45 protein-coding genes and 2 pseudogenes (1 of these 47 running past the window's edge) are annotated in these 57,671 nt (G+C 72.7%); 23 read left to right on the plus strand and 24 right to left on the minus strand.

The features are described 5' to 3' along the window. Nucleotides 1-440 precede the first annotated feature (440 nt). A complete protein-coding gene (locus tag ASD48_RS39780) occupies nucleotides 441-890 on the plus strand; it encodes a PTS glucose transporter subunit IIA (RefSeq protein WP_057606810.1) in 450 nt (149 codons plus the stop codon). Between the two features lie 79 nt (nucleotides 891-969). After that, nucleotides 970-2,640, plus strand: coding sequence for a phosphoenolpyruvate--protein phosphotransferase (gene ptsP, locus ASD48_RS39785; RefSeq protein WP_057606811.1), 1,671 nt, complete (start codon nucleotides 970-972; stop codon nucleotides 2,638-2,640). 93 nt (nucleotides 2,641-2,733) lie between these two features. Here the strand turns inward: ptsP and ASD48_RS39790 are convergent, their stop codons facing one another. Further along, complete coding sequence (locus ASD48_RS39790) at nucleotides 2,734-3,627, minus strand: hypothetical protein (protein ID WP_057606812.1); 894 nt, start codon at nucleotides 3,625-3,627, stop codon at nucleotides 2,734-2,736. A 117-nt stretch (nucleotides 3,628-3,744) separates the two neighbouring features. After that, on the minus strand, nucleotides 3,745-5,712 hold the full coding sequence (locus tag ASD48_RS39795; protein WP_057606813.1) for an acetoacetate--CoA ligase: 1,968 nt from the start codon (nucleotides 5,710-5,712) through the stop codon (nucleotides 3,745-3,747). A 214-nt stretch (nucleotides 5,713-5,926) separates the two neighbouring features. On the opposite strand from ASD48_RS39795, the gene ASD48_RS39800 reads away from it, so the two are divergent. Beyond that, on the plus strand, nucleotides 5,927-8,293 hold the full coding sequence (locus tag ASD48_RS39800) for a glycoside hydrolase family 31 protein (protein WP_057606814.1): 2,367 nt from the start codon (nucleotides 5,927-5,929) through the stop codon (nucleotides 8,291-8,293). Between the two features lie 2 nt (nucleotides 8,294-8,295). Here ASD48_RS39800 and ASD48_RS39805 read toward each other — a convergent pair whose 3' ends face one another. Further along, nucleotides 8,296-8,832 carry an NUDIX domain-containing protein gene (locus ASD48_RS39805; RefSeq protein ID WP_057606815.1) on the minus strand — a complete coding sequence of 179 codons (537 nt, stop codon included), beginning with the start codon at nucleotides 8,830-8,832 and terminating at the stop codon, nucleotides 8,296-8,298. 47 nt (nucleotides 8,833-8,879) lie between these two features. Next, nucleotides 8,880-9,689: a M15 family metallopeptidase gene (locus tag ASD48_RS39810; protein WP_057606816.1), complete on the minus strand. Its 810-nt coding sequence runs from the start codon at nucleotides 9,687-9,689 to the stop codon at nucleotides 8,880-8,882. A gap of 97 nt (nucleotides 9,690-9,786) precedes the next feature. Between ASD48_RS39810 and ASD48_RS39815 the strand changes: the two genes are divergently transcribed. The 5 genes from ASD48_RS39815 to glpK all read left to right on the plus strand — a co-directional run bounded on the left by ASD48_RS39815 (nucleotide 9,787) and on the right by glpK (nucleotide 16,137). Then, a complete protein-coding gene (locus ASD48_RS39815) occupies nucleotides 9,787-10,209 on the plus strand; it encodes a zinc ribbon domain-containing protein (RefSeq protein ID WP_057606817.1) in 423 nt (140 codons plus the stop codon). Next, nucleotides 10,209-11,399, plus strand: a complete 1,191-nt coding sequence (locus tag ASD48_RS39820) for a lipid-transfer protein (RefSeq protein ID WP_057607047.1) — start codon at nucleotides 10,209-10,211, stop codon at nucleotides 11,397-11,399. Before ASD48_RS39815 ends, ASD48_RS39820 begins: the two co-directional genes overlap by 1 nt. A 129-nt stretch (nucleotides 11,400-11,528) precedes the next feature. Further along, nucleotides 11,529-13,196 (plus strand): GGDEF domain-containing protein, encoded by a 1,668-nt coding sequence (locus tag ASD48_RS39825; RefSeq protein ID WP_057606818.1) that lies wholly within the window; start codon nucleotides 11,529-11,531, stop codon nucleotides 13,194-13,196. Nucleotides 13,197-13,779: 583 nt separating this feature from the next. Continuing rightward, complete coding sequence (locus ASD48_RS39830) at nucleotides 13,780-14,553, plus strand: MIP/aquaporin family protein (protein WP_057606819.1); 774 nt, start codon at nucleotides 13,780-13,782, stop codon at nucleotides 14,551-14,553. Between the two features lie 63 nt (nucleotides 14,554-14,616). Beyond that, a complete protein-coding gene (glpK, locus tag ASD48_RS39835; protein WP_057606820.1) occupies nucleotides 14,617-16,137 on the plus strand; it encodes a glycerol kinase GlpK in 1,521 nt (506 codons plus the stop codon). A gap of 78 nt (nucleotides 16,138-16,215) precedes the next feature. Here glpK and ASD48_RS39840 read toward each other — a convergent pair whose 3' ends face one another. The 4 genes from ASD48_RS39840 to ASD48_RS39855 form a co-directional block, all read right to left on the minus strand. After that, a complete protein-coding gene (locus ASD48_RS39840) occupies nucleotides 16,216-16,821 on the minus strand; it encodes an ATP/GTP-binding protein (protein WP_057606821.1) in 606 nt (201 codons plus the stop codon). A 160-nt stretch (nucleotides 16,822-16,981) separates the two neighbouring features. After that, nucleotides 16,982-17,377 (minus strand): DUF742 domain-containing protein, encoded by a 396-nt coding sequence (locus ASD48_RS39845; protein WP_057606822.1) that lies wholly within the window; start codon nucleotides 17,375-17,377, stop codon nucleotides 16,982-16,984. 9 nt (nucleotides 17,378-17,386) lie between these two features. Further along, entirely contained in the window at nucleotides 17,387-17,821 is a 435-nt protein-coding gene (locus ASD48_RS39850; RefSeq protein ID WP_057606823.1) for a roadblock/LC7 domain-containing protein, read from the minus strand. Further along, entirely contained in the window at nucleotides 17,818-20,679 is a 2,862-nt protein-coding gene (locus ASD48_RS39855; protein ID WP_057606824.1) for a nitrate- and nitrite sensing domain-containing protein, read from the minus strand. Before ASD48_RS39855 ends, ASD48_RS39850 begins: the two co-directional genes overlap by 4 nt. 420 nt (nucleotides 20,680-21,099) lie before the next feature. Between ASD48_RS39855 and ASD48_RS39860 the strand changes: the two genes are divergently transcribed. Continuing rightward, nucleotides 21,100-21,750, plus strand: coding sequence for a hypothetical protein (locus ASD48_RS39860; protein ID WP_057606825.1), 651 nt, complete (start codon nucleotides 21,100-21,102; stop codon nucleotides 21,748-21,750). A gap of 175 nt (nucleotides 21,751-21,925) precedes the next feature. Further along, nucleotides 21,926-23,452 (plus strand): amino acid permease, encoded by a 1,527-nt coding sequence (locus ASD48_RS39865; RefSeq protein ID WP_057606826.1) that lies wholly within the window; start codon nucleotides 21,926-21,928, stop codon nucleotides 23,450-23,452. On the opposite strand, the gene ASD48_RS39870 is transcribed toward ASD48_RS39865, so the two are convergent. The 4 genes from ASD48_RS39870 to ASD48_RS39885 form a co-directional block, all read right to left on the minus strand. Further along, nucleotides 23,453-28,084, minus strand: a complete 4,632-nt coding sequence (locus tag ASD48_RS39870) for a hypothetical protein (RefSeq protein WP_057606827.1) — start codon at nucleotides 28,082-28,084, stop codon at nucleotides 23,453-23,455. It lies immediately after the preceding gene. A gap of 146 nt (nucleotides 28,085-28,230) precedes the next feature. Then, a complete protein-coding gene (locus tag ASD48_RS39875) occupies nucleotides 28,231-29,109 on the minus strand; it encodes a hypothetical protein (RefSeq protein ID WP_057606828.1) in 879 nt (292 codons plus the stop codon). A gap of 52 nt (nucleotides 29,110-29,161) precedes the next feature. Beyond that, nucleotides 29,162-30,691, minus strand: coding sequence for a hypothetical protein (locus tag ASD48_RS39880; protein ID WP_057606829.1), 1,530 nt, complete (start codon nucleotides 30,689-30,691; stop codon nucleotides 29,162-29,164). A gap of 179 nt (nucleotides 30,692-30,870) precedes the next feature. Then, nucleotides 30,871-31,572, minus strand: coding sequence for a GntR family transcriptional regulator (locus ASD48_RS39885; protein ID WP_057606830.1), 702 nt, complete (start codon nucleotides 31,570-31,572; stop codon nucleotides 30,871-30,873). Between the two features lie 168 nt (nucleotides 31,573-31,740). Here ASD48_RS39885 and ASD48_RS39890 point away from each other — a divergent pair, with 168 nt between their 5' ends. The 5 genes from ASD48_RS39890 to ASD48_RS39910 are packed head-to-tail and all read left to right on the plus strand — an operon-like array spanning nucleotide 31,741 to nucleotide 36,332. Further along, a complete protein-coding gene (locus ASD48_RS39890; protein ID WP_057606831.1) occupies nucleotides 31,741-33,054 on the plus strand; it encodes an MFS transporter in 1,314 nt (437 codons plus the stop codon). Between the two features lie 35 nt (nucleotides 33,055-33,089). Then, on the plus strand, nucleotides 33,090-33,932 hold the full coding sequence (locus ASD48_RS39895; protein ID WP_057607048.1) for a putative hydro-lyase: 843 nt from the start codon (nucleotides 33,090-33,092) through the stop codon (nucleotides 33,930-33,932). Between the two features lie 20 nt (nucleotides 33,933-33,952). Continuing rightward, complete coding sequence (locus tag ASD48_RS39900; protein WP_057606832.1) at nucleotides 33,953-34,720, plus strand: 5-oxoprolinase subunit PxpA; 768 nt, start codon at nucleotides 33,953-33,955, stop codon at nucleotides 34,718-34,720. After that, the gene (pxpB, locus tag ASD48_RS39905) at nucleotides 34,717-35,466 is read left to right on the plus strand and encodes a 5-oxoprolinase subunit PxpB (protein ID WP_057606833.1); all 750 of its coding nucleotides are present in this window, start codon (nucleotides 34,717-34,719) and stop codon (nucleotides 35,464-35,466) included. Before ASD48_RS39900 ends, pxpB begins: the two co-directional genes overlap by 4 nt. Then, nucleotides 35,463-36,332: a biotin-dependent carboxyltransferase family protein gene (locus ASD48_RS39910; RefSeq protein ID WP_057606834.1), complete on the plus strand. Its 870-nt coding sequence runs from the start codon at nucleotides 35,463-35,465 to the stop codon at nucleotides 36,330-36,332. The genes pxpB and ASD48_RS39910 overlap by 4 nt, the downstream gene beginning before the upstream one ends. Nucleotides 36,333-36,371: 39 nt before the next feature. On the opposite strand, the gene ASD48_RS39915 is transcribed toward ASD48_RS39910, so the two are convergent. The 6 genes and pseudogenes from ASD48_RS39915 to ASD48_RS39935 all read right to left on the minus strand — a co-directional run bounded on the left by ASD48_RS39915 (nucleotide 36,372) and on the right by ASD48_RS39935 (nucleotide 42,441). After that, nucleotides 36,372-37,229, minus strand: a complete 858-nt coding sequence (locus tag ASD48_RS39915) for an SGNH/GDSL hydrolase family protein (protein ID WP_057607049.1) — start codon at nucleotides 37,227-37,229, stop codon at nucleotides 36,372-36,374. 363 nt (nucleotides 37,230-37,592) lie between these two features. Continuing rightward, nucleotides 37,593-37,700: pseudogene (locus ASD48_RS44025) on the minus strand (SGNH/GDSL hydrolase family protein); the annotation flags it as partial. Beyond that, nucleotides 37,697-38,962, minus strand: coding sequence for a glycosyltransferase (locus ASD48_RS39920; protein WP_242432870.1), 1,266 nt, complete (start codon nucleotides 38,960-38,962; stop codon nucleotides 37,697-37,699). The gene ASD48_RS39920 and the pseudogene ASD48_RS44025, both read right to left, overlap by 4 nt. Continuing rightward, nucleotides 38,959-40,086, minus strand: a complete 1,128-nt coding sequence (locus ASD48_RS39925; RefSeq protein ID WP_057606835.1) for a glycosyltransferase family 1 protein — start codon at nucleotides 40,084-40,086, stop codon at nucleotides 38,959-38,961. The genes ASD48_RS39920 and ASD48_RS39925 overlap by 4 nt, the downstream gene beginning before the upstream one ends. A gap of 217 nt (nucleotides 40,087-40,303) precedes the next feature. Next, a complete protein-coding gene (locus tag ASD48_RS39930) occupies nucleotides 40,304-41,725 on the minus strand; it encodes a hypothetical protein (protein WP_057606836.1) in 1,422 nt (473 codons plus the stop codon). Nucleotides 41,726-42,048: 323 nt separating this feature from the next. Continuing rightward, nucleotides 42,049-42,441, minus strand: coding sequence for an ankyrin repeat domain-containing protein (locus ASD48_RS39935; RefSeq protein ID WP_057606837.1), 393 nt, complete (start codon nucleotides 42,439-42,441; stop codon nucleotides 42,049-42,051). Nucleotides 42,442-42,704: 263 nt separating this feature from the next. On the opposite strand from ASD48_RS39935, the gene ASD48_RS39940 reads away from it, so the two are divergent. Both ASD48_RS39940 and ASD48_RS39945 read left to right on the plus strand, forming a co-directional pair. Further along, the gene (locus ASD48_RS39940) at nucleotides 42,705-42,899 is read left to right on the plus strand and encodes a hypothetical protein (protein WP_020128927.1); all 195 of its coding nucleotides are present in this window, start codon (nucleotides 42,705-42,707) and stop codon (nucleotides 42,897-42,899) included. Between the two features lie 41 nt (nucleotides 42,900-42,940). Beyond that, nucleotides 42,941-44,602, plus strand: a pseudogene (locus ASD48_RS39945) (hypothetical protein); the annotation flags it as partial. A gap of 21 nt (nucleotides 44,603-44,623) precedes the next feature. Here the strand turns inward: ASD48_RS39945 and ASD48_RS39950 are convergent. Continuing rightward, nucleotides 44,624-46,123: a PLP-dependent aminotransferase family protein gene (locus ASD48_RS39950; protein WP_057606839.1), complete on the minus strand. Its 1,500-nt coding sequence runs from the start codon at nucleotides 46,121-46,123 to the stop codon at nucleotides 44,624-44,626. 30 nt (nucleotides 46,124-46,153) lie between these two features. On the opposite strand from ASD48_RS39950, the gene ASD48_RS39955 reads away from it, so the two are divergent. The 4 genes from ASD48_RS39955 (at nucleotide 46,154) to ASD48_RS39970 (ending at nucleotide 49,779) form a co-directional block, all read left to right on the plus strand. Beyond that, nucleotides 46,154-46,918, plus strand: a complete 765-nt coding sequence (locus ASD48_RS39955) for a hypothetical protein (protein ID WP_242432875.1) — start codon at nucleotides 46,154-46,156, stop codon at nucleotides 46,916-46,918. Continuing rightward, complete coding sequence (locus tag ASD48_RS39960; RefSeq protein WP_057606841.1) at nucleotides 46,915-47,682, plus strand: glycerophosphodiester phosphodiesterase; 768 nt, start codon at nucleotides 46,915-46,917, stop codon at nucleotides 47,680-47,682. The genes ASD48_RS39955 and ASD48_RS39960 overlap by 4 nt, the downstream gene beginning before the upstream one ends. A 52-nt stretch (nucleotides 47,683-47,734) precedes the next feature. Continuing rightward, nucleotides 47,735-49,126 (plus strand): MFS transporter, encoded by a 1,392-nt coding sequence (locus tag ASD48_RS39965; RefSeq protein ID WP_057606842.1) that lies wholly within the window; start codon nucleotides 47,735-47,737, stop codon nucleotides 49,124-49,126. Between the two features lie 278 nt (nucleotides 49,127-49,404). Further along, nucleotides 49,405-49,779, plus strand: a complete 375-nt coding sequence (locus tag ASD48_RS39970) for an RNA polymerase-binding protein RbpA (protein WP_020128921.1) — start codon at nucleotides 49,405-49,407, stop codon at nucleotides 49,777-49,779. 292 nt (nucleotides 49,780-50,071) lie between these two features. Here ASD48_RS39970 and fxsA read toward each other — a convergent pair whose 3' ends face one another. From fxsA to ASD48_RS39990, 4 genes are all read right to left on the minus strand, one after another. Continuing rightward, nucleotides 50,072-50,602: an FxsA family membrane protein gene (gene fxsA / locus ASD48_RS39975; RefSeq protein WP_057606843.1), complete on the minus strand. Its 531-nt coding sequence runs from the start codon at nucleotides 50,600-50,602 to the stop codon at nucleotides 50,072-50,074. 46 nt (nucleotides 50,603-50,648) lie between these two features. Beyond that, the gene (locus tag ASD48_RS39980) at nucleotides 50,649-51,485 is read right to left on the minus strand and encodes a polyprenol monophosphomannose synthase (RefSeq protein WP_057606844.1); all 837 of its coding nucleotides are present in this window, start codon (nucleotides 51,483-51,485) and stop codon (nucleotides 50,649-50,651) included. A gap of 614 nt (nucleotides 51,486-52,099) precedes the next feature. Beyond that, nucleotides 52,100-53,716, minus strand: a complete 1,617-nt coding sequence (locus ASD48_RS39985; RefSeq protein WP_057606845.1) for an amidohydrolase — start codon at nucleotides 53,714-53,716, stop codon at nucleotides 52,100-52,102. 67 nt (nucleotides 53,717-53,783) lie between these two features. Continuing rightward, nucleotides 53,784-54,224 (minus strand): Lrp/AsnC family transcriptional regulator, encoded by a 441-nt coding sequence (locus ASD48_RS39990; protein WP_020128917.1) that lies wholly within the window; start codon nucleotides 54,222-54,224, stop codon nucleotides 53,784-53,786. Between the two features lie 275 nt (nucleotides 54,225-54,499). On the opposite strand from ASD48_RS39990, the gene ASD48_RS39995 reads away from it, so the two are divergent. Then, nucleotides 54,500-54,961 (plus strand): hypothetical protein, encoded by a 462-nt coding sequence (locus ASD48_RS39995; RefSeq protein WP_057606846.1) that lies wholly within the window; start codon nucleotides 54,500-54,502, stop codon nucleotides 54,959-54,961. A 678-nt stretch (nucleotides 54,962-55,639) separates the two neighbouring features. On the opposite strand, the gene ASD48_RS40000 is transcribed toward ASD48_RS39995, so the two are convergent. Then, a complete protein-coding gene (locus ASD48_RS40000; protein ID WP_057606847.1) occupies nucleotides 55,640-56,815 on the minus strand; it encodes an acyl-CoA dehydrogenase family protein in 1,176 nt (391 codons plus the stop codon). A 231-nt stretch (nucleotides 56,816-57,046) separates the two neighbouring features. On the opposite strand from ASD48_RS40000, the gene ASD48_RS40005 reads away from it, so the two are divergent. After that, nucleotides 57,047-57,671, plus strand: the 5' portion of a protein-coding gene (locus ASD48_RS40005; protein WP_057606848.1) for a glycoside hydrolase family 18 protein. 617 nt of this gene lie beyond the right edge of the window; the window shows 625 of its 1,242 coding nt (coding positions 1-625); the start codon lies at nucleotides 57,047-57,049; the stop codon falls past the right edge of the window.

Here is a 57,671-nt window from a genome sequence, read left to right on the forward strand (position 1 = left end):
ATCAACATATCTGGCGTTGATTTTTGGCACGCTGTTGAGTTCTCAAGGAACGGACGCTTCCTTTGTACTCACCCGAGAGACTCTCTCAGGCTTTCCTCCGGGCGCTTCCCTTCGGTCTTGCGTTCCAAACTCTATCAGGGTTTTTCCGGCCTCCTGACCACCGTTCCGCAGACATGCGAAAGATGATCCAGAGATTAGGATCTGACAAGTTGGGTGCTGCTCGGCAAGCGCGCTTGTTCGCGTCACTCACCCTCAAGCAGGAGTACGACTGTACACGGGGCCGCAGAGACGCTGCAAATCGACTACGCTAGTGGTCTAGACCACGGATCGGCTGTTCTCGTGCGGAACCGGTACTTCGTATGACATACCCTGCTGCACAGTGCGCCGACCTGGACAAGCAGTGACGGCCCATATACATCTCCACCCCTGGGAGGCTTCCCATGACCACCGTGACGTCCCCTCTAGTAGGACGCGCCATCGGGCTGGCGGCCGTGCCGGACCCCGTCTTCTCCGGGGCCATGGTCGGCCCGGGCACGGCGATCGACCCGGTGCGTGAGCCCTCCGAGGCCGTCGCACCCGTGGACGGAGTCATCGTCTCCCTCCACCCGCACGCCTTCGTCGTGGTCGACTCCGAGGGACATGGGGTACTCACCCATCTCGGGATCGACACCGTGCAGCTCAACGGCGAGGGCTTCGAACTCCTCGTGAACAAGGGCGACACCGTGACGCGCGGGCAGAGCATCGTGCGATGGAACCCGGCCGCGGTCGAGGAGGCCGGCAAGTCCCCGGTGTGCCCGGTCGTCGCCCTGGAGGCCACGGCCGACGCGCTCGGCGAACTCCGTGAAGACGGCGACGTCAAAGCCGGCGACGCTCTCTTTTCCTGGCAGTAGTACTGACGCCGTCGTACCGACGGCACACAGGACAACCACCGCGGCGGCGGGACCCGCCGCACTATCGGAGACGGGTGAGATGGAGACAACGCTGCGAGGCGTCGGCGTGAGTCACGGTGTGGCGATCGGCGAGGTTCGGCACATGGGAACGGCGGTGCTCGAACCGCCCGCCAAGCAGATCCCGGCGGAAGAGGCGGGGCGCGAACAGGGACGCGCCCGCAAGGCCGTGGAGGCTGTGGCAGCCGATCTGATGGCGCGCGGCAATCTGGCGGGGGGCGAAGCCCAGGCGGTGCTCGAGGCACAGGCCATGATGGCCCAGGATCCCGAGCTGATGGTCGACGTGGACCGGCGTATCGCCGTCGGCAGCACGGCCGAGCGTGCCGTGTACGACGCGTTCGCCGCCTACCGTGAGTTGCTGGCGGGAGCCGGCGAGTACCTCGCCGGCCGTGTGGCCGACCTCGACGATGTGCGGAATCGTATCGTCGCCCGTCTGCTGGGCGTCCCGATGCCCGGTGTCCCGGACAGTGACGAGCCATATGTGCTGGTGGCGCGGGACCTGGCACCCGCCGACACCGCGCTGCTGGATCCGACGCTCGTGCTCGGTTTCGTCACCGAGGAGGGCGGGCCGACGAGTCACAGCGCCATCCTGGCGCGGGCGCTCGGGGTGCCCGCCGTAGTGGCCCTGCCGGGTGCCGGTGAGCTCGCCGAGGGAACGGTGATCGCCGTCGACGGCAGCACCGGCGACGTGTTCGTGAACCCCAGCGCAGAGAAGAAGGCCCTGCTCGAGGCCGCGGCGGCCGAGCGCAAGGCGGCTCTGGCCGCCTCGACCGGGCCGGGCGCCACCGCCGACGGTCACAAGGTGCCGCTGCTGGCGAACGTCGGAGGTCCTGCCGACGTGCCCGCTGCCCTGGCGGCCGGGGCGGAAGGGGTGGGGCTCTTCCGTACCGAGTTCCTTTTCCTCGACGACAGCAAGAGCGCGCCGTCCGAGGAGAAGCAGGTCGAGGCCTACCGGCAGGTGCTCGAGGCGTTCCCCGAGGGACGAGTCGTCGTGCGCGTGCTGGATGCGGGCGCCGACAAGCCGCTGGACTTCCTCACTCCTGCCGACGAGCCCAACCCGGCTCTGGGCGTGCGCGGGCTTCGGACCCTGCTGGACCACCCCGACGTCCTGCGGACCCAGCTGACGGCGTTGGCCAAGGCCGCCGAGGGGCTGCCTGTCTACCTCGAGGTCATGGCGCCGATGGTGGCGGACCGTGCCGACGCGAAGGCGTTCGCGGACGCCTGCCGTGAGGCGGGGCTGCGGGCGAAGTTCGGCGCGATGGTGGAGATCCCGTCGGCCGCTCTGCGGGCTCGTTCGATCCTGCAGGAGGTGGAGTTCCTTTCGCTGGGTACCAACGACCTCGCGCAGTACACGTTCGCCGCCGACCGCCAGGTGGGTGCGGTGTCCCGGCTGCAGGACCCGTGGCAGCCCGCGCTGCTGGACCTCGTCGCGCTGTCCGCCGAGGCGGCGCGGGCCGAAGGCAAGAGCTGTGGTGTGTGTGGCGAGGCCGCGTCCGATCCGCTGCTCGCGTGTGTGCTGACGGGTCTGGGAGTCACCTCTCTTTCCATGGGGGCGGCGTCGATCCCCTACGTCCGGACCGCACTGGCGAAGTACACGCTGGCGCAGTGTGAGCGTGCCGCGGCTGCCGCGCGTGCGGCGGACAGCGCCGAGGAAGCGCGCGGCGCGGCGCAGGCCGTGCTCTCCGGCGAGTAGTCGGTTCCGGCCGGCGGTCGGCCGGTGAGCAGGGGCGCTCCGCCTTCGGGTGGAGCGCCCCTGCTGCGTGTGAGCGTCCTGGTCACCCCTGCTTCAGTGGCTGTGGCCCGGTGTCTTCCCCTCCGGGCCGAGCTCCGGCGCGAAGCAGTAGTCCACGTTGGACTCGGGTGAGATGAGGTCGCCGGACTCCACGTCGGTGCAGTAGGCGTCGAAGACCTCGCCGGCGGTCAGGGGTTCGAGGCCGTCGCCGCGCAGCCGCCAGCCGTAGATACGGTCGGAGGTGTCGTGGGCGGTGGTGCGCATGACCAGCCCGCCGGGGCTCCGGGTGGCGAGGCCGAGGGCGAGGACGGTGGTGAACTCGAGCGCTCCGGCCTCGTCGAGTCGGGTGGCGCCCTCGGCCTCCTCGTCCGCGTGCAGGACGGCGACCAGTGTCTCGGGTGTGCCGGTCACGCTGCACACGAGGTGCCGGTTGCCGGGTGGTGCCGTGTCCAGGATGCGGGCGACGAGGTCCGATGCGCGGGTGAAGGCGGCGCGGCCGATGTCCTCGCCGCAGGTGGCGCAGGCGCCGAGGCGGGCGAGCAGGGTGGCCGCGTATTCCCAGGTCGCCTGGCGTACCGCTTCGTCGACGAGGGCGGGCAGGAGATCGGCGAGGGGCTGGCCCTCGTAGGGGATGGTGGGGCCCGTGGTCGCGAGTTCGGCGGTGAAGCGGGTGCGGTTGGCGGGGATGTCGGGGTCGAGTCCCCTGCCCGTGCAGTACTCGGCGTATTCCCGGGGGTCGAAGAGGGCCACGGTGGTGTGGGTGCCTTGTGTGGCGCGTGTCTTCAGAAGGTCTTCGACCTGTCGGAGGTAGACGGCGTGATCGTCGAACGTGAAGGTGCGGTAGCGCCGCATGGCACGGAAGTCGTGTTCGTCGGTGAGCAGGCCGATGGTGCCGGCGATCTCACGGCGCAGGACGCGTCGCATGGTCCGGTGGTCGGTGTGTGTCATGTTTCCCCCTGTGCGCACGGTCGATCAATGCTCACTCACAGTAACCGGCGGCACTGACAACGGGCCCCCGTCTCATCGAGTCAGGGGCCCGTGGTTCAGAAACGTGCAGGTCACGGCTCAGGTCCGGTTGCGGGCGAGCTCCTCGTAGAAGTGCAGGAGGTCGAGGTTGTCGATGGAGCCCGGGTTGACCGCCTTCTCCAGCGGAGTGCCCTGGAGGAGGCGTTTGACCGGGACCTCGATGCGTTTGCCGGTGAGGGTGTGCGGGACTCCGGGTACCTCGATGACCTCGTCGGGGACGTGGCGCGGCGAGAGCTGTTCGCGGATGGCCTGCTTGATGCGGCCGAGGAGGGCCTCGTCGAGTGCGGCTCCCGGGGCGAGGTGCACGAAGAGCGGCATCCAGTAGCCGCCGTCGGGCTGCTCGATCCCGATGACCAGGGATTCCTTGATCTCGGGGAGCCGTTCGACGACCTCGTAGATGTCGGCGGAGCCCATGCGTACGCCCTGGCGGTTGAGTGTGGAGTCGGAACGGCCGTGGATGACGACCGAACCGCGCGAGGTGACGGTGATCCAGTCGCCGTGGCGCCACACGCCGGGGTAGGTGTCGAAGTAGCTGTCGTGGTAGCGGCTGCCGTCGGGGTCGTTCCAGAACCGGACCGGCATGGACGGCATGGGGTTGGTGACGACGAGTTCACCCACCTCGTCGATCACGGGGTGGCCGTCGGCGTCCCAGGACTGCAGGTCGGTGCCGAGGCCGGGGGCCTGGAGTTCGCCGGTGTGGACGGGAAGCGTCGGGACGGCCCCGGCGAAGCAGGAGCAGACGTCCGTGCCGCCGCTGACGGACGCGATCCACAGGTCGTCGCGTACCTCGTCGTGCAGCCAGCGGAAGCCGTCGGGCGGGAGCGGTGACCCCGTGGTGGCGACGCACTGGACCGTGGAGAGGTCGAAGTCGCGGGACGGGTGCACCCCCGCCTTGCGGCACGCCATGACGTAGGCCGCCGAGGTGCCGTAGAGGGTGGCTCCGGTGCGTTCGGCGATGCGCCACTGGGCGGCGGTGTCGGGGTAGCCGGGGCTGCCGTCGTAGAGGACGATCGTCGTGCCGGTCAGGAGGCCGGAGACGAGGAAGTTCCACATCATCCAGCCGGTCGAGGTGTACCAGAAGAAGCGGTCGTCGGGGCCGAGGTCGCAGTGCAGGCCCAGCTGCTTGAGGTGTTCGACGAGGATGCCGCCCTGGGACTGGACGATGGCTTTGGGCAGGCCGGTCGTGCCGGAGGAGTAGAGCACCCACAGGGGATGGTCGAAGGGGACCGGTTCGAAGACGGGTTCCTCGTTCGCGGTGGTGAGGGCCGACCATTCCAGGGCGCCCTCGGGTGCCTCGGTGCCCAGGAGCGGGATGTGGACGACGGCGCGCAGGGTGGGCAGTTCGCGGCGCAGTTCGGCGACGACGTCGCGGCGGTCGTGCTCCTTGCCGCCGTAGCGGTAGCCGTCGACGGTGAACAGGACGACGGGTTCGACCTGCTGGAAGCGGTCGAGGACGCTGCGGGCGCCGAAGTCGGGGGCGCAGGAGGTCCAGACGCCGCCGACGGCGGCCGTGGCGAGGAGCGCGACGACGGCCTGCGGGATGTTCGGAAGGTAGCCGCTGACCCGGTCGCCGGGGCGGACGCCGAGGGCGCGCAGTTCGGCCGCGAGGGAGCCGACCTGGCGGCGCAGGTCGCCCCAGGTCACCGGCTGCGGCTCGTGGGTCTCGTCCACATACAGGAGGGCCGGTTCGTCCGCGCGGGTGGTGGCGGCGCGCAGGGCGTGCTCGGCGTAGTTGAGCGTGGCTCCGGCGAACCACTGGGCGCCGGGCATGGAGCGGTCGCCCAGCACGCGCGCGTAGGGCGTCGAGAACCGTACGTCGAACCATTCCGTGACGGCTGTCCAGAACGTCTCCAGCTCGTCCACGGACCAGCGGTGCAGCGCGGGATAGCCCCCTGTGGAGGGGGCTCCGTGGCGCTCGGCCGCCCAGGTCTGGAACCTGGTGACCTGGGCCCGCGCGATGCGCTGCGGATCAGGCCGCCAGAGCGGCTCGGGGTTCAGGGTCGACATGGGGCGGCTCCCGGACTCTGCGCGTCGTGTGCGTCGCCCGCGCACGAGCTGGGGTGGTGCGCGTGACGCGGCTGACACGGACGATGCCATGTGATCGACTTCTGCACCAGGGTGGGCTCCCCACAGTCCGTCCCGTGAAGATGTGGCCTCACCACGGGTGAACGGCAGTTGAACGACCCGCGCGCGTGACGCGGTCAGTGACAGGGTGAACAGCATGGACGGTCGTGACCTGGTGCGTTCGATGAAGGCGGTCGGTCGGGCGGGAGCTGCCCAGGGTCTGCGCACGGTACGGGCCGCGTGGCGCAGGAACCGTGCCGACGCCGCCGGGCTGCCGGTGCGGGGTCCCGAGCGCGCGCGGGTGCCGGGTGCGGTGCAGGAGGCGGAGCCGGGGCCCGGTGGGGGGACGCTCCGGTTCAGTCGCTCCGAGCTGAGGATCCGCGTCGCCGTGAGCGGCGCGGTGTTCTGGGGGTGGGACGGGGCCGAGCCCGAGCCGTCGTACGCGCTGGCCGGCCGCTGTCCGGAGCCGGACCCCCGGGCGGTTCTGGAGCCCGACAAGGACGGCGGGTGGCGCGTGATCGCCGAACGGGTGACGGTCGTGGTCTCACGGCACGGTGCCATCGACGTGTGCACGCCCGGAGGCGTGATGCTGCGGCGGGAGCTGCCGCCCCGGTGGTGGGAACCGCAGGAGGGTGGGCCGGCGCGCTGGATGCAGCGTTCGGAGGTTGCGGCCGACGCGCGCTTCTTCGGTCCCGGGGGGCGGGCGTCCGGTCCGCGGCTGCGCGACGGCACCTACCGGCTGTGGAACACGGATCCGGGACACCCTCACGGGCGTGGGGACGATCCGCTCCCGCTCACGATGCCGCTGCAGCTGGTGGTGGCCGACGCGGGCACTCACCTGGTGTTTCACGACACCTCCTGGGACGGCACGGTCACGCTGCGGGAGGGCAAGGAGGGGGCGGGCTCCGGGCACGACCGGTCCGGGGCGTGCGAGGTGCGGATGGAGGGCGGTCCGCTGCGTTGCTGGGTGGTGGTGGGCACCCCCGCGCGTGTGCTGCTCGCCTGGGTCGCGCTCACCGGGGCGCCCGCGCTGCCGCCCGCGTGGGCGCTGGGTCATCAGCTCGCGGGCCGGGGCCTCGGGAGCGAGGAGGAGGTGCGCCGGACAGTCGCGGGCCATCAGGAGCACGGTCTGCCGCTCGATGCCGTCCACCTGGGCTTCGACCACTACAACGACCGCCAGGTGTTCACAGTCGACCAGGAGCGCTTCCCGAAACTGGCGGTGCTCTCCGAGGAACTGCGTCGGGACGGGATACGTCTGGTGTCGGCCGTCGGCCCGGCGGTCAGGGCCACGCCGGGCAACGCCGTGTACGACGGCGGGACCGCCGAGGACGTGTTCGTGCGAGGCGCGTCGGGCCGGGTGGTCAAGGCGGTGGCGTCGCCCGGGGAGGCCGTTTTCCCGGACTTCACGCACGCGCGCGTGCGGCAGTGGTGGGGAGGGCTCCACGCGGAGCGGATCGCGCAGGGGTTCGCCGGCCTCTGGCATGACATGGACGAACCGACGGTGTTCGCCGCTTTCGGGGAGTCGACGTTGCCCCGGTCGGCCCGGCACGCCCTGGAGGGACGCGGGGGTGACCATCGCGAGGCCCACAACGTGTACGGCCTGTGCATGGCCTCGGCGGCCTACGAGGGGGTGCGGGACCTGGTTCCGGACCAGCGTCCCTTCGTCTTCTCGCGGTCCGGCTGGGCGGGCGTGCAGCGCTACGGCGGCATCTGGTCCGGGGCCGCCGCCGCGGACTGGCCGGGGTTGCGGGCGTCACTGTCGCTGGTGCTGGGTCTCGGGCTGTGCGGCGTGCCCTGTGCGGGCCCGGACACGGGCGGTTTCGACGGTGGTCCGTCGCCCGAGCTGTACGTGCGCCGGCTCCAGCTGGGGGCGTACCTGCCGCTGTTCCGTACGCACGTGAGCGTGCGGGCGGGGCAGCGGGCGCCGTGGGATTTCGGTCCGGAGGTGCTGGAGCACGCGCGTGTGGCGCTCGTCGGGCGTCGGCGGCTGCTGCCGTACTTCGTGACGCTGGCGCATCTGGCCCGGCGTACCGGGGCCCCCTATGTGCGTCCGATGTGGTGGGGGGCGCCCGGCAACCGGGCGTTGCGGGACTGCGAGGACGCCTTCCTGCTGGGTGACTGCCTCCTGGTGGCGCCGGTGCTCGACCCCGGGACCGACCGGCGAACGGTGCAGTTGCCGCGGGGGCGCTGGTACGACACGGCGACGGGGCGGGCGTACCAGGGGCCGGGGCAGGTGCTCGTGGAGGCCCCTTTGTCGCGTGTCCCGGTGTTCGCGCGCGCGGGTGCCGTCATACCGGTGCGCGGCGAGGACGGCCGGCTGGAGTTGGAGGTGTGGGCGCCGGCGCGGGGGCGGACGGGTGGCGGTGTGGTCGTGCGGGACGCGGGCGACGGCTGGGAGGAGCCGGAGGTCGAACGGTACGTCGCCCGCTGGGAGGGGCCGCGGGTCGTCGTCGAGCGGGAGGGTGCGGACGGCGTGCGGGGGCCGTCCCACCCGGTGCGGGTACGCGGGCTCGACGAGCGCTGAGCTCAGATGTAGCGGCCCTCGAAGAACGCCCGCACAGCGAGTGTGTGCAGGGGGAAGGCGAGTTCCTCCTGCCCGCGCAGAAGGTGCCAGCCCTCGGTCTCGTCCGTGGGGGCGGTCGCCGGGAGACGGTCCGCGGGGCGCTCCGGCAGCAGCCCGAACAGCAGCAGGTGGCCGTCGGGAGAGCTCATGGCGTCGGCCAGCCGCACGTCACGGGGCGCCGCGTCGATGCCGGTCTCCTCCATGAGTTCGCGTACGACGGCCTGGCGCCAGTCCTCGCGGTCGTCGATGTAGCCGCCGGGCAGTGCGATGCCCCCGCGCGCGGGGGCGATGGTTCGGGTGATGACGACCAGGGCGGTGCCCTTCGTGTCGTACACGGGCTGGAGCGCGACGGCGACCGGCAGCGGGTTGCGGTAGGCCACGGTGGCGCAGGCCGGGCAGGTGCGGGGCCAGCCGGTGGCGCCCTCCCCGTAGGGCGCTCCGCAACTCGAACAGTGGGAGTCGCGCGCGGAGTTCGAAGTGGAGTGCAGGTTTTCGGACACGCGGCGGAGCGTATCCGATCTTGGGGAGGGCGTCGTACGGATGCGGCTCAATACCTCTGGGCGAGCGACCTGGCGGACACGGGGAAGTCGAAGTAGGTGTCGGGGTAGGGCTCGGGCTTGAAGGTGTAGTGCCACCACTCCTCGGCGAGATTCACGAAGCCGAGGGCTTCCAGAGTGGTTTTCAGGAGGATCCGGTTGGCGCGCTGCCGCCCCTGGACGCGCGGGTCCAGGGTGTGGGCCAGGGTGTCGAAGCAGTCGAAGCCGGTGCCCATGTCGACCGAGTTGTCGGGGAAGCGCTGCTGTCGCGGCGCGTAGCAGGGCACGAGGGGTTCACCGGGCACGTAGGGCCTGGTCGGGGTGGCGGGGAGCTTCACGATGGTCAGGTCCATGGTCGAACCCCGGCTGTGCCCGGACTTCGCGGCGATGTAGCCGTCCTCGAACAGGCGGGTCTTGTCGACGTTCGGGTAGAACTCCCCCTTTGTCGTCTCGTCGTTCAGGTCCTCGGCCCATCGGACGAAGTGGTTCACGGCGCGCTGGGGGCGGTAGCAGTCGTAGACCTTGAGCGTGTATCCCCGGCTCAGCAGGTTCGTCTGGGCCCGGTGCAGGGCCTCGGCGGCCGGCCGGGTGAGGATGCAGATCGGCTGCCGGTATCCGTCGATGCGTTCCCCGACGAAGTTGTGCGGCGTGAAGTAGCGCATCTCCTGAAGGATCGTCGGGTCCACGGTTCTCAGGGCCACGAAGTCCGCGGGGGCCGCGGGGTCGGCGTCGGCCCGCGCGGTGGCGGAGGCGGCGGTCACGGTCAGCAGGGCGACGAGCACGGCGACGACACCGCGTGCCGCGCCGGAGAGTCGGGTCATGTCTCCTGCCCTGCCCATTTCACCCCGCCCGTGACACACTTCTGACGTTCCGTCAGACACGCTGCCGGGAGGGACCATGTCACGCACACGCACACCCGTGGTCACGGGCTGGTTCGCAGGGGACGGGGACGAATTCAGGCTGCTCGGCACGCGCTGCTCGGCCTGCCGGTCGGTCTTCTTCCCGCGCGAGGACACGCACTGTCGCAACCCGGGCTGCGGGGGCGGCGACCTGGCGGAGGTGCCGCTCTCGCGGCGGGGGCGCGTCTGGTCGTACACGGACAGCCGGTACCGCCCTCCGTCACCCTATGTGAGCGATCCGGAACTTCCGTGGGAGCCGTACGCGTTGATCGCTGTGGAGCTGGAGTCCGAGCGGATCGTGGTGCTGGGGCAGGCGGTTCCCGGGGTCACCGTCGCCGATCTGGCGGTGGGGATGGAGATGGAGGTCGTCCCGGGCGTGCTCGACGAGGACGCGGAGACGACCTGGACGACCTGGCGATGGCGGCCGACGGGGGTGGCGTGATGACGGCAGAGGTGGCGGTGCTCGGCGCCGGGATGCATCCGTGGGGCAAGTGGGGGCGCGGCTTCGTCGAGTACGGCGTGAAGGCGGCGCGCGCGGCCCTCGCGGACGCCGGTGTGGACTGGCGGGACGTCGGTTCGATCGTGGGCGCGGACACGGTGCGTGGCGGCTATCCCGGATATGTGGCCGGGGCTACGTTCGCCAGGGCGCTGGGGTGGCAGGGCGCCCGCGTCGCGAGCGTCTACGCGGCCTGCGCGTCGGGCGCCCAGGCGATCAGCGCGGCCCGCGCCCAGATCCTCGCGGGCCTGGCGGACGTGGTGCTCGTGGTGGGGGCCGACGCCGCCCCCAAGGGCTTCTTCCGGCCCGCGGGCGGGGACCGGCCGGACGACCCGGACTGGCTGCGGTTCCGGGTGCTCGGCGCGACCAACCCGACGTACTTCGGGCTGTACGCGCGCAGGCGCATGGCCGTGCACGGGGACACGCCGGAGGACTTCGCGCAGGTCAAGGTGAAGAACGCCGCCATGGGCGCACTGAACCCGAACGCGCGCTACCGCAAGCGCGTGACGGCGGAGGAGGTCGCCGCCTCCGCGGTGGTCGCCGATCCGCTGCGGCTGCTGGACATCTGCGCAACGTCGGACGGCGGGGCCGCGCTGGTGCTGTCCAGCATGGAGTTCGCCCGACGGCACGGGGCGGCGGAGCCGGTACGCATCAGGGCGGTGTCCACCGTGACGCCCAGGTACCCCAGCACGGTGCTGGATCTGCCGGACATCGCGACCGATTCCGCGGTGGGGGCGGAGCCGGGCGGGGAGGCCTTCCGGGCTTCGATCGCCCGAGCCGCCTACGAAGAGGCCGGCCTGGGACCCGAGGACCTGTCCCTCGCCGAGGTCTACGACCTGTCCACCGCACTGGAGTTGCAGTGGTACGAGGATCTGGGGCTGTGCGGCGAGGGCGAGGCCGCCAAGTTGCTGCGGGAGGGCGTGACGGCGCCGGGCGGCCGTATACCGGTGAACGCGAGCGGTGGACTCGCCTCCTTCGGCGAGGCGGTGCCCGCGCAGGCCATCGCCCAGGTCTGCGAGGTCACCTGGCAGCTGCGGGGGCAGGCGGGCGATCGCCAGATCCCGGACGCGCGCGTGGCCGTCACGGCGAACCAGGGGCTGTTCGGGCATGGTTCGGCGGTGGTCGCGGTGCGGTGAGGAGGACCCGGAGCCTCCGCGTCACCGGTCCCGCCCGGCCTCCCTCACCCTCCGTGTTCACCTCGGAATCCTGTGTGAACGTCTCATGAACTGCGCCTGGGGGCACGCCCGCAGCGCAATCATGCTGCCGTGCACTCCTGGACGGACACTCTCCGCTTCGCCTTCCAGCCCGTGGTCAACCTGACCACCGCGGGAGTGGCGGGGCTGGAGATACTCGCCCGACCGGAGGCCGGCGACATCGTGGCGCAGGCCCGCCGGGATCCCGAACTCGACGGCCGACTGGCCGTGTCGGCGTTTCGCACGGCGGCCCGCAGCGAGACCCTGCTGCCCCTCCAGGTGAACGTGTTCGCCGCCACTCTGGCCGATCTCGGCGGGCTCACCGCGCTGCACGACGCCGTGCGCGAGGCGGGGCGGTTGCCCTGGGAGGTCACGCTCGACGTCGTTCCGCCCTACACACACGTCCCGCAGCCCGCGCTGCTGGAGGCCCTGGCGGCCCTCCGGGACCAGGGCTTCCGCATCAGCGCGGACGGGGTCGGGGACGGGGACGTACCGCTGCGGCTGCTCGTCGACATCGCGCCGGACCTGGTCAAGCTCGACGCCTCGCTCCTGGCACGGCCCGCCGGGGTCAGGGCGATGCGGACCCTGTGCGACGAGTTGGGGGCGCTGCTGGTCGTCGAGGGGGTGGAGACCGAGCTCCAGTGCGCGGCCGCGATGTCGGCCGGGGCCCAGCTGGCCCAGGGCACGCTCTTCGCGCCGCCGAGCCGGTTGCCGGCCGCCGACGTGTACGTTCCGCCGCTCGGTCCCGCCGTCCTGCCGGCGCTCCGGTCGGGGCCTTCGGTACGGGAGTTCGTCCGGCCGGCCGCGCTGCTGCCCGCGACCGCCTCCGCCGGTCGGGTACGGGCGCTGCTGACCGGTTCGCCGGACGTGTCCGGGGTGCTGCTCGTGGACGGTACGGGGGTTCTCGTGCGGTCGGTGCACCGGTCACGGTTCCTGCTGTCGATGTCCGGGCGCTACGGCCATGCCCTGTACGCGGACCGTCCCGCCGCGAAACTCGGCGATCCGCCGCGGACGGTGGGCGTCGACGCGACGGCGTGGGAGGTGCTGGACGTGGTCGCGGTCGGCGACCGGGACCGTACCTCGGACGACGTGGCGGTCGTCGACCGCGACGGGCGGTGCGTGGGTGTCGTCCGGCTCGCGGACCTCGTACGGGCACTGGCCGAGAGCCGGGTCGAGGAGGCGGCCGGCCTGAATCCGCTGACGCGGCTGCCCGGTTCGGACGCGATCACCGAGGAGGTGGACCGGAGGATCGCCGAGGGGCGGATCTTCGCGCTGAGCTGGCTGGACATCGACCACTTCAAGCAGGTCAACGACGGGGCCGGGTTCGCGGCGGGTGACGAGCTCATCCGGTCGGTGGGGCGGGCACTCCAGCTGACGGCGTCGGGGAACGCGCGGGTGGGCCACATCGGCGGCGACGACTTCCTGGTGCTGGCCGATCCGGAGGGCCTGGAGCCGCTGGTCTCCACCGTGCTGGACGTGCCGTGGTCGGCGGGCGGGCACCCGGTGACGCTGTCGCTGGCCACCGTTCTGTGCCGGCCGGGCAGTGTGACGGATCACCGCCAGGCGGCCGCGTATCTGGCGCCCTTGAAGAAGGCAGCGAAGTCGTTGCGAGGGGCGAGCTGGGTGGTCGGGCACGCGGGGCTGGCCGGATACCGGATCCGGCGCGGGTCGCGGCCGAAGGCTCCCGCGGGGACGGGGCCGGGGACACCGGCGACGGAGCCGGCGGGCGGGCTGACCTGACGTCAGCGAGCGGACGGGCGGCCGAACCCCGGTGCTGCCCCGAAGAGTCGACGAACCGCCGGTGGGCTCGGCGACGGCCGTGCGCCCTCCTCGGGTCGGGTCCGGGGTCGGGTCCGGGGTCGGGTCCGGGGCAGATGCGGGGTCAGGTGCGGGGTCCGCTCCAGGGTCAGATGCGAGGTCAGGTCCAGGTCGGGTGTGGGGTCCGGGGTCGTCGTCAGGTGGACGGGAGGCACGCTCCGGGGTGCCGGGCCGTTGATCGGTGCCCCGGACGTCGGGGGGCGTGGGCCGTCTCGCGTGTCTCCAACCGTTGCCGTCGGCCTTCTTGACGCTCCCTGGGCGCCGGTGAACACTTCCCGGTGTCAGCCGACATCGCCGTACATTCTCGGCGTATCCAGGCACGCGCCACGCGGGCTCCCGATGCAAGGCCCACTCCCCCGGGGGCGATTCGGCTACGACGGCACGCTCGTCACGGACGCCGGGCGGGGCACAGGGATCTCCCTGCCTCGGCTCCGGCAGCCACGGGAACCGCACCCTGTACGGAGCACCGGGGCCGATCCGCCCCGGGCCGGGCCCAGGAGCCGCCATGAGCAACGCAGACATATTCGTCGGCGAGGTCATCGGTACCGCGATCCTCATCCTGTTCGGGGCGGGAGTGTGCGCCGCCGTCAGCCTCAGGCACTCCAAGGCCCGGGCCTCGGGGTGGATCGTGATCGCCTTCGGCTGGGGGTTCGGCGTGCTGGCGGGCGCCTACACCGCAGCTCCGCTGTCGGGCGGGCATCTCAATCCGGCCGTGACCCTCGGCATCGCCGTCGACACGGGCGAGTGGGGCAAGGTGTGGGTGTATCTGCTGGGGCAGATGGCCGGTGCGATGCTCGGCGCGGTCCTCGCGTACCTGGTGTACCTCGCGCAGTTCCAGGCGAACGTGCGGGGCGAGGGCCTCACCGAGGGCCCTGGTGAGGGCACCGGCGAGGGCACGGCCGAGGAGCCGACGCCGACCCTGGGCATCTTCTCCACCATCCCCGAGATCCGGAATCCGGCCGCCAACCTGATCACCGAGATCATCGCGACGATCGCCCTGGTCCTGCCGGTTCTCGCCTTCGGTCTGACCGAAGGCCTGGGCGAGTCCGGAATCACGGTGCTGATCGTCTCCCTCCTCGTCGTCGGCATCGGACTCTCCCTCGGCGGGCCCACCGGCTATGCCATCAACCCGGCACGCGACCTCGGGCCCCGCATTGTGCACACCTTCCTGCCGATCCCGAACAAGGGCACCTCGGACTGGGGATACGCCTGGATCCCGGTCGTCGGCCCGCTCGTCGGCGGAGCGCTCGCGGGTCTCCTGTACAACGCGGCCTTCTGAAGCGCCGTCCGACCGCCGCCGCAGTCATCCACGCAGCCTTCCGAATGAGCCCAAGGGGTAGCCATGACGGACAACGCCGAGAAGTACGTCGCCGCGATCGACCAGGGCACCACCTCCAGCCGCTGCATCGTCTTCGACCGGAACGGCGCGATCGTCGCCGTCGACCAGCGCGAGCACCGCCAGATCTTCCCCAAGCCCGGCTGGGTGGAGCACGACGCCACCGAGATCTGGTCCAAGGTGCAGGCCGTGGTCGCCGGGGCGATCGCCAAGGCCGGACTGCGCGCCGACCAGATCAGCGCCCTCGGGATCACCAACCAGCGCGAGACGACCGTGCTGTGGGACCGCGCCACCGGCAAGCCGGTGCACAACGCGATCGTGTGGCAGGACACCCGCACCGCGGGACTCTGCGCCCGGCTGGGGGGATCCGACGGGCAGGACCGTTTCCGCGAGCAGACCGGGCTGCCGTTGGCCAGCTACTTCTCGGGGCCCAAGGCGGCCTGGCTGCTGGACAATGTGCCGGGCCTCAGGGCTCGCGCCGAGCGCGGGGAGATCGCCTTCGGCACGATCGACTCCTGGCTGATCTGGAACCTCACCGGCGGCGTCGACGGCGGCCGGCACGTCACGGACGTCACCAACGCCGGGCGCACCCTGCTGATGAACCTGGAGACCCTCCAGTGGGACCCCTCCATCCTGTCCGCGATGGACGTGCCAGAGGCCGTGCTGCCGGAGATCAGGTCCTCCGCCGAGGTGTACGGCACCGCCGTGGGCCAACTCGGCGGCGTACCGGTCGCCTCGGCGCTGGGCGACCAGCAGGCGGCGGTGTTCGGCCAGGCCTGCTACGAGGTGGGCACGGCGAAGAACACGTACGGGACGGGCAGTTTCCTGCTGCTCAACACCGGTAACCGGCCGGTGCCTTCGAAGAGCGGGCTGTTGACGACGATGGGCTACAAGATCGGCGGTGAGGCGCCGGTCTACTGTCTGGAGGGTTCGATCGCCATCACAGGTGCGCTCGTGCAGTGGTTCCGGGACCAGCTGGGCATCATCCGTACGGCGGACGAGATCGAGAGCCTGGCGGCGAGCGTCGACGACAACGGCGGCGCCTACATCGTCCCCGCCTTCTCGGGGCTGTTCGCGCCGTACTGGCGCTCCGACGCGCGGGGGGTCGTCACCGGCCTCACCCGCTACGTCACGAAGGGGCATCTCGCGCGGGCGGTGCTCGAGGCGACGAGCTGGCAGACGCGCGAGGTCGTGGACGCCATGTTCCAGGACTCCGGGGTGCAGATCACGACCCTGAAGGTGGACGGGGGCATGACCAGGAACAACCTGCTCATGCAGCATCAGGCGGACGTGCTCGGCGTGCCGGTGATCCGGCCCCGGGTCTCCGAGACGACCTGCCTGGGAGCGGCCTACGCCGCGGGGCTCGCCGTCGGTGTGTGGAACGACCTCGACGAACTCAAGGCGCACTGGCAGAAGGACGCCGAGTGGACCCCGAGGATGGACGCGTCCGTACGTGACCGCGAGTACCACAACTGGCGCAAGGCCGTGGAGAAGAGCCTCGGCTGGCTGGAGGGCGGCGAGGGCTAGTACGCGCGCGTACCTCCCCGTGAGCCACGGCCCGTACCCCGGTCGGCGGGGGTACGGGCCGTGCCACCGCGCGGGATCTCAGGTGGTGACCGCCTGGCGGCGTTCGGCCCCGAAGTCCATCGCGTGCTGCACGACGCCGACCAGGACGTCCCTCACCGATCTCCGGTCGCGGGCGTCGCACAGCACCACGGGTATGCCCTCGTCGAGGTCCAGCGCGCCGCGGACGTCCTCCTCCGGGTAACGGGCGGCGCCCTCGAAGCAGTTGACGGCGATGAGGAAGGGTATGGAGCGCCGTTCGAAGTAGTCGACCGCGGCGAAGCAGTCCTCCAGCCGACGCGTGTCGGCGAGCACGACGGCACCGAGCGCGCCCTCGGAGAGCTCGTCCCACATGAACCAGAACCGCTCCTGACCCGGCGTCCCGAACAGGTAGAGCACCAGGTCCTCGCGCAGGGTGATGCGCCCGAAGTCCATGGCGACGGTGGTGGTGTGCTTGGTCTCCACGCCGGTGATGTCGTCGACCGGGCGGCCCGCTTCGGTGAGGTACTCCTCGGTACGCAGCGGCTTGATCTCGCTGACGGCCCCGACGAGGGTGGTCTTGCCCACGCCGAAGCCGCCGGCCACCAGGATCTTGAGCGTGACGGGTTCGACCGGGGGCTTGCCGCGCTCAGAACGCCCGAAGATCATCGATCTCTTCTCCTGCTGGATGCTTGACTGGGGGTGCTCCGACAGCGGTCCGTGCGTCGCCCGCCGGACGTCGGGCGACGCTCGGCCCTGTCGGTGAGGGCGCGTCCCGGCCCACCGGAAACCGCCGGCCGGTCACGCCCTCACCTCGCTTCCGCGCTGCTCACAGCGCTCGGAGACCGTCGATCACGTCGCGCAGAATACTCTCGTCCGGCAGTTCGGCAGGCGGTACCGGCCGGTTCACGTGGACGAACTCCGCGTCCACGAGATCGCCGACGAGGACCCGTACCACCCCGATGGGCAGATTGAGTTCGGCGGCGAGTTCGGCGACCGACTGCGGTGCTTCGCGGCACAGGTCCACGATGTCCACGTGTTCCGGGGACAGCGACGGGTCCGTGTCCGCTTCCTCGGCGTGCGGCTCGGCGACGACCAGCGCGATCAGGTCGAGACGGTGCTGGACCGCACTGGAGGTACGGCCACGCGTCATGGCGTACGGACGGACGACCGGTCCGGCCTCGTCGTCGAACCAGTGACTGCTTCCCTGACCGTCTGTGCTCATGCCATCCCACTACCCGCCCGAGGGCAGATCGGTGCGTGGGGTGGTGGCCAGATGTACGCCGACCCGCTTGACGAGGAGCGTCATCTCGTACGCCACGAGCCCCACGTCCGAGTCGGCGTCCGAGAGGACGGCGAGGCAGCTGCCGTCGCCCGCGGCCGTGACGAACAGGAAGGCGTCGTCGAGTTCGACGACGGTCTGGCGGACGCTGCCGGCCTCGAAGTGACGGCCGACGCCCTTGGCGAGGCTGTGGAACCCGGAGGCCACGGCGGCCAGATGCTCACCGTCCTCCCTGCTCAGGTCCCTGGACACGCCCGTCGGCAGGCCGTCGCCGGAGAGGACGACGGCCTTGCGGATGCTGGCGACGCGGTCGACGAGTTCGTCGAGGAGCCAGTTCAGCTCGCCGTTGTTGGTGGTGCTGTGGCCGGTCGCCTTCGGTGCGGTCATCGACCGTCCCCCTTTGTGGTTCGTTGTGGTGCTGCGCCGCTGTGGGCGTCGTCGCCCGCGGCGTTCTCTACGCGGCCGCGCTGCCAGCCGCGCTGGAGCGAGGCCATCCGGCTGCGTACCTCGTCGGCGTCCCGGTCCGCGGGGTCGGCTCGGTCCTCGGTGCGCGGGGCCGGACCCTGCCGCAGTTGCGGGGCCAGGTTCGCCTGCCGTACTCGCCGGGGCAGCGCACCCGCGCCGGACCCGCTGCCGTCCGCCCCGCCGGGCGCGGTACCGCCGGACCGGGCGGACGTGGTGTCCGCGCGGTCGGCCGTGCCGCCGGGGATGCCGGGCCGGGCCGGGGCCTGCCGCGTGCGCTGGGGAAGGGCGGGCGGCCGGCTCGGCTCCGGAGCGCCGCGGTCGGGGCGCTCCTGCGGCGCGGGGCGCTCGGTGCTGCCACCGTTGCGGGGGATCTGTGCCGTCGTGCCGCGGCGGCGGGAGGGCAGCGGTGCCGGGCCGTCGTTGTCCACCCGGCGGGGGCCGGGCCTGGCCGGGGACTCCGGGTTGGTCTCGGCACGCCGGGGTCGCTGTTCCGGGACCGGGCGGCCGTGCGAGCTGACCAGCTTGGGCAGGCGGCGGCCGCCCGGATCGTCTTCGAGGGGTCCCTGGGGCTCGCCGGGGCTGTCGGGCAGCCTGTGGTGCTGGTCGACGGTGTCCGCGGCCGGCTCGTCCTCGGCGCGGGTGAGGGAGCGCCGCGGGCGGAACAGGCCGCCCTCGTCGTCCTCGTCCAGGGTGGCCGGGAAGTCACCGAGGGCGTCCAGACCGACGGGGGCCTCCAGTTCGACCGGACCGTCGAGCATCGAGGCCGGCACTCCGGGAAGCTGCACCGAGGCCGGGGAGAGGGTGGTCCTGCGGGGTTGCGCGGAGTCGGTCTCCTTCGGGGGCCGAGGCCGGTCGAGCCGGAAGCCGATGCCGTTCGTGTCGGGGACGTCGTCGGTCAGCAGGGCGTCGGGGATGAAGACGATGGCCGTCGTCCCCCCGTACGGTGACGGCTGCAGGGAGACGCGGACGTTCTGCCGCTGGGCGAGCCGGCTGACCACGAACAGCCCGAGGCGGTCCGTGTCGGACAGCTCGAACTCCGGTGTCTCGGCGAGCCGGAGGTTGGCCTCCAGGAGAGCCTCGGGCGCCATGCCGAGGCCGCGGTCGTGGATCTCCAGGGTGAAGCCGTTGGCGACCCGGTCGCCGAACACCTGGACCGCGGTGTGCGGCGGGGAGAACACCGTCGCGTTCTCGAGGAGTTCGGCCACCAGGTGGGTGAGGTCGGCGACGGCCGGACCGGTGACGGCGAGGCGCGGCAGCCGGCGGACCTCGATGCGTTCGTAGTCCTCGACCTCGGCGACCGCGGCGCGCACGATGTCCATGAGCTGCACGGGCCTGCGCCACTGCCGGGAAGGGGCGGCGCCGGAGAGGATCACCAGGCCCTCGGCGTGCCGGCGCATGCGGGTGGTGAGGTGGTCGAGGCGGAAGAGGTCGGCGAGTTCCTCGGTGTCCTCGGTGCGTCGTTCCATGGTGTCGAGCAGGGTCAGCTGCTTGTGCAGCAGGACCTGGCTGCGGCGGGCCAGGTTGACGAAGACCTCGGAGACCCCGGACCGCAGTTCGGCCTGTTTGACGGCGGCCTCGACGGCGGCGCGCTGGAGGGTGTTGAGGGCCTGGCCGACCTCGCCCATCTCGTTCTTGTCGTACTCCAGCCGCGGTACCTCGGTCTCCACGTCGACCTGTTCGCCCGCGGACAGGCGGCGCATCACGCTGGGCAGCCGCACGCCGGACGCCTCGTGGGCCTCCAGCCGGAGCTTGCGCAGGTCGCGTATGAGGCCACGGCCGATCCGTACGGAGAGGACCAGGGAGACCAGCAGGGCGACGAGTCCGAAGACACCGGCGACGACCGCCTTGACGATGACCTCGATCGCGACCGGGCGGACCCGGTCCTGGTAGCGGTCGTTGGCCTGTTCGTCCAGGGTGCCGAGTTCGAGGAGGACGTTTCCGGCCGCGGTGTCCCAGTTCTTGGCGCTGACGCCCCGGGGCATGGCACCGGGCGTGGCGCCGACGACGGCCTGTTCGACGGTGCGCAGCGGGGCCGTGGTGGCGTTCTTCCAGAAGCTCTCGTAGCGCTCGCGCTCGGCGGTGGGCAGCTGGGCGAGGCTGATTTCGTAGACCACCTCCCGCTGGGCCTCGAGGTCGGAGACGTCGCGGATCTCCTCGCGGCTGAGCCGGCCCACGACCAGGGCGGAGCCGAGCAGGGCGTCCTCCTGGGAGAGGAGTTCACGGGCTCGGGCGACGCTGACGAGGGCTCGGTACTGCTTGTCCATCTCCACGCTGTCGACGACGTCCAGCTTGGCCAGCAGGGTGTAGCAGGGTTCGATCAGCTGGGTGTAGAGGGCGAGGGCCTGTGCTCGGGTGACGGTGCCGTCCTCGACGCCGCGGCGCAGTGAGTCGACGCCGTCGAAGGCGTCGAGCACCGCGGTCAGGCCTTCCCCGTCGTCCTGGTCCAGGACGTCACGCACGTCGGCGTCCTGGGCGTTCCCGCGGATCTCGGCGAGTGCCTTGTCGGTGGCGGTCCGGGTGCGGCGCAGCGCGGACAGCGCCTCGGAGGCCCGGGGGTCGGCGAGGTAGACGAGGGCCTGGCGGCGTTCCTGCTGGACGACGCGGACGGTGTCCTCGATCGGGTAGCCGACCTTCTCGACGAGGGACGACACCGTGAACAGGCGGCTCGCCTCGCGTCCCGTGAGTACCGTGGCGAAGCCCCAGACGGCGGTCAGGGACACCAGCGGCACGAGAAGCAGCGCCACGATCTTCCGGCGGATCGACTTCCCGCGAAAGCGCATGGCCTCCCCCAGCTCGAACCCCCTCCGGCAGGGGGTACGCATGTGCGTCAACAAACGGCGCGAGCCTACTACCGACGCACAGTGAACTCGAAGAGCTGTCCGGAAGCTGAACTTCCGCCCCGAGGGCGAGACATGGCGTGTTGTCCGGTAATTGCGGGAGATTGTCGCCCCGAATCGGCTCCTCCGGACCCGACTGGATCCGGTCGGCCGTGCACACGAGTTGGCCAGAATTTTTCGCAACTCGGGAATCTTCAGGGCACGTCGTTCGTCCTACTCATTGGGAATTGGGGGCGGAATCGGCCACACGAGCCGTTTGCCGCACCTGGGCGGCGTAAAACAGCGCAAGCCGGGCAGCCACTGGGGAGCCGGGTCTTCGACTCGGAGGCGAGCGGTCTGCTGGCGGTGGGGAGTGACACAGTGATGGGCACGGCGGAGCGGCGTGAGGCGCCCGAGGAGAGCGCGACGGCGGTCGGTACGGCGTTGCGGGATCCCGAGGCACCGGATCGCGACATTCCGGCGAACGGGCATGTGGCGGCGGAGCGGAGCGGCAGCAGGGCGGAGCGGCGCGGTTCGGCGGGTCGTGGCGCCCCCGCGGGCGCCGGGGACGCGGCGCGTGAGGTCCGGCGAGCCGAAGGGGGCGACAGCCGCGGCACGTCCACCACGGCACAAGCGCGGGCGGTCTACCGCCCGTTGTGGGTGGAGGAGCCCGCGCGGCGGCGTCGGATGCCCGACCCGGTGCGTACGGCGGCGGTGCGCGCGGTGCTGGTCATCGCCGTGACGCTGATACAGGCGATGGTCGCCTTCCTGTGCACCCTGGCCGGCTCCTGGCTGGCGTTCCCGATGGTGATCAGCAGCGTGGTCAGCACGGTGCTGGCCACCTGGGGCGCGCTGGATGTCTGGGTGACCCGGCAGGTGTGGAACCAGCGCAACGGCGTGGTGTCGACGCCGAGCAGCACCGCGCGTTCCCTGCGGCGTGAGCGCCGCCGGCTGCGTCGGCAGGCCCAGGTCACCGAGCGCGCGCAGGAGCGGATACGCCGGCAGGGCGGCACCGGGCAGCTGTCCCACTCCTGAGGCGGTCCGCGCGGCACCGGCCAGGGGAGCAGACAGGTTTCCCCGGTCGGGCCGCGTCCGTTCACAGCTCGCCCTCGGACCTTCCAGGCATGTGAACGGACCCGGCCGACGATGATCTCGCGGGCTGATCGCCCTGGTGGTGTGCTGGACTCCTACGAGCAGCGGGAGTTCGCCCATGACGACAGCCGAGCATCCACCAGGCCCTCAGCAGGACGACGTCGAGCTCGCCGAGTTCGGCTACCGACCCGAGCTCAAGCGAACCTTGGGCAACTTCCACACCTTCGCCGCGGGCATCAGCTACATCTCGATCCTGACCGGCACTTTCCAGCTCTTCTACTTCGGCTACGGCAGCGGCGGCCCCGCCTACTGGTGGTCCTGGCCGATGGTGTTCGTCGGCCAGTTCGCGGTCGCCCTGTGCTTCGCGGAGCTCGCCGCCCGCTATCCGGTCGCGGGGTCCGTCTACAACTGGTCGAAGAAGATCGGCAATCCGCATCTGGGTTGGCTGGCCGGCTGGATGATGCTGATCGCCTCGATCGTGTCGATCGCGGCCGTGGCGCTGGCCTACCAGTTGACGCTGCCGCAGATCTCCTCCGCCTTCCAGTTCGTGGGTGACGGCACCGGCAAGTACGACGTGGCGACCAACGCGGTCGTCCTGGCCACCGTGCTGATCCTGTTCACCACGTTGGTCAACGCGTTCGGCGTCAAACTGATGGCGACGATCAACACGGCCGGCGTGTTCATCGAGCTGATCGCGACCGTCGTACTGATCGTCCTGTTCGCCGTCCACATCACCCGCGGCCCGCAGGTGGTCATGGAAACCAACGGCACGGGAGCGGGTTACGGGACCGGGTATCTCGGCGCGTTCCTCGTGGCCTCGCTGGCCTCGGCGTATGTCATGTACGGCTTCGACACGGCCGCGTCGCTCGGCGAGGAGTCCATCGACCCGTCCCGCAACGCGCCCCGGGCGATCATCCGGGCGATCGTCGCCTCCTTCGTGCTCGGCGGACTGATCCTGCTGCTCGCGCTGATGAGCGTTTCCAGTCTGCGGGGCGAGGAGCTGTCCACGGACGGGCTTCAGTACGTGGTGCTCGACGTGCTCGGCCCGACGGCGGGCAAGGCGATGCTGTGGTGTGTGCTGATCGCCGTCACGGTGTGCGCCCTGGCCGTGCACACGGCGGCGATCCGGCTGGCGTTCGCGATGGCCCGCGACAACAACCTGCCAGGGTCCGCGCGGCTGGCCAAGTGCCACCCGCGCTTCCAGACCCCGGTGCTGCCGACCGTGATCATCGGTGTGCTGGCGCTGGCGATCCTCGTGGTCAACATCCGCCAGCCGCAGATCTTCACGGTCGTCACCAGTATCGGCATCATCATGATCTACCTCGCCTATCTGGGCGTGACCGCCCCGATGCTGGTGGCGCGGCTGCGCGGCAGGTGGCGGCCGGCGAGCGACGGGAAGTTCTCGCTCGGCCGCTGGGGGCTGCCCGTCAACATCGTCGCGGTGGTGTGGGGCGCGGCGATGACGACCAACCTGATCTGGCCGCGTGCCTCGGTCTACAACGCGGCGGCGCCCTTCCACTGGTACCTCCGGTGGGGCGCCGTCCTGTTCGTCGCCGTGATCGCGGGCGGTGGCTTCGCCTACTACTGGTTCGTGCAGCGGCACCGGACCGGTGTCCTCGCGGACCACCGCCTGACGAAGGGCTGATCAACCGGCGTTCGGCGCGGGCCGTTTGTACATCCGGGTCGCCGTGATCTCGCTGCGCACCTGCGCCGCTTCGCCTTCGCCGGCCGGGGCCTGCTCCGGCAGACCCGGCCGCAGGTGTTCCTCGACGCTGATGTACTTCAGGCCCGCCCGCAGGTCGGCGTCGTTGCGCAGCCGGATGACCAGCGGGAACTCCGCCAGCGCCGTCGTGTCGAACAGACCCGTGGTGTAGAGGAGCTGTACGCCGAGGGCGTCCGAGACGGCTCGCTGGAGCTCCAGCAGATAGGTCGCGTTGGCGCGTCCGATGGGGTTGTCGAGGAACAGCGTGCCGGCGTACCGGTGTTTGTCCCGGCCCCGGTCGTTGCTCCTGAGCGCGGCCATCGTGCAGTACAGGGCGATGGCCGCGGTGAGCAGCTGCCCACCGGAGAAGACGTCGCCCATCTGACCGACGGGGACCCGCTCGGCCCGCAGTACGGCGTCCGGCTTGAGGATCTCGACGGCGACGCCCTTGGGCTGCAGGGCCGCGCCGACCCCGCGCAGCAGCAGTGACATGCCGTCGCGCCGCAGGTCGGAGTTCTTCTTCACGGCGGCCCGGGTCGCCTCGTCGATGACCTCGCCGAGGCGCTCGGTGAGGGTGCTCTGGTCAGGCTCCTCGAAGCGGATGCGCAGGAACTCCTGGCCGGACCACTCGCCGAGCCCCTCGGGCAGCCGGGAGAGCCGCTGGGCCGAACGCAGGGTGGCGAGCGAGGACTCGACGAGCCCGCGCAGCCGGTCCACGATCGAATCCCTGTTGCGCTCCAGCTGCTCCAGCTCGTCGGTCAGGACCCGCAGGCGGGGCGCGAAGGCGTTCGCCCACTTCTGCGCGTGCTCGGGCAGCGCGGAGGCGGGCAGCTCACGGATCTGCTGGCGGGCCGGGGTGCGGACCTGCTCGTAGCGCGTGGAGTTGGCGTGCCGGACGAGGATGTCACTGGCCTCGCGGACGGCGGACTCGGCGGCGGACAGGTCGGCGGCGCAGCCGCGCAGCGAGCGGCGGGCCTCGGCGGCCGACTGACGGGCCTCCTCCAGGGTGCCGGGGTAGGGCTCCGCCTCCTCCGGCTCCTCCTCGGGGGTGTGTTCGCGCAGCAGGTCCCGGAGCATCGCGGCGATCTCGTCGAAGCCGCCGACCGCGTCCTCGGCGGCGCGGTGGTCGGCCAGGAGTTCGGCGTGGGCCTCGCGGGAGCGGCTCAAGGCCTCGGTACGGGAGGCGAGTTCGGTCGTCGCGGTGCGCAGCAGCGCCTGGGCGTGCTCGGCGTCGCGCGGCTGGAGCTCCTCGGGCAGCTCGGTGTGGGTCTCACCGTCCTCCGGGGCAAGCCGCTCGGTCTCGCCGCGCAGCCGCCCCAGCTGCTCGCTCGCGGTGGAGACACGGGTCTCCAGGAGCTGCACCAGTTCCTCCGCGCGCGCGGCTGCGGCCTGCCGGGACGGCCCGTCGGAGCCGTCGGGCGACTGGAGCAACTGCTCGGCGCGCGTGCGGACCTTGTTGCTGAGCCGGTCCAGCTCGGTGCGGGCACCGCTCTCGTCGCTCTCCGCGCGGGCCTGCTCGGCCCGCAGGTCCGCGCCGACGCCGACCTTCTCGTACAGCTGCGACGCGGCCCGGTAGGCCTCGCGGAGGGCGGGCAGGGACACCTTGGACGCGTCCGCCCCGCCTTCCGGTACGTCGTCGGGGGCGCCGGCGATCTCGGCGCGTTCGGCGCGCAGCGCACGCGCGGTGCGGCGGGCGTCGTCGGCGGCGCGCTGGGCGCCGCGCCGGTCCTCGTCGGCGGCGCGGGCGCGCTCCAGGCAGGTCTGGGCGCGGGCCTCCGACTCGGCGGCCTCGTCGGCGAGTTCACGCACCTTGACCTGCCAGCCGGCGCGCTCGCGCAGCCGGAAGGCGAGGCCGGCCAGGGCGTCGGCGGCCCGCCGGGCCTTCTGCGCGGCCTCCTGGCGCTCGTCGCGCACCTGGGCCGCTTCGGCGGCGATCTCGTCGGCCTCCGCGCGCGCGGTCCGTGCCTCGGACAGCTCGGCCTCGGACTCCTCGGCGAAGGCGCGCGCTTCCCCGGCGGACCGGGCCAGTTCGGTGAGCCGTCCGGCGGGACAGCCGGTACGCCAGGAGGCCAGCCGGGCGCCCAGCTCCCGGTCCTTGCCGAGCCGCGCGGCGAGCCGGCGGATGTCGTCGTCCCGCTCGGCCGCCCGCGCGCGCAGCGCCTGCCGTTCCTCGTCGGCGGCGTGCTCGTCGTGCATGGCCGGGTTCGGCGGGACGAGGAAGACGTCGGTGCACTGCGCGTCGGCTGCCGGGGTCGGCGCCAGCAGGGCGGCGGCCGTGCCGACGGCCACGGCCGAACGGGGCAGCAACGCGGCCTCACCGAGCGCTTCACGCGCGCGGGCGTGCGAGGCGGGATCGGTGATGATCACGCCGTCGACCAGTTCGGGCCGCGCGGCGAGCACGCGCGCGTGGTCGGCGGGGTCGACGGCCTGCGCGAGGTAGCGCCAGCCGGGCAGGGCGGGAATGCCGTGCTCGCCGAGGAACTCGACCGTGGCCAGCACGTCCGGGCCGGGCGGCAGCAGTCCGCCGTCACCGAGCGCGCCGAGGATGCGGGAGTCGTCGGCGGCCGCCGTCCGCAGCTCGAACAGCTGCCGTTCGGCGGAGGAGACGGCCTCCTCGAGGAGATCGCGCAGTTCGTCGGCGCAGCGGTCCAGGTCCTCGGGGGCCAGCAGGGAGTCGTCGTCCGGTTCGCCGTTCTGCCGTGGCTGGGGGATCCGCGGGCGGGCACCCCCGCCCGTCAGTCCGAGCAGCTCCGCGAGCCGTTCCTCGCCGGCCAGGGACTCGGCGAGCCGCAGCTCGGCCTCGTGGGAGCGGTGCGCGGCCGTCGCCGCGTCGGCGGCCCGGGCCGCGGTGAGCTCGGCGCGGGACTCCGCGGCGGCGGCCTCGCGCGCGTGCTCGGCGGCCCTGCGGGAGGCGTCACGCGCCGTGTCCCAGGCGGCGACGGCGGTCTTCTCGGCGTCGCTGGCGGCGAGGGCCGCGCGGGCGGGGTCGGCGTCGGGCGCGCTGTCGTCGAGCCAGCCCGCGCGTACGGCCTCGGCGGTCTCCTGCTCGACCTCGGAGAGGCGCTGGCGCAGGTGGCCGACCTCGCTGCGGGCGCGCTGGGCGTCGGTGGCGGCGGACGTCGAGTCCCGGTGCGCGGACTCGCCGACCTCCTGGAGTGCCGCCGAGCGCTCCTCCTCCTCGTTGGCGAGTGCCTCGGCGTTCTCGGCGGCCGCGTGCAGGGCCCGTACGAGATCGACGGCGGCCCTGGCGCGGGCGGCGAGCGCGGGGGCGGCGTCGCGTTCGGCTTCCTGGATGGCGGCGGAGACGCGCGCGACCCGGTCGGCGGCGGCGCGGTGGCGCAGCACGGCCTCGGCGGCCTGCCAGGCGGAGTGCAGGGTGCGGGCGTCGGCCAGTTCACGCTTCTGGGCGGCGGCGGACTTCTCGGCGCCGGCCAGCGCCAGTGAGGCATGCCGGTAGGCGAGTTCGGCGGCGATCAGCGCGCTGCGCTCCCGCGCGCTCTCGGAGTGCGTGACGGCGTAGGCGGCGGCAGTGACCCGCTGGGCGAGATCACCGGCCCGCGCCTTCTCCCGCAGGCCGCGCGAGGACAGCCGCCGGGCCAGCGCGCGGGTGCGGCGCTCGGCGCCGGCGTGGACGTCTCGCGCGCGTGCCCGCGCGTCGGCGGCCTCGACGATCCGCCCGAGCAGGTCCACCGAACCGGCGGTGAAGTCCCGTTCGGCGATCAGCTCGGCGCGTCGGCCCAGCTTGTTGCCGAAGCCGCTGACCAGGTCGGCGAGCCCGTCGGTGTCCCGGGTGTCGGTCACCGCGCGCAGCAGCAGGTCGGTGAAGTCGGAGTCCTTCTTGACCGCGAAGAGGCCGGCGGCCTCACCCTCGTCGGCGTTCATCTCCCGCTGGTAGCGGAAGAGTTCGGGGTCCAGGCCCAGCTCGCCCAGGTGCTCGATCCACCGGTCGTGGATCTCCTCCCAGTGCACCTCGAGGTGCGGATACGCCTTGCCCGCCTCGGTGAGGGCGTCCCGGAACCCCTTCATGGTGCGCCGCCGCCCCCGCGCGCCGGAGGCGCCCTCGACGGGCGGGCGTACGGCGGTGGACTCGGCGACGGGCAGGTTGTCCAGGCTCAGTCCGGGCCCGGGCCGGAACGAGTACCAGGCCTCCGCGAACTTCCGCGGATCGTTGGACACCTGCCGCCCGCGCCACTCGCTCGCCTTGCCGACGACGACACACTCGCCGGTGAGCACGTGCTGCCACTCCAGCGCCACGTGTCCGCAGTCGTCGGCGAGCAGGAACTTCCGGAGCACGCCGGAGCTGGCGCCGCCGAGCGTGTTGCGGTGGCCCGGCAGCATCACCGAGAAGATCAGCTTGAGCAGGACGGACTTGCCGCCGCCGTTCTCCAGGAAGAGCACGCCCGCGGGCGCCGGACGGCGCGGCGGGCCGACCGGCTCCTCCTCGAAGAACTCCGCCTGGGTGGGGGCGGGGTCGGGCACGATGTCGCCCACGCCCCGCAGGTCAAGCACGGTGTCGGCATAGCGCGCACCGGCAGGCCCGATGGAGTAGAGGCGGACCCGGGACAGCTCGTACATGGCGGACTCTCGTAAGTCTTCGGCAGATCGGGGGGAGGCGCTTCAGGTGCTCGGGGGCCGAAGGCCCGTCAGCCCGGAAGCTCGGTGGCTCGGTGGCTCGGTGGCTCGGTGGCTCGGTGGCTCGGTGGCTCGGTGGCTCGGTGGCTTCAGGAGTGGAACGGCAGTCCGGCGTCGGCCACCAGGTCCAGGTCGTCGGTCTCCTCGGGGGGCAGCAGCGTCGGAGAGCCGTCGGTGACCGGGACGACGCCCAGTTCCAGCAGCTCGGCCATGGCGGCACCGCCCGCCATGTCACGCACCTGGAGCTGATAGCGGGCGGTCGTCCGGTAGGTGCCGCCGCTGTCGTCACCGGTCCGCTGGAGGAAGCCCGAGTCGGTGAGGAACGCGACGGCCTTGCCGACGATGCCGGTCGTCGAGCCGGCGAGTCTGCGCGCGTCCTTGGTGGCGCCGGTCGAGCTGCGTCTGGCCCAGATCCGCCAGGCGGCCTCCAGGCCGGGGGCGTCGGTGGCGGGGTCGGTGTTCTCGCCCTGCTCGTCCGCCCGCTCCTCCAGCCGGCGGCAGGCCTGGCGTACGAAGGCGTCCACTCCGTTGACGCTGACCCGGCCGATGTAACCGTCGTCGGCCAGGTCCTCGGGCCGGGGGAATGCCATCGCGGCGACGGACAGGTGCGCGAGCCCGTGCAGGAACCGGTCGCCGCCGTCGGCGGACGTGCGACGCGCGTAGTCCCCCATCCGCACGGCGAACACCGAGTCCTCGGCGGCGGTCACCGCCATCCCCGCGCGCGGGGAGACTTCCAGCACGATCAGCCCGAGTCCGGTGGCCACGGCGTCGGCGAGCCGTGCGAACGCCGGGTCCTCCCGGTAGCGCCGCAGCAGCTCGGCGTACTCCTGGTCCCGCGCGGGCTGCAACTTGGGCGTCAGCCCGAAGGCCACGAGCCGTGCCGCGTCGGCGGCGTCGGCGGGGGTGACGGCGGCGTTCGCCGCCGGGGCGGGGGCCTCCGTGTCGCCCCACTCGGCCTGCTCGCTCACAGCTTCGGCTCCTTGGTGTTCTCGTGCTCGTCCACTCGGTTCCCGGCCCGGCTCATGCCGCCTCCGTGCGGTCCGCCGCCATCCCCGCGGCGTCCAGCAGGGCGGTGCCGACGATGAGATCGGCCCCGCCGAACCCCGGGTCGTCCAGCTCCTTGCCGTCGTCCACGGCGAACAGCAGTTTCTCCTCGCCCTGGCGGTAGGCGGTGCCCACGGCCGGGCTGGCGGCGTGCACGGCCAGCAGAGCCACCAGGTAGGCCAGCTCCTCGCCGTCCTTGGCCCGCGCCTCCTCGAGCAGTCCCGACAGCCGTCGTGGCGCGTCCGCCGGCAGATCGAGCAGTTCCTTGGCCATCGTCAGCTGTTCCTCGCTGAACCGGCTGTCGTCCGGGGTCGCGATGAGGTCCGGCTCCGGCATCTCCGCGCCCAGGTGCTCCCGCTCCACCGGCGGCGTCAGCAGCAGGTCGACGAGGTCGCCCATCCGCACCGACACCGGCGTGCGCAATCCGGTGCCGTGGGCGAAGAACGCGTCGGTGACCCGGACCGCCTGCTCCAGCGGCAGCGGCAGCACGGGGGTGACCAGGTGTCCGTAGAGGTCGATGCCCGACGAGGTCATGGGTGCGGCGAAGGCCTGTCGGTCCTGCTCGGCGCGGAACAGCGGGCCGGCCTCCAGCAGCCGGGACTGCAGCTGGGTGTGCCGGCGGATGCAGTCCTTCACGATGTCGACGAGCTCGGCGGCCCGCCGCTTGTTCTCCGCGTCCTCGATCTCGTCGCGTGCCTTGCGGATGTTGGTGAGGATCGCGTTCTCGTGGCGGTAGCGGTCGGCTACGTGGTCGAGGGCCTCGGCGATCATGTCGGGGACGGCGTTGAGCCAGTCCACCGCGCGCACGTTGCGCCGGGTGGCCTCCAGGGCGCGGCGCAGCGTCTCCGAGTACTGCACGGTGCGGTAGCGGGCCTGTTCGGCGGCCAGCTGGGCGTCGGCGAGACGACCGCGCCGGATGAGTACCTCGAGCTTGACCTCGGCGGCGATCTGCGCGCTGGTGACGTCGGTGTCGAGGGCGCCGACGAGGACGTTGACCGCCTCGTCGGTCGTGCGGAGGTAGACCGCGCCGCCGTAGCCGGGGACCTCCTCGATCAGCTTGAAGTCGTAGTCGCGGCGCACATACGTGCCGTCCGGCGCGAACGTGCCGTACACGGCGCGGAAGCCGCGGTCGACGCTGCCGACGTTGATCAGGTTCTCCAGCACCCAGCGGGCCACCCGCTCGTGCTCGGCTACGGGGCGCCGCGGGGCCTGCGCGGCGATGCGCGGCAGGAGGCGGGCCACTATCTGGTCGTGGTCGGCGCCGGTGTCGAAGTCCATGTTGAGTGTGACGAGGTCGATGGCGGCGAGGGCGATCTCCGCCATGCCGTAGACCGAGTACTCACCGGCGAGGTTGGCCTTGCGGGCGTCGAGGTCGTGGATCGGCGCGGTGCAGGCGAGCGCGCGCAGCCGCCGCGCCAGCCCCTCGTCGGCCGCCGGGCCCGGGGCGGGACGCGGTGCCACGCTGAGCTGGGGCGGAACACGGTCCGTCGACGCAGGCGAAGTCACGGTGCACAGACTAGGTCCTCGGTCTGACATCGACCCAAACGACGCGGATCGCCTCCGGCCGCCGGGCGGGCGACCACCGGCCGTGTTTCGCCCGCGGGCCGGCGGGGGCCTGTCGCGCCCGGGCGGCGCAGCCGCGCGTCGATATCGACACGGCCGCACATCGATACGGCCCCGCGCGCCTAGACGGCGTGGTCCTCCCCCACCCGCCGCCGGTACACCTCGACCACCCTTGACGAAGAGTCGTCGAGGTAGACCGTGAGCAGACGCTCGGCCTCCGCCTTGTCGCCCGCCTCCAGGGCCTGGAGGATCTGGCGGTTGCGCTGGAGGTACGGCTCGTGCAGGCGGCGCGGCTCGTCGACGAGATGGAAGGCGAGGCGCAGCTCGGCGAAGACGCTGCGCATCAGTTCGTCGGTGCGCACGCTTCCGGCCAGGGCCACCAGTTCGCGGTGGAAGTGGAAGTTGGCGGTACCCAGTCCTTTCCAGTCACTCTCCACGGACGCGAGCTGTCCCTCGGTGACGCTCGCCCGGAGGCCGTCGAGCGGGTACGGCGGCTCCCCCAGACCGCGCACCACGGCGCACTCGACGAGCCTGCGGGTGCGGTAGATGTCCTCGACGTCCTCGACGGTCAGGACCCGGACGAACACGCCCCGGTTCAGCTCGTGGACGAGCAGGCGCTCATGGGTGAGCAGCCGGAACGCCTCGCGCAGCGTGTTGCGGGAGACGCCGAGCGCCCCGCCGATGCTGTCCTCCGACAGGCGCGTCCCGGGCGGGAAATAGCCCTCGGCGATGCGGCTCCTGAGGATGTCCGAAACGCGTTCGGCCGTGCTCGTGCGGCCCAGGAGGGCGCGATCGTCGGCCAGTCCCGCCAGCTGCTCTGCCATGCCCGGAATTCAACCGCAGACACGAGAACGAAACAACATGGGTATTGAAGGATCGTTCAACGATCCTCTACCTTCCTTTCATGGCGACGCCGTCCCCGCCGCGGCGACCGCCTCCGCACGGCACAGCTCACTCCCCGCACCCTCCCTCCTCCCTCAGCGAGGTGCCTCATGAGCACGCCCCCTCCACCCCGGACCCCGGCCACCGACACCCGCCCCGCCGACGCCGCTCCCGCTCCCGGCACCACTCCCGACGATGGCGCTCTGGCCTGGCTGCGGGCTCTCGGTCCGCGCGGCCGCCGCGCCTTCGCCGGCGCGTTCGGTGGCTATGCCCTCGACTCCTACGACTACTTCACGCTGCCGCTGAGCATGGTCGCGCTGGCGTCGTACTTCGGCCTGGACAGCGGCCAGACCGGCCTGTTCACCACCGTCACCCTGGTCGCCTCGGCGATCGGCGGCGCCGTCGCGGGGGTGCTGGCCGACCGGATCGGCCGGGTCAGGGCCCTGATGATCACGGTGATCACGTACGCGGTCTTCACCGTGGCCTGCGGCTTCGCGCCCAGCTACGAGACGCTGCTGGTCTTCCGGTCCCTCCAGGGCCTCGGTTTCGGCGGCGAGTGGGCCGTCGGCGCGATCCTGGTCGCCGAGTACGCGAGCCCGAAGCACCGGGGCCGCACGCTCGGCGCGATCCAGAGCTCGTGGGCCGTCGGCTGGGGCCTGGCGGCAGTGGCGTACACGCTGGTCTTCTCGTTCTTCGGCGACGACGTCGCCTGGCGCGTGATGTTCTGGACGGGCGCCCTGCCCGCGCTGCTCGTGGTGTGGATGCGGCGCCGGGTGCAGGACGCGCCGGAGGCCACCGCCGCCCGCGAACAGAACCCGGAGAAGGGCTCGTTCCCGGCGATCTTCAAAGGACCGCTGCTGCGGACCACGCTCTTCGCGGGCCTGCTCTCCACCGGTGTGCAGGGCGGCTACTACACCCTGGCGACCTGGGTACCGACCTATCTGAAGTCGGAGCGCGGTCTGTCGGTGGTCGGCACCGGCGGCTACCTGACCTTCCTGATCTCGGGCGCCTTCCTCGGCTACCTCACCGGGGGCTACCTCACCGACCGGCTGGGCCGACGCCGCAACATCTGGCTGTTCGCCCTGCTGTCCGCGGTGTGCATCCTGGCGTACGCGAACATCCCGAGCGGCGCGGACACCGTGCTCCTGGTGCTCGGCTTCCCGCTCGGGTTCTGCATGTCGGCGATCTTCAGCGGCTTCGGCTCCTACCTGAGCGAGCTGTACCCGACGGCCCTGCGCGGCACGGGACAGGGCTTCACCTACAACACCGGCCGCGCCGTGGGCGCCGTCTTCCCCACCACGGTCGGCTTCCTCGCCGACAGCTGGGGCGTGGGCGGCGCCCTGGTGTTCGGCGCGATCGGCTACGCCGTCGCCGCCCTGGCGCTGCTGGGACTGCCGGAGACCCGCGGGAAGGAACTGGAGTGAACCGTCCGATCCTCACGCAGGACAGCCGTCGTCCGATCCTCACGCCGGACAGCCGTCCGCCCCTCGTCGACGACCGCCCAGTCGCCGTCCTCGACGAGCACGCGCACGCGTGGAGCCCCGCCACCGCCCGGGCCCGGTTCCGGGCGGGCCTGGCGGGCCCCACGGCCGGGGTCGCGGGCGGCCACACCCAGGTCAACCTGATCTCGGTGCCCGCCGACTGGGCGTACGACATGCTCCTGTTCTGCCAGCGCAACCCGAAGCCCTGTCCCGTCCTCGACGTCACGGACGCCGGCTCCTGGACGACCGTCCTCGCCGAGGGCGCCGACCTGCGCACCGATCTGCCGCGCTACCGGGTCTGGGCGGACGGGGAACTGGTGGACGAGCCGACGGACGTGCGCGCCTACTGGCGGGACGACCTGGTGTCGTTCCTGATCGGCTGCAGCTTCACCTTCGAGTGGGCGCTGTCCGGGGCGGGCGTCCCGATCCGGCACGTCGAGCAGGGGCGCAACGTCCCGATGTACGTGACGAGCCGCCGGTGCCGGCCCGCGGGGCGGCTGCACGGCTCCATGGTGGTGTCCATGCGTCCGGTGCCGCCGCAGCACCTCGCGGCGGCCATCCGGGAGAGCAGCCTGCTCCCGGCGGTGCACGGCGGGCCCGTACACTGCGGCGATCCGTCGGGACTGGGCATCGACGACCTCGGCCGGCCCGACTTCGGCGACCCGGTGGAAGCCGCGCCGGACGACATCCCGGTGTTCTGGGCCTGCGGCGTGACCCCGCAGGCCGCGGTGATGGCCTCGCGCCCGCCGTTCGCGCTCACCCACGCCCCGGGACAGATGTTCCTCACCGACGCCCGCGACGAGCAGTACCGCGTGGCTTGAGAACGAGATACGAAGGAACCATGACCGCGACGACCGCGATCGATCTGAACGCCGACCTCGGCGAGGGCTTCGGCCGCTGGGAGCTGACCGACGACGAGGGGCTGCTGTCCGTCGTCAGCAGCGCCAACGTGGCCTGCGGCTTCCACGCGGGGGACGCGGTCACCATGCGCCGGGTGTGCGAGCTGGCGGCCGAGCGGGGTGTGACGATCGGCGCGCAGGTGTCCTACCGGGACCTGGCGGGGTTCGGGCGGCGCGCCATGGACGTGCCGTCCGCCGAACTGGCCGCCGAGGTGGCGTACCAGATCGGCGCCCTGGAGGTGTTCGCCCGGGCGGCGGGCGCGCGCGTGGCGTACGTGAAGCCGCACGGGGCGCTCTACAACCGGATCGTGCACGACGAGGAGCAGGCCGCCGCGGTGGTCGACGGGGTGCTCCTCGCCGGCGCCGCGCTGCCCGTGCTCGGGCTGCCCGGCTCACGCCTGCTGGAGCGGGCGCGGGCCGCGGGGCTCCCTGCCGTCCCGGAGGCCTTCGCGGACCGCGCGTACACCGAGGAGGGCACTCTCGTGCCGCGTGGGCGGGCCGGCGCCGTGGTCACCGACCCGGAAGCCGTCGTGGAGCGGTCGGTGCGCCTGGCGCGCCTCGGGGAGGTCACCTCGCACGCGGGGTCGTCCGTCGAGGTGCACGCGCGTTCGCTGTGCCTGCACGGCGACACGCCCGGCGCGGTGGAACTGGCGCGCCGGGTCCGGCGTGGGCTGGAGGAGTCGGGCGTACCGGTGGAGGCCTTCGCATGAGCGTGCGTGTCCTGCCCGTCGGCGACGACGCCCTGCTCGTGGAGCTGGCGTCGGGCGCGGAGGCCGAGGCTCTGCACGCGGAACTGCTGCGGCGCCGCGCGGCGGGCCTGCTCAGCGCCCGCGAGATCGTCCCAGCGGCCCGCACCGTCCTCCTGGACGGTCTGACCGACCCCGGCCGGCTGGCGTCCGAGCTGGCCGCGTCCGACGTACCGCCCGCTCCCCCGCGTGAGCAGGCGGCCGTCGAAATCCCGATCCGGTACGACGGCCCGGACCTGGCCGAGGTCGCCGCCCACTGGGGCGTCCCCGAGGAGGAGGTGGCCCGCATCCACGCGGGCACCGAGTTCCGGGTCGCCTTCTGCGGGTTCGCACCCGGCTTCGGCTATCTCACCGGCCTGCCTCCGCGCTACGACGTGCCGCGCCGGGCCACCCCGCGCACCGCCGTGCCGGCCGGTTCGGTGGGGCTGGCGGGGCCGTACACCGGTGTGTACCCCCGTTCCTCGCCGGGCGGCTGGCAACTGATCGGCAGCACCGACGCGGTGCTCTGGGACCACGCGCGCGTGCCGGCCGCGCTGCTGTCGCCGGGCACGCGCGTGCGCTTCGTCCCGGTGGAACCGGCAGGACCGGTGGAACCGGTCGGACCTGTGGAACCGGTCGGACCTGTGGGACCGGTCGGACCTGTGGGACCGGTCGGACCTGTGGGACCGGTCGGACCTGTGGGACCGGTGGGACCGGAGGGCGGCTCGTGAGCGACCGCGCAGTCTCCGTCGTCCGCGCCGGGGCGCTCACCACGGTGCAGGACCGGGGCCGCCCGGGACACGCGCACCTCGGCGTGCCCCGTTCCGGCGCTCTCGACGCGCCCGCGGCGGCCCTCGTCAACCGGCTGGTGGGCAACTCACCCGACGCGGCCGTCCTGGAGACGACGCTGGGCGGCTGTGCCCTCCGGCCGCGTTCCGACGTGACCGTCGCGGTCGGCGGCGCGCCCTGCCGGATCACGGTGGACGGCCGGCCGTTCGCCTGGGGAGCGCCCGTGCGGGTACGCGCCGGGACCCTGCTGGACATCGGACCGGCGGTCTCCGGGGTACGCACGTACGTGGCCCTGGCCGGCGGCATCATCGTCGAGCCGGTCCTCGGCAGCCGGTCCACGGACCTGCTCTCGGGTCTCGGCCCCGCCCCGCTCACGGACGGCACCGTCCTGCCGCTGGGGCGCGAACGCGTCCCGGACGCGCGCGTGGACGTCGCCCCGCAGCCGGCGCCCCCGGCCGAACTCGTCCTCCGGGTGACGCTCGGTCCACGGGACGACTGGTTCACACCGGACGCGCTCCGCACCTTCACCTCGGGGACGTTCCTCGTGTCCTCCGCGAGCAATCGCATCGGGCTGCGCACCGAGGGACCCGCCCTGGAGCGGGCGCGGAGCGGTGAACTGGCGAGCGAGGGCATGGTCCTGGGCGCCGTACAGGTTCCGCCCGCCGGCCGGCCGGTGGTCTTCCTGGCCGATCACCCGACCACCGGGGGCTACCCGGTGATCGGGGTCGTCCGCGCGGGCGATCTCGCGGCGGCGGCCCAGGCGGTGCCCGGCACGCCGGTCCGCTTCGTGGCCGTACGGCGAAGGTGACGCGGAAGGTGACGCCGACGGCTTCGGCCGCTCCGGGCTTCAGGCGGCGTCCGGCTGCCGTTCCGCCACGGAGAGCGCGGCGAGGGCCGCGGACACCGCCGCGGAGGCCCGCAGATCGAGGCGGGCGCTAGTCCCCCGCGCGCGGTGCCGCAGCTCGTCGGCGGCCAGCGTGAGCAGTTGCGGGAGCAGGTCGGTGCAGCGCCGGGCCACCCAGCCGGTGCCCGCGGTCGCCAGCCACCACAGGCTCGCCGAGGTCGTCGGCGCCGGGAAATCGGGCTCGGGCGAGGGCGCGGCGCCGGTCGCGATGCCCGCCTCGGCCAGCACCGCGTGGAAACGCACGGCCAGTTGCCGGTGCCCGCGCTCCCCGGGGTGGAGCCGGTCCGCGCTCCACATGGCCCGGTCCGTCAGCCAGGCGCCCTCCGCCGCGTGCAGATGGAGGGCGCCGTAACGCTCGGAGAGCGCGTGGACGACGGCGTTGACCGCGCGCTGCCGCCGGGCCAGCGGCCGGGCGAGGGCCCCGGGCAGCCCGAGGGTGCCGCCGGGATCGGGCAGGCACGCGGTGAGCAGGACCGCGCCCTGCTCGGCGAAGGCGCCGTAGACCGTGTCGAGCCGGGCGGCCACGGCGTGGATGTCGAAGGTGCAGCGCAGCGTGTCGTTCACGCCGACGATCACCGAGACGAGGTCGGGCCGCAGTGCCGCCCCGGCCGGGAGCTGCCGCTCCAGCACGTCCCGCGTTTGCGCGCCGCTTACCGCGAGGTTGACGAACTCGACGGACTGCCCAGGCGCCACGGACTCCCCGGTCCCCACCCACGCCTCGGTCCCCACAGACTCCCCGGTCCCCACCCACGCCTCGGTCCCCACAGACTCCCCGGTCCCCACCCACGCCTCGGTCCCCACGGGCCCTTCGAGCTCCGTGATCCCCGAGAACGCCCCGACTCCCGCAAGCCCCTCGGTCCCCGGGAGCACCTCGCCCTCGGTGGCCCCCGCAAGAGCCTCGGCCCCAGCCTCGACCCCCGCGAACCCGTCGGTTCCCGCAAGCCTCACGGTTCCTGGGAGCCCCGCAGTCCCCGCCGGCCCCTCGATGCGTGCGAGCGCCTTTGTTCCCGCCAGCGCCTTGGTTCCCGCTGGCCCGTCGGCCCCCACAAGCCCCTCGGCTCCCGCGAGCCGCTCCTCCTCCATGGCCCCCGCGAGCCCCTCGATCCCGGCCGGACGCACGGCACCCCGCGCGACACCCAGCCCGGATCCCTCGCTCTCGCCGACCAGGCCCTGGGCGAGCAGTGCGGCCCAGCCGCGCCATCCCTCGCCCACGGGGTCCCCCACACCCTCGGTGAGCGAGTCCCCGAGGGCGACGAAGCGGATGCGTCTCATGCGAGGCCTCCGGGCGCGAAAGGAGGCACGGGTGCGGTCACCGGTGCCGGGACCGACGCCGTCGCGTCGTGCGCCTTGAGGAAGGCGTCGACCGCAGTACGCCAGCCGAAGCACTCCGCACGCGCGCGTGCGGCCTCCCGGCGGGCCGCGAGGGGGCGCCGCAGGAGGTTCTGCACGGCGTCCGCGAACGCCTCCCCCCGGTCGGCCGCCGTGGCCCCCGCGGCGCCGATCACCTCGGGGAGCGCCGAGGAGGCGCTCGCGACGACGGGGGTCCCGCACGCCATGGCCTCCAGCGCGGCGAGCCCGAACGTCTCCGCGGGTCCCGGGGCCAGACACACGTCGGCCGAGGCCTGCAGGGCCCCGAGCGCGCCACGGTCGGAGACATGGCCCAGGAACGTCACGGGCAGCCCGCGCTCGCGGGCCCGCTGCTCCAGCCGCGGCCGCAGCGGTCCGTCGCCCGCGACGACGAGCACCGCCCGCGCACCGCGCCGCAGCAAGGCCTCCAGGGCGTCCAGCGCCGTGCCGGGCCGCTTCTCCACGGACAGGCGGGTGCACATCACCACCAAGGTCTGGTCCTCGCGCGCGTGACGGGCCCGCAGCCCGGCGTCGTACAGGGAGGGGTGCCGTTCGACGAGGTCGACGCCCAGCGGCGCCCGCACGACGTTGCGCGCCCCGATCCGCACGAACTCCCGCTCGGCAAACTCGGTGGTGCACACCACGCGCGCGTACGTGTGCGCCGTACGGAGGTTGAGCGCGTCGGCGGCGCGCCGGGCCGCGCCTTCCGGCACCCGCCAGGTGCGCAGGACGCCGTCGGCGGTCTCGTGGGAGACCATCACGGCGGGAACCCGGGCCCGCCGCGCCCACTTGCCGGTCCAGCGCAACGTCGTACGGTCGGAGACCTCCAGGCGGTCGGGGGCGAGTTCCTCCAGCAGGCGGGCGACCCGCCGTCGGTCGGTGAGGACGCGGTAGCCGCCGGTGCCGGGCAGCAGCGGCCCCGGCAGGGTGATCACCCGCCCCTGCTCGGTCCGGCGGTCGCTCTCCCGCTCGCCGGGCACGATCAGGACCGGCTCGTGGCCGGCCGCGCGATAGCCCTTGCCGAGTTCGCGCAGGGCCGTGCGCAGGCCGCCCGAGGCGGGGGCCACGAAGTTGGCGAGCCGCACGATCCGCAGCGGCCCGGCGCCCGCGGCCGTGGAGGCGGGGCGGACGGGGCCGATTTCGCCGTCGCTGCCGCTCACGCCGTTCATGCCGTTCGAGCCGCTCACGCCGCCACCGCCGGTCGGCGCGCGGCGAGCACGTCCTCGTAGTGACCGATGAGCCGGTCGCCGACGGCGGCCCAGGTGCGCCCCTCGACCGCGGCCCGGCCGGCGGCGCCGTAGGCGGCCCGTCGCGCGGGGTCGGCCACCAGCGCAGCCACCGCGTCCTGCACGACGGCGGCATCCCGGGGCGGGACGAGCAGGCCGGTACGCCCGTGGGCGACCAGGTCCAGCGGACCGCCCGCGGCGGGGGCGACCACCGGCACACCGCTGGCCATGGCCTCCTGCACGGTCTGGCAGAAGGTCTCGAAGGGGCCGGTGTGCACGAACACGTCCAGCGAGGCGAAGATCCGCGCGAGTTCGTCGCCGGTGCGGTTGCCGAGGAAGACCGCGCCCGGCAGGGCCTCCTCCAGGCCGGGCCTGCTGGGCCCGTCGCCCACCACCACGATCCGGACGCCCGGCAGCCCGCGGACGCCGGACAGCAGCTCGACGTGCTTCTCGGGGGCGAGCCGTCCGACGTAGCCGACGATCAGCTCGCCGTTCGGGGCCAGTGCGCGGCGCAGTGCCTCGTCGCGGCGGTCGGGGCGGAAGCGCCGGGTGTCCACGCCCCGCGGCCACAGCTTCACCCGGGGCACCCCGTGCGTGTCCAGGTCGTGCAGGGCCGCGCTGGAGGGGGCGAGGGTGAGGTCGGCGGCGGCGTGGACGGACCGTATCCGGCGCCAGGCGGCTGCCTCGCCGGCGCCCATGTAGGTGCGGGCGTAGCCGCCCAGGTCGGTCTGGTAGACGGCGACGGCGGGGATGCCGAGCCGGGCGGCGGCCGCCATGCCCCGGACGCCGAGGATGAACGGGCTGGCCAGGTGGACCATGTCGGCCCGGTGCTCGGCGACGGCGGCGGCGACGCGTCGGCTGGGGAGGGCGACGCGGACCTGGGGGTAGCCGGGGAGCGGAAGGGAGGGGACCCGGACGACGGGGCAGGGCGCTCCGGCGTCCGGCCCGGTCCCGGCGGCGGTGGCCGGGGCGACGACGACGGGGGTGTGACCGCGATCGACGAGGTGCCGGGCGGTCTGGAAGGCGCAATGGGCCACGCCGTTCACGTCGGGGGGAAAGGATTCGGTCACGATGACGACACGCATACCCGTGTTGTCGCCGCCCCGGACGTGGACGCGTCAAAGTGGATCTTTCCGGACGACAAACGTCCCGTGAGCGTTGCGCTGCGCACCCGGTACGTGCCCGCCGCGTACCGCGCAGGTCAGACGGCGTCCATGCCGGTCCGCCCGGCGGGCCATCGGTTGTTCATGTGCCGGGCCGGCCGCCGCCAGGCTCCCCTCGGGCGGCGGCCTGTCCCGACCTTCACATCGCGGACGCGGCGTCCGGTCCGATCCGGCTCCGCACGGCCGTCTGGACCTCCGCCTCCTCGGCCGGATCGGCGGCGAGCCGGCGCAGGCGTTCCACGACCCGGGTGTCACCGGTCTCGGCGTGCCGGGCGGCGATCTCGCGGGTGCCCTCCTCGCAGTCCCAGAGGCACTCGACGGCGAAGCCGGTGGCGTAGGAGGGGTCGGTGGCGGCGAGTGCGCGGGCGCAGCGCCCGCGCAGATGGGACGAGGCCGTCTCGCGGTAGATATGGCGCAGTACGGGTGCCGCGCAGACGATGCCGAGCCGTCCGGCGCCGTCGACGAGGGTCCACAGGCTCGGCGCGTCGCAGCCCTCGCCGCGTACGGCCTCGCGCAGCGCGCCGAGGACCAGGTCGCTGTCCTGGGTGCCGCCCCGGCAGGCGAGCATGCGGCCGGCCGCGGCGCCCAGGGGGTCGGGCCGGTGGGCCCAGCCACGGGCCCGGTCCACGGCGGCGACGCTGCGCATGCGCTCGAAGGCGTCGACCGCGGCCTCGACGACGGGCGTCGAGCCGGTGGCCACGGCCTGTTCGATGAGGAGGAGGGCGTCGGGGTCGTTGAAGTCGGCGAGGTAGCGCAGGGCGGTGCAGCGGGCTCCCTCGGAGCCGTCCTTGGCCGCCTGCACGATCTCGGCGCGGTCCTCGGGCCCGGCCACGGCGGACAGGCAGCGTGCGGCGGGGACGTGGAGCGCGGCTCCGCGTTCGACGCCCTGCTGGGCCCATTCGAAGACGGCCTGGACGCTCCAGCCGGGGCGGGGCCCGCTCGGACTGAGCTGCCGTTGCCAGCGGTCGAAACAGCCGGCCTCCTGAGCGGCACGCACGCGCGTGGAGACGTACTCGCGGGGATCCTCGGCCCACAGCCGCCAGGGCCGGGGTTCGAAGGCGTCCCGTACGGCGGCGGCGAGCTCGGCCTCGCCCTCGGTATCGGTGGCGAACCGTGCCAGCACGGGTTCCGCGAGGGCCCGCAGGCCGGCGTCGTCGTCCCGCAGGGCGAGTTCGTCCAGGGCCCAGGCCCAGTTGGCTCCTGAGGCCGCGTAGCGGCGCAGCAGGGCCAGGGCCTCCCGCCTGCCATAGGAGGCGAGGTGGCCGAGGACGGCCAGGGCCAGGCCCGTGCGTGATTCCTCGGTGTCGAAGGAGTCCTCGACGTCGAAGAGGTGGGCCTCGATCTCGTCCAGCTCGCCGTGCAGATCGAGGTAGAGACGGGCGTAGTAGAGGGAGCGGTTCTCCACCTGCCAGTCGTGGCGGGGGTCCCGCAGCACACAGTGGTTCAGCGCCGCGAGCGCCTCGGCTCGCGGAGCGGTGAGCGCGTGCAACGTGCCGTCGCCGCGCCCCCTCTGGAGCAGGCCGAGCAGCGTACCGCTGGGCGCTATGACCGGATCGAACATGGGAAACAGCCTCACATCAAGCGTCGACGCAACCGGGGACGTGCATTACCTGGCCGCGTGACAACACGTCGGGGCGCCCGCCGTTTCCTGCTTGCTGTAGACCATTTTCCTCTGCCTCTCGTCGGTGGCCCATGCGGACCGCGTCACGGCCCGCGCGGTGCGGCAACACCTGCCCAGCCATCGCGTCCGTGAATCACGACGTCATGATGACCCGGCTGTTCTACCTGCCGCGACCGAAATTTCCGGCGGCCTTGTACCGCCTCCCCCGTGGTCGTCGATTTACCTGGTCAGGAACTCTCGTTGACCTGCTCGCAACCGTCGGCTCAGTGCACGCCGAACAGCTCGAGCAGCTCCGCCCTGCCGAACATGCGAGCGGTGTCGACGGCCGACGGGGTCCCCTGGGAGGGGTCGGCGCCGGCCTCCAGCAGGACCTTGATGACGTCCGTCTCGCCCTTGAAGGCCGCCCCGGCGAGCGGGGTCTGACCTCGGTCGTTGATCCGGTCGGCCTCGGCGCCGCGGGCCAGCAGGGCCCGGACCGCGTCGGCGTGGCCGTGATACGCGGCGAGCATCACCAGGGAGTCGCCGCGGTCATTGGTGAGGTTGGCCGGAACGCCCGCGTCGACATACGCCACGAGCTCCTCGGTCCGACCCCCGCGGGCCAGATCGAAGATCTTGGTCGCCAGCTCCACGACCTCGGGGTCGGGGCCTTCGCTCATCGGCCGGTCCGCCTCTCCACTCAACCGTTCAGGTGAATCGCCAGCGTACTGGCTCGTCGGAAACATGGCCGGTCCCGTCGTCGGCAAAGATCACGGGCAGACCCGTTCGACGCAACTCTCCTGCTCAGGCAGCCCACCAGGCCTTCCGCCAGCTGGGGGAAAACAGCCGTTTTTCACCTAGTTGCACCTTTTGTAGTATGGATACATCCTGTGATCCTGGAAGTACTCATGGTGACTGTCCCCCGCGAACCAGGAGAACCCAAATGATCCTGTCCATGTCAGGCGTAGTCCTGCTCGGCATCATCGTCTTCCTCTTCTTCCGCAAGGACGGGCTCAAGGCGTCGCACGCCGTGGTCTCGGCCCTGTTCGGGTTCTACATGGCCAGCACGGCCATCGCCCCGAGCATCAAGGCAGGCGGCGAGAGCCTGGCGAGCCTCCTCGGCGGCATCAAGTTCTGACGCCGCACGTCCCGTCCGTACGCACCTCACAGGAGACAGCAGTGGCCCGGCGCCCCCTTCCCAGCATCCTGAGCACAGGCAGCGCGCAGATCGCCCGGAGCCGGGAGCTGGCCCGGACGGCGGCCGACAGCGCCACCGATGTTCTCCATCCGCTGATCACGATCACCCGCGGACTGCGCCGGCTGGCCTCGGCCGGGCGGCGCAGGTGGGCCGAGACCCCCAGGGACAAGCGCGGGCCGCTGCTGTTCCTGGTGGCCTCGCTGATCCTGGTCGTGGTGCTGGTGCCGTACGGCCCGCTGCTCGCCGTCATCACCCTGATGGCGGCAGCGGCCTGGCAGGGCAGGGACCGCACCCCACCGGCTCCCGAAGGCCCCGACGAGTCGCAGATCCAGCGGCTCCAGGTGCTGTACGAGGCCCTGGTCCCGCACTTCTCGACGGCCGACGACCCCGCTCCCCTCTACGCCCACGGCGGCGACTGGGAGACCGTCTTCCCGACGCAGGAGTTCGACGACTCGGGCCGCGTGACCCTCCTCGTGATCCGCTACCCCGCGTTCTTCCCGGACGGCGAGGCCGCCTCACGCGCACGGATCGAGCAGCTGCTCGCCGCGAAGTCCGGCCGTGGCCGCGAATACCTCTTCGTCTGGGACGAGGAGGGCAACGAACTCACCCTCAGTGTCCTCGCCCCGCTCCCCACCGACTTCGCCGCCCAGCGCTTCGTCACCGCGCCCGGCGAGACGGTGCTGGGCTTCACCGACCCCTCCCGGGTCCAGCGCACGCTCCCCCTCGCCCACGGTGAGGACCGGCGCGACGTACCGCCGGTCGTCTGGCGCACCGGCCTCCGCTCCACCGAGCCGCACCTGCTGGCGGTCGGCCAGCCCGGCAGCGGCACCTCCACCCTGCTGCGCTCCATCGCCCTCCAGGCACTCCAGCACGGCGACGTCCTGGTGATCGAGGGCGGCAGCACCGGCGAGTACGCCTGCCTCACCGGCCGGGACGGCGTCCTGGGCGTCGAGGTCGGACTGGCCGGGGCGCTGGCCGCCCTGGAGTGGGCGGTGCACGAGGCGGAGCGCCGGCTCATCGCCGCCAACCGCGCCCGGCAGGCGGGCGACCCGCCGCCGGAGGACACCAAGCACCCCCTGTGGATCCTTCTGGACCGCCCCACCGCCTTCACCCACCTGGCCGACACGGACGGCCACAAGGACCCGCAGTCCCTCCTCCAGGTCCCCCTGCGACACGGCCGCGCGGTCGGGGTCACGGTGGTGGTGGCCGAGCAGTTCGACGCCCTGGACTCGCTGAGCGACGCCGTACGGCAGCACACCCGCGCGCGGGTCGCGCTCGGTCCGGCGTCGAGGGAGCAGCTGGAGGCGGTCCTCGGCGCGCCCCCGCACACCACGCCCGTCGACCACACACCGCCGGGACGCGGTTACGCCCGGCTCGGTTCGGGGCCGGTGCACCGGCTCCAGGTGCCGGCGACGCCGGACCCGTACGACGACGCGACAAGCGACGCGCAGCGGCAGGCGGTGCTGGACCTGCTTCCGCCGCGCTCCACCCCGGCCGACACGGAGACATTGCCCCCGGTACCGGCCGAGGTCGTGCTCACCAAAGCCGTGGAGGCGGACGCCGAGGCCACGAAGGCCACGGGCGCCGACGCCGTGGCGGCCGAAGCCGTGGGCGCGGAGCAGGTGTCCAGCGCGGGCGGGTGACCGCCCCCGCCGCGCGTTCTCCTAGGCGACGAAGGTGCGCGGCCCCTCGGCTCCGACCGTCCCCCCGCTCTCCACGATCCGGGCCGCGGCCGCCAGCCGGGCGGCCGCCTCCTCCGCCACCGCGCCTCCCACGGTGAACGGCAGCCGCACATAGCCCTCGAAGGCACCGTCCACGCCGAACCGCGGTCCGGACGGCACCCGCAGGCCCACCCGCTCCCCCGCCTCGGCTAGCCGGGACCCGGAGAGGCCCCCGGCCCGCACCCACAGCGTCAGCCCGCCCTTGGGCACCGCGAACTCCCATTCCGGAAGCTCCCGGCGCACCGCCGCGACCAGGTCGTCCCGGTTCTCCCGGGCCTGGAGGCGGCGCAGCTCGACGGCCTGCGCCCAGCCGCCGGTGCTGAACAGCCAGTTCACCGCCAGCTGCTCCAGCACCGGCGTACCCAGGTCGGCGTAGGCGCGCGCCGCGACGAGGCTGCGGATGACGTCCGGGGCCGCCCGCACCCAGCCGATGCGCATCCCGGCCCAGAAGGCCTTGCTCGCCGACCCCACCGTGATCACCGTCGACCCCGCGGGGTCGAAGCCGCACACGGGCCTGGGCATCTCGACATCGTCGTCGAGCCACAGTTCGCTCATCGTCTCGTCGGCGACCAGCACGGTCCCGGCGGAGCGGGCCGCCTCCACGAGCCGGCGCCGCTGGTCCTCGTCGGCGAGCGCGCCGGTCGGGTTGTGGAAGTCGGCGACGACATAAGCGATCCTCGGCGCGGCCTCGCGCAGCACCTGGCGCCAGCGGTCCATGTCCCACCCGGCGAGCCCCTCGGCCATCGCGACGGGCACCAGGCGCGCACCCGCCTCACGCATCAGCTGGAGGATGTTGGCGTAGGAGGGCGACTCGACGGCGATGCGCTCGCCGCGCCCGCCGAACAGATGGCAGATGGCGTCGATGGCGCCCATCGCGCCGGTGGTGACCATGATCTGCTCGGGCATCGTCGGGATCCCGCGCGCGGTGTACCGCTCGGCGATCATCGACCGCAGCGCGGGCAGGCCCGCCGGATAGTCACCGTGCGTGTGGGCGTACGGGGGCAGCTCCTCCAGCGCGCCCCGCACCGCCCGGGTGAGCCAGGGCTCGGGCGCGGGCAGCGCCGCGCAGCCCAGGTCGATGATCGAGCCGAGCGCCTCGGGCGGCAGGGGCTCCAGGCCGCGCGCCGGAACCGGGTTGCCGGCCGGGACCGCGGTCCAGCTGCCCGCGCCGCGCCGGGACTCCAGGAATCCCTCGGCGCGCAGCGCCTCGTAGGCGGCGGCGACGGTCGTCCGGCTCACGGACAGGGAGAGCGCCAGTTCGCGCTCCGCGGGCAGGCGCGCGGCGACGGGGACGCGGCCCTCCAGCACCAGCAGCCGGATGCCGTCCGCGAGCGCCCGGTAGGCCGGCGGCCGACGCGAACCGGGGCCGGCCGGACGGTCCTGCTGGGACTTGAGCAGCCGCGCGAGCTGCGCGGCCCCCACCGCCGAGGTCCACTGCGCCATGATTACCAGTCCACCTTCCCCGAATTGGCCATGGATGCCCTGTGCTTCCAAGCCACAGAGTGTCACGGGTCAGGCCACTACGACCACCAGGGGGACCCCTTGTCCGAGCCGCCCGAGCCGCCACCGCAGGAAACAGCCCCGCGGGACGGGCACGGCCACCTCGCCCGCCGGCTGATCCAGCTGTACGCCGGTCTCGCGCTCTACGGCGCCAGCTCCGCGCTCCTCGTGCGGGCGGGCCTCGGCCTCGAACCCTGGAACGTGCTGCACCAGGGTCTGTCCGAGCTCACCGGCCTGACCATCGGCGTCGTGTCCATCGTCGTCGGCGCGGCGGTACTGCTGCTGTGGATCCCGCTGCGCCAGCGCCCGGGCCTCGGCACGGTCTCCAACGTCTTCGTCGTCGGCCTCGCGATGGACGGCACGCTCGCGTACGTCCCCGAAGCGCACGGGCTCGCCGTCCAGGTGCCGCTGCTGCTGGCGGGGATCGTCCTGAACGGGGTGGCCACCGGCCTCTACATCGCCGCCAGCTTCGGCCCCGGCCCGCGCGACGGGCTGATGACGGGGCTGCACCGGCGTACCGGGCGTTCGATCCGGCTGATGCGCACGGCCGTGGAGGTGGCGGTCGTGGTAACCGGGTTCGCCCTCGGCGGCACCATCGGCGTCGGCACCGTGCTCTACGCGGTGACGATCGGTCCGCTCGCCCAGCTCTTCCTGCGGACGTTCGCCGTTCCCGCTGCACCGCGCGGCAGCACGGTCGTTGCCACCGGGACACCACAGGGAGCCATACTGCGTCCGTGACCAGCCTCATGACCCACCCGTATCTCGACCATCCGGGGCCCATCCCGTTCGCCCACCGCGGCGGGGCCGCGGACGGTCTGGAGAACACCACCGCGCAGTTCCGCCGCGCGGTCGAGGCGGGTTACCGCTATGTCGAGACCGATGTGCACGCCACACGGGACGGCAGGCTCGTCGCCTTCCACGACGCGACGCTGGACCGGATGACCGACGGCGCGGGCCGCATAGCGGACCTCCCCTGGTCGGACGTCCGGCACGCGCGCGTGGCGGGCAGGGAGCCGGTGCCGCTCTTCGAGGAACTCCTGGAGACCTTCCCCGAGGTGCGGTGGAACGTCGATCTCAAGGCGGAGCCCGCGCTGCACCCGCTGCTCAACCTGATCGCACGCACGGGCGCTTGGGACCGGGTCTGCGTCGGCTCGTTCTCGGAGGCGCGCGTGGTGCGGGCCCAGCGGCTGGCCGGGCCGCGCCTGGCGACCTCGTACGGCACCCGGGGCGTGCTCAACCTGCGGCTGCGGTCCTGGGGCCTGCCCGCGGCGCTGCGTCGCTCGGCGGTCGCCGCGCAGGTGCCCGAGAGCCAGTCGGGCATCCAGGTCGTGGACCGGCGCTTCCTGCGGACCGCCCACGCGCGCGGGCTGCAGGTGCACGTGTGGACGATCAACGATCCGGATCGGATGCACCGGCTCCTGGACCTCGGGGTCGATGGCATCATGACCGATCACATCGACACGTTGCGCGAGGTCATGGAAGACCGCGGCGTCTGGGTCTGACCTCGGGCCCGTCGCCCGCGCGCGACTGCGGCAGCGGGAAGCGAGGGCACGGGTGGACATCGACACCGTGCGGACGACGGCGTCCGACGAGGCCGCCCAACGGCGGCGCGAGCAGCGCGGCTGGTACTTCTACGACTGGGCGTGCTCCGTCTACTCGACGAGCGTGCTCACCGTGTTCCTCGGCCCATACCTGACATCGGTCGCCAAGCGGGCGGCGGACGCCGACGGGTACGTACATCCGCTGGGCATCCCGGTGCGGGCGGGTTCCTTCTTCGCCTACTCGGTGTCCCTGTCGGTGATCGTGGCCGTGCTGGTGATGCCCCTGGTGGGGGCGGCCGCCGACCGCAGCGGCCGCAAGAAGCCCCTGCTGGGCGCCGCCGCGTACGTGGGCGCCGCGGCCACGACCGGCATGTTCTTCCTGGGCGGCGACCGCTATCTGCTGGGGGGCGCCCTGCTGATCGTGGCGAACGCCGCCCAGTCGGTGGCGATGATGCTCTACAACTCCTATCTCCCGCAGATTGCCCCGCCCGAGGAACGCGACGCGGTCTCCTCCCGGGGGTGGGCCTTCGGCTATGCGGCGGGCTCCCTGGTCCTGGTCGTCAACCTGGTGCTCTACCTCGCCCACGACTCCTTCGGCGTCTCGGAGTCGACGGCGGTGCGGATCTGCCTGGCCTCGGCGGGCCTGTGGTGGGGCGGCTTCACCCTGATCCCGCTGCTGCGGCTGCGCGACCGGCCGGCCGCCGGCCGGGAGACGTCCGCTCGGCCGGATCCGACGGACCGGACGGACCGGACGACCCGCACGGCTCCCGGACTGCGTCAGCTCGCGGCGACGGTCCGCGACATGCGCCGCCACCCGCTGACCCTCTCCTTCCTCCTCGCGTACCTGATCTACAACGACGGCATCCAGACCGTGATCTCCCAGGCCTCGGTCTACGGCTCCGAGGAGCTGGGCCTCGGCCAGTCCACGCTGATCGGGGCCGTCCTGCTGGTGCAGGTGCTGGCGGTGGCGGGCGCGCTGGGCATGGGCCGGCTGGCCCGGACCTACGGCGCGAAGCGCACGATCCTCGGCTCACTCGCGGCCTGGACGCTCACCCTGGGCGCCGGCTACTTCCTCCCGGCCGGGGCGCCGGTCGGTTTCTTCCTGCTGGCGGCCGCGATCGGTCTGGTCCTCGGCGGCAGCCAGGCACTGTCCCGCTCCCTCTTCTCCCATCTGGTCCCGCCCGGCAAGGAGGCCGAGTACTTCTCGGCGTACGAGATGAGCGACCGCGGGATGAGCTGGCTCGGCCCGCTGCTCTTCGGGGTCACCTACCAGCTGACCGGGAGCTACCGGGACGCGATCATCTCGCTGGTGGTCTTCTTCGTCGTGGGCTTCCTGCTGCTCGCCCGGGTGCCGGTACGGCGGGCGATCGGCGACGCGGGGAACCCGGTGCCGGAGAAGATTTAGCGCTCAAGGCGAAAGGGCGGTAGTGTACGCGTTTGGCCTGCCAGGCGTACCGTTACTGCGCGTCAAAGATGCCGAAACACTGGGTGACATCTCCTTTCAGATGTGACAAACCGGGCGCCGGTGGGTACTGCACTGGTTGACAAGACCGCGGCTACGACGGCGACGCATGACCCGGAACGGGACTCCGAACGGGAATCTTTACCGCCGACCGGACGTTGACCGGATGACGACGACAGCGACACCTGTCCTGTGGGCGACAAGCCCGGGAGGCACGATTCATGAGTGAGCGAGCTCTTCGCGGCACGCGCCTCGTGGTGACCAGCTACGAGACGGACCGCGGCATCGACCTGGCCCCGCGCCAGGCCGTGGAGTACGCATGCGAGAAGGGGCACCGGTTTGAGATGCCCTTCTCGGTCGAGGCGGAGATTCCGCCGGAGTGGGAGTGCAAGGTCTGTGGAGCCCCTGCACTCCTCGTGGACGGCGACGGCCCTGAGGAGAAGAAGGCCAAGCCCGCGCGTACGCATTGGGACATGCTGATGGAGCGGAGGACCCGCGAGGAACTCGAAGAGGTCCTCGAGGAGCGGCTCGCCGTTCTGCGGTCCGGGGCGATGAACCTTGCGGTACATCCCCGCGACAGCCGTAAAAGCGCATAGCCCCAAGGGGCTGTGACCCGCTTCACAGCGCACGACAACGACCGCGGGCGCCGTACGTGACCTACGTACGGCGCCCGCGGTCGTCGTGCTGCCCTCGGTGATCCGCGGCGAGCTGTGCCCTGGGCGGCGATCTGCGCCCTCGGCGATCTGCGGCGATGCGATGGCGTGCCACCCGCCCGGGAGCGCGTGAGGACGACCGGCTTCCCGCTGTCACGCGGCCTGAGCGGCCCGGGGGCTGCCCCCCGGGCCGCTCAGGCCGCGCGTGACTCACCGGCCGATCAGATTCCGTGGCTCACCGCTCGTCCCTGATGACCTCGCCCTGCACCACCTTGCCGTCCGGGTGGTGGATGCGGGCCTGCTGGAAGGCGTCCCCCAGGGTGCCGGGCGTGCCCGAGGCCGCCCTCAGCTTGCGCTCCCCGTAACCGCCGACCGCCTTCTGGACCGGCGGGAGCAGCAGGAGCAGGCCGATCACGTCGGAGGCCAGCCCCGGGATCATCAGGAACAGGCCGCCGAGCATCATGAGGCCGTTGCCGCCGCTGCGGTCGGAGGAGGCCGTACCGCGCTGGAGCGCCTCGTTCAGGTTTCGGAAGGCCCGGCGGCCCGCCCGCTTGATGACCACGGCGCCCAGGACGAACCCGGCGGCCAGGAGCAGGAGGAACACCAGCCCGCTCGTCGCGCCCGCGACCACGGTGAGCAGCCAGATCTCCAGCACCAGCCAGGCGGCCAGCCCCAGCGGCAGAAACGTCCGCAGGCGGGAGCGGCGGGGCTGGGCCGGGGGGCGGGCGGGTGTCTGGTAGGCGGGGGTCGGAGAGCCAGTCGTCATGCTCCCAGTGTGCCCGGCGCAGGCTCAGAGCGGCATAAGGGGACGATCAGCCGTCGCTGTGAGACGTCGCGGGCGCCTGCGGACGCTCCGGACGGTCGGCTTTGCGGCCCGTGAGCTTGCCGACCCGCTCCCCCACACCCCAGGCCGTGACCCGCCACAGGGCCTCGACGAGGATGTCCCGGCTCATCTTGGAGTCGCCGTGCTCACGCTCGACGAAGGTGATGGGGACCTCGATGACGTGGTAGCCGGCCTTGACGGCCCGGCGGGCGAGGTCCACCTGGAAGCAGTACCCCTGGGAGGCGACCTGCTCCAGGCCGAGGCCCTCCAGGGTCTCGCGCCGGAAGGCGCGGTAGCCGCCGGTGATGTCACGCAGCGGGAGGTCGAGGGCGAGGCGGGAGTAGAGGCTGCCGCCGCGGGAGATGACCTCACGGGACTTGGGCCAGTTGACCACCCGGCCGCCCGGCACCCAGCGGGAGCCCAGAACCAGATCGGCGCTCTTGAGCGCGGTGAGCAGGCGGGGCAGTTCCTCGGGCTGGTGCGAGCCGTCGGCGTCCATCTCGATCAGCACGCCGTAGCCGTTCGCCAGGCCCCAGCGGAAGCCCGCGAGGTAGGCGGCGCCGAGGCCCTCCTTGCCCTTGCGGTGCAGGACCTGGACGTGGTCGTCGCCGACGGCCAGCTCGTCGGCGAGCTTGCCGGTGCCGTCGGGGCTGTTGTCGTCGGCCACGAGGACGTGGGCCTCGGGGACGGCCTCGCGCACCCGGCCGACGATGGTCTTGATGTTCTCCGCCTCGTTGTAGGTCGGGATGATCACCAAGGCCGTGCCGAGCGGACCGAACTGCCTCCCCCGGTCCTGTGCCGCGAGGGTCCCGTCGCCGTCGTTCACTACTGCCCCTTCAAGTCCGTACGCAGAGGACCACCATAGTGGCCGCCGCCTGCGGTGACGCGACAGGACGTACGAACGGTGGTGTCGAAGCGGCGAGAGCGGGGTAACAACGTACGTTTGGGCTTGTATGTACGCACCTGACCCGCAGGGGTGAGCACGGGCGGGGTGGCACGAGCGGGATGGGCACGGGCCCGGGTGAGCACGGGCCCGCTGCGGATGGGGGCCCGGCGCTCTTCGGGCCGGCCCGGGACCCGCTGGCTGCGGGTCGACCGAAAGCCGTTGTCTACTGAGCGCCCGGGCCCCATCCGGGTCACACCTCCCCGACCGGCCGGAACGTTCCCTCGCTGCGGCGCGGGCGCTGAGCCTGGCTGCCAGTGGCGGTGCGCCGGTACGGCTCACCGTCCCTGACCCAGCGGCGCCGCGGCGAGTGCGCGGGCGTTCCCCGGGCGGGGCGTCCGGTGGTGGACTCCGCCGAACCTACCGGCCCCCAGCCATCGGCTGTCAACAGCGGCTTGACCTGCGGATCTTTCGTCAATGCCCAGGTCAGCGCGGAGAAGACACCGGTCGTATGTCGGCAGGCGGACGGGTGATCTTCACCGGGCCGACCCGGGAGATCACTCGCTCGGCCGCAGGAACACCGTCCGGCCGCCCACCACCGTACGCAGGCACACCGGGAGTGCGGTGCCGGGGGTCAGGTCCGGCAGGCCCGGGGTGCCGGAGCGGGGGTCGGTGGACCAGCGGGCGACCCGGTCGTCGGGGGCCTGGACGACCAGTTCCTCGGTGCGCCAGACCGCGTAGTCGGCGGGGGCACCCGGGACCAGGACGCCCGCGTCGTCCCGGCCGACGGCACGCCAGCCGCCGCGCGTGTGGGCCGTGAACGCGGCGCGGGCGGACACCCGGTGCTCGGGGGTGCGGTGGAAGGCGGCGGCGCGGACCGTGCCCCAGGGGTCGAGGGGGGTGACCGGGCTGTCCGAGCCGAAGGCGAGCGGGACGCCCGCGCGCAGCAGGGCCGCGAAGGGGTTCAGGGTGCGGGCCCGCTCGACGCCCAGACGCTGGGCGTACATGCCCTCCTCGCCGCCCCACAGGGCGTCGAAGGCGGGCTGGACGGAGGCGGTGAGGCCGAGTTCGGCGAAGGCGGCGATCGTCTCGGGCGTGAGCATCTCGGCGTGCTCGACGCGGTGGCGGGCGGCGCGGATCCGGGCGAGGCCGACCTTCTCCGCGGCGGCGCGCACCCCCTCGACGACGGAGGTCACGGCGGCGTCGCCGATGGCGTGGAAACCCGCCTGGAGGCCGGCCTCGGTGCAGTCCGTCACGTGCGCGGCGACCGCGGCGGCGTCCAGGTAGCCGGTGCCGGTGTGGTCGGCGTCCGTGTAGGCGGCGTGCAGACAGGCGGTGTGGGAGCCGAGGGCGCCGTCGACGAACAGGTCTCCGGCGGCGCCGAGGGCGCCCAGCCGCCGGGCCTTCTCGACGTCCTGCTCGGCCCAGTAGCCGACGACCCGGGGGCCGGGCTCCTCGGCGGCCAGCCGCAGCAGGTCCGTGAAGTCGTCCTCGGAGGAGATCTCGGGTCCCCCGCACTCGTGGACCGAGCCGATACCGAGGGAGGCGGCGTGCGCGAGGGCGGCCCGCTGGGCCTCGGCGCGCTGGGCGGGCGTCACGGCTGCGAACGCGGCGGCGCGGACGGCGTGGTGGGCGTCGCGGGTGAGGGGCGCGCCGTCCGCGAAGCCGGGCGCGGTGCGGGCCCCGCGCGCCAGTTCCAGCAGGGCGGTGGTGACCACGGCGGAGTGGACGTCGATCCGGCTGAGGTAGAGCGGTCGGCCGCCGGTCGCCTCGTCCAGTTCCTCCCGCCGGGGCGGGCGGCCCTCCGGCCAGCGGGAGGCGTCCCAACCGTGCCCGAGCAGCACCTTGTCCCGCGGACGGGCCACCGCGAAGGCCCGCACGAGGGCGAGGGCGGCCGCCAGGGAGGGGGCGGCGGAGAGGTCGAGACCGGTGAGCGCGAGGCCGGTGGACGTGGCGTGCACATGGGCGTCGGTGAAGGCCGGGGTGACCAGGGCGCCGTCCAGGTCGACCACCTCGTCGACGCCGTCCGCGAAGGCGTCGGCGGCGCCCTCGGAGCCGACCCAGGCGACCTGGCCGCGTTCGACGACCATCGCGGTCGCGAACGGATCGGCGGGGCTGTGTACCTCTCCTCGGCGGAGCAGTACGGTCTTCGGCTCGGCGGTGCGCTCACTCATGGGGAACAGTCTCGCGCCTCACCCCGGCCGCTCGGGCACGGGGACCCCTCTGGTCCGCTCGGATCCCTCAGATGCGGGGCGGCCGGGCCTCGTACGGGGTGGAGAGCACGACCGTCGTGCGCGTCGAGACGCCGGCGAGCGCCCGGAGCCGCCCGAGCAGCTCCTCCAGCTCGTGCGGGGTGGCCACGCGCACCTTGAGGATGTAGTTCTCGTCACCGGCCACGCTGTGGCAGGCCTCGATCTCCGGTACGCCGGCCAGCCGCTCGGCGATGTCGTCGGGGGCGCTGGGGTCGAACGGTTTCACCGAGATGAAGGCGGTCAGGGGCAGCCCGATGGCCTCGGAGTCGACCACGGCCGCGTATCCGCGGATGACGCCGCGCTGTTCCAGCCGGCGCACCCGCTGGTGCACGGCCGAGGTGGACAGGCCCGTGGCCTTGCCCAGATCGGTGTAACTCATCCGCCCGTCCTTGACGAGCAGCTGCACGATTTGTCGGTCCAGCTCCTCCATGACGCAAGAACTTACCGTGCGTGCGATCTCCACGTATACCTATGCAGCCCAGGTCATAGCCGGTTCGTGATGTGGCCGGGAGCCGACGCGGCCGATGGGGGTCGTTCGGCGGCTCGACCGACCCTTGAGGCACCTGCAAGCGGCATGTGACGAATGCCACAGCACTCGCCAACTCTTCGTGATGTCCTCGTGATTACCGCCGAGACAGGGCGGGAAGTGCTTGCTGTGGTCGAGGCCGCAGTGCCTTCACGGCCCAGCCCGAGGGGGAGAATCCCATGCAGAGTCTTAAGCGCCCTGGTCGCACCGCGCCCAAGCGGCTCCAGTCCGTCGTCGAACCCGAGCCGGAGGGCGTCGAACCCGAGGCGGACTACTCCGACAGCTTCGACGGCGACGACGCCGATCACTTCGACGCGTACGACACCTTCGAGATGTACCGGGTGATCTGCCCTGACTGTGCGCAGCCCATCGCGCTGCTGGCGGACGAGGAGGTCCTGCCGGAGCACGCGCTGTGCGCCTCTCCGTGGAACCCCTTCGGGCTGACGGTCTGCGCCGGGACGGGCCGGGGCGCCTCCGAGGCCCGGCCCGCGGACGAGTCCGTGGAGCCCCAGGAGCAGGACACCGCGCTCCTGTTGACGCTCCCTCAGGGGCTGGACTGGCGCACCCAGCCCTTCTCGCACGTCGGCGGCCCGGGCTCGCGCCCGATGCGCGTTCCGGCGATGCGCCGCCTGGCCGCCTGAGCGCCGCTTCCGCGCTCGTCGCACCGGCTCGACTCCCGTAGCTGCCCCGCACCACGGCCGGCAGGTCGCCGTGGTGCGGGATCAGCGTGTCCGGAGCGTGCCCGGAGCGCGGCGGACCGGACGTCGGCCCGCCGCCCCCGTCCGCCGGCCCGGACCGAAGCCGGGCGTGGCGGCGGGCGTGGCACCGGCTCACCGCGCGCGTCCGGTGCGACCGGGGAGCCGGCATGCAGGAAGCCTGCGCGCGGGAAGCCTGCGCGGGCGAAATGCGCCTGGCGACGGAAGTCGCGTGGCGACGAACGGCAACGGGGCCATCCCGTAGGCCATGTGACGGTCCGCCAGATTCACCGGACCGACCGGACACGCGTCGCGCCGGAACCGGGGGCACTCCCCGAACTCACGCTCGACCGTGCCTGCCGGTGACCTGTCCGGCGGCTTCGCGTTGCCCTGGTATGACCCCCACCCAGTCAGTCGCGCCCGGGCGTCACCGCCAGCTCTTCGTCCCCGCGCGCCCGGAACCTGTCCGGGCAGAATCGGTTCCGCTGGCCCCTCCGCCCCCGCAGGACCCGCCCATCTACCGCGACCTCCTGCGCACCTGGGCCGACCGGGGCCGCACCCTGCCGGGGCGCCACGACCCCGAGTGGGTTCGGCTGGCGGCCCCGCAGGTGCGGCCGGGGCAGTTCAGCGGGTTTCCGGACCCAGCAGGTGACGGGCGATGACCATGCGCTGGATCTGGTTCGTGCCCTCGACGATCTGCAGGACCTTGGCCTCGCGCAGGTAGCGCTCCACGGGGAAGTCGGCGGTGTAGCCGTACCCGCCGAGGACCTGGACGGCGTCGGTGGTGACCTGCATGGCGGCGTCGGTGCAGTGGAGTTTGGCCATCGCCGCCTGCCGGCCGAACGGCCGTCCGGCGTCCCTCTGCCGCGCGGCCGCCAGGTACAGCGCCCGGCCCGCCTCGATCCGGGTCGCCATGTCGGCGAGCAGGAAGCGCAGCCCCTGGAAGTCGGCGATCGGGTGCCCGAACTGGCGTCGCTGCCTCGCCCAGCCGACGGCCTCGTCGAGGGCCGCCTGGGCGAGGCCGACCGCGCAGGCCGCGATGCCGAGCCGCCCCGAGTCCAGCGCGGCCAGGGCGATCACGAAGCCCTGGCCCTCGTCGCCGATCCGCCGGGCGTCGGGGATCCGCACCCCGTCGAGGTGCACCTGCGCGGTGGGCGACCCCTTCAGCCCCATCTTGCGCTCGGGGGCCGCGACGCTCAGTCCGGGGGCGTCGCCGGGCACCAGGAACGCGGTGATCCCCGACGCGCCCGCGCCGCCGGTCCTGGCCAGGACGGTGTAGAAGTCGGCGAGCCCGGCGTGGGTGATCCAGGCCTTCGTGCCGGTGATCACCCAGTCCCCGCCGCTCTCCCGCACGGCCCTGGTCCGCAGCGAGGCCGCGTCCGACCCGGAGGACGGCTCGGAGAGGCAGTACGCGCCGAGCTGCCCGCCGCCGAGCATGCCGGGCAGGTGCGCGGCCCGCTGCGCGTCCGTGCCGTGCGCGGCGAGGGCGTAGGAGGCCAGTGTGTGGACGCTGACGCCCAGCCCCACGGTGAGGCGGGCCGCAGCGAGCTCCTCGACGACCTGGAGGTACACCTCGTAGGGCTGGTCGCCGCCGCCGTGCGCGGAGTCGTACGGCAGACCGAGCAGCCCCGATACGGACAGCAGGGTGAACAGTTCGCGCGGGAAGATCCCGGCGTCCTCCTCCTCGGCGGCGGCCGGCACGATCTCGCGCCGGGCGATGTCACGCACCAGCGCCATGAGTTCCCGGGCCTCGGCCGTGGGCAGGGAGCGGTCCACCGGGGACGGGGCGCGGTCGGGCATGGCGGCTTCCTCCTCCCGGACTGACCAGCGGCTTCGCGCTGTGAGTATGCCCGCGGGACACCGCCGCCGCACGGGCGGACCGCCGGAGGGGCCGCGATACGGACGGTCGGCCGATTGGTCCGAACCATTGACCGAAGTGGTCTAGTCCTCCTACCGTTTCGCTCCAACGCTTCCCCGCGTTCATGCCAATCGGCGTGCGATCCCCTCTCTGTCCCTGCGAGGAGACACCCGATGCACACCCCGCTCCGCCCCCGCGCCCGGTTCCGGACGCTGCTGTCCGCCGTCTGCTGCGCCGCGCTCGGCGCCGCCCTGCTCGCCGGCGCGGGCACCGCCACCGCCGGCGAACCCCGTCCCGCCGAGGCCCGCGCGAACGGCTCCAAGGTCGTGGGCTACTTCACCGACTGGGGCATCTACGACCGCCGCTACTACGTCAAGAACATCGAGACGTCCGGCTCCGCGGACCGCCTCACCCACATCAACTACGCGTTCGGCAACGTCACCGACGGCAAGTGCGCCCTGGGTGACTCCTGGGCGGACACCGACCGGCCGTTCACCGCCGAGGAGTCCGTGGACGGCGTCGCCGACACGGCGGACCAGCCCCTCGGCGGCAACTTCAACCAGCTGCGCAAGCTCAAGAAGCTGCACCCGAGGCTCAAGGTCATCTGGTCGTTCGGCGGTTGGAGCTGGTCCGGCGGATTCGGCGAGGCGGCCAAGGACCCCGCGGCCTTCGCCAGGTCCTGCCACGACCTGGTCGAGAACTCACGGTGGGCGGACGTCTTCGACGGCATCGACATCGACTGGGAGTACCCGAACGCCTGCGGCCTGACCTGCGACACCAGCGGTCGCGAGGCCTTCC

The organism is Streptomyces sp. Root1310 (assembly GCF_001426425.1).
Lineage (GTDB): Bacteria > Actinomycetota > Actinomycetes > Streptomycetales > Streptomycetaceae > Streptomyces.

Coding starts and splice junctions, on each gene's coding strand:
- ASD48_RS39865 (WP_057606826.1), top strand. CDS start 21,926: ATGACGACAGCCGAGCATCCACCAGGCCCTCAGCAGGACGACGTCGAG.
- ASD48_RS39885 (WP_057606830.1), bottom strand. CDS start 31,572: ATGGCAGAGCAGCTGGCGGGACTGGCCGACGATCGCGCCCTCCTGGGC.
- ASD48_RS39795 (WP_057606813.1), bottom strand. CDS start 5,712: ATGTCGACCCTGAACCCCGAGCCGCTCTGGCGGCCTGATCCGCAGCGC.
- ASD48_RS39870 (WP_057606827.1), bottom strand. CDS start 28,084: ATGTACGAGCTGTCCCGGGTCCGCCTCTACTCCATCGGGCCTGCCGGT.
- ASD48_RS39840 (WP_057606821.1), bottom strand. CDS start 16,821: ATGATCTTCGGGCGTTCTGAGCGCGGCAAGCCCCCGGTCGAACCCGTC.
- ASD48_RS39820 (WP_057607047.1), top strand. CDS start 10,209: ATGACGGCAGAGGTGGCGGTGCTCGGCGCCGGGATGCATCCGTGGGGC.
- ASD48_RS39830 (WP_057606819.1), top strand. CDS start 13,780: ATGAGCAACGCAGACATATTCGTCGGCGAGGTCATCGGTACCGCGATC.
- ASD48_RS39780 (WP_057606810.1), top strand. CDS start 441: ATGACCACCGTGACGTCCCCTCTAGTAGGACGCGCCATCGGGCTGGCG.
- ASD48_RS39925 (WP_057606835.1), bottom strand. CDS start 40,086: ATGCGTGTCGTCATCGTGACCGAATCCTTTCCCCCCGACGTGAACGGC.
- ASD48_RS39890 (WP_057606831.1), top strand. CDS start 31,741: ATGAGCACGCCCCCTCCACCCCGGACCCCGGCCACCGACACCCGCCCC.
- pxpB (WP_057606833.1), top strand. CDS start 34,717: ATGAGCGTGCGTGTCCTGCCCGTCGGCGACGACGCCCTGCTCGTGGAG.
- ASD48_RS39940 (WP_020128927.1), top strand. CDS start 42,705: ATGATCCTGTCCATGTCAGGCGTAGTCCTGCTCGGCATCATCGTCTTC.
- ASD48_RS39845 (WP_057606822.1), bottom strand. CDS start 17,377: ATGAGCACAGACGGTCAGGGAAGCAGTCACTGGTTCGACGACGAGGCC.
- ASD48_RS39930 (WP_057606836.1), bottom strand. CDS start 41,725: ATGTTCGATCCGGTCATAGCGCCCAGCGGTACGCTGCTCGGCCTGCTC.
- ASD48_RS39995 (WP_057606846.1), top strand. CDS start 54,500: ATGCAGAGTCTTAAGCGCCCTGGTCGCACCGCGCCCAAGCGGCTCCAG.
- glpK (WP_057606820.1), top strand. CDS start 14,617: ATGACGGACAACGCCGAGAAGTACGTCGCCGCGATCGACCAGGGCACC.
- ASD48_RS39990 (WP_020128917.1), bottom strand. CDS start 54,224: ATGGAGGAGCTGGACCGACAAATCGTGCAGCTGCTCGTCAAGGACGGG.
- ASD48_RS39970 (WP_020128921.1), top strand. CDS start 49,405: ATGAGTGAGCGAGCTCTTCGCGGCACGCGCCTCGTGGTGACCAGCTAC.
- ASD48_RS39950 (WP_057606839.1), bottom strand. CDS start 46,123: ATGGCGCAGTGGACCTCGGCGGTGGGGGCCGCGCAGCTCGCGCGGCTG.
- ASD48_RS39850 (WP_057606823.1), bottom strand. CDS start 17,821: ATGACCGCACCGAAGGCGACCGGCCACAGCACCACCAACAACGGCGAG.
- ptsP (WP_057606811.1), top strand. CDS start 970: ATGGAGACAACGCTGCGAGGCGTCGGCGTGAGTCACGGTGTGGCGATC.
- ASD48_RS39935 (WP_057606837.1), bottom strand. CDS start 42,441: ATGAGCGAAGGCCCCGACCCCGAGGTCGTGGAGCTGGCGACCAAGATC.
- ASD48_RS40000 (WP_057606847.1), bottom strand. CDS start 56,815: ATGCCCGACCGCGCCCCGTCCCCGGTGGACCGCTCCCTGCCCACGGCC.
- ASD48_RS39985 (WP_057606845.1), bottom strand. CDS start 53,716: ATGAGTGAGCGCACCGCCGAGCCGAAGACCGTACTGCTCCGCCGAGGA.
- ASD48_RS39955 (WP_242432875.1), top strand. CDS start 46,154: ATGGATGCCCTGTGCTTCCAAGCCACAGAGTGTCACGGGTCAGGCCAC.
- ASD48_RS39900 (WP_057606832.1), top strand. CDS start 33,953: ATGACCGCGACGACCGCGATCGATCTGAACGCCGACCTCGGCGAGGGC.
- ASD48_RS39800 (WP_057606814.1), top strand. CDS start 5,927: ATGGACGGTCGTGACCTGGTGCGTTCGATGAAGGCGGTCGGTCGGGCG.
- ASD48_RS39855 (WP_057606824.1), bottom strand. CDS start 20,679: ATGCGCTTTCGCGGGAAGTCGATCCGCCGGAAGATCGTGGCGCTGCTT.
- ASD48_RS39860 (WP_057606825.1), top strand. CDS start 21,100: ATGGGCACGGCGGAGCGGCGTGAGGCGCCCGAGGAGAGCGCGACGGCG.
- ASD48_RS39810 (WP_057606816.1), bottom strand. CDS start 9,689: ATGACCCGACTCTCCGGCGCGGCACGCGGTGTCGTCGCCGTGCTCGTC.
- ASD48_RS39790 (WP_057606812.1), bottom strand. CDS start 3,627: ATGACACACACCGACCACCGGACCATGCGACGCGTCCTGCGCCGTGAG.
- fxsA (WP_057606843.1), bottom strand. CDS start 50,602: ATGACGACTGGCTCTCCGACCCCCGCCTACCAGACACCCGCCCGCCCC.